The sequence below is a fragment of the Streptomyces sp. NPDC045967 genome (assembly GCF_056430495.1).
This window is the reverse complement of the sequence record NZ_JBWKLE010000002.1, coordinates 456,181-513,851: the sequence shown is the minus strand read 5'-3', so window position 1 is coordinate 513,851 and position 57,671 is coordinate 456,181. Positions and strand designations below refer to the sequence as shown.

Sequence of the window (57,671 nt, the reverse complement as noted above, 5' to 3'; positions counted from 1 at the left end):
GGCCGGCGTCCTCCAGGGCGCGCCAGCAGGTGGTGAGGAAGAGGCGCTCCTGCGGGTCCATCCGCTCGGCGTCGCGGCGGGAGATGCCGAAGAACTCGCGGTCGAAGAGGTCCACGCCGTCGAGGAAGCCGCCCCATCGGCTGTACGTGGAGCCGGGCAGGCCCCGTTCGGGGGCGAAGTAGCCGCTGTGGTCCCAGCGTTCCGCCGGGACGGGGGTGATGCTGTCCCTGCCTTCGGCGAGGTTGCGCCAGAAGACTTCGAGGTCAGGGGCCTGCGGGTACGCCCCGGCGAGGCCGATGACCGCTACGGCGTCGGCCTGCGGGTCCTGGTCGGGGACGGGGGCGGGGAGGGGGGTGGCGGTTGCGACCGGGCGGCGGGCGGTGCGGGGAGCCGCGGTGGTGCTCGGGACCGAGCCCGTCTCGGTGCTCGTGTCCGGGGCCGTGTCCGTGCCCGTGCCCGTCTCCGTCTCCGTCTGCGGGGCCGTGTCCGCGGGCGGGAAGGGGCGGGCGATGCGGTCGGGGGCTCCGTACACCGCCACCGACACGCCCTCGGGACCGGCCAGTACCCGCTCCAGCAGCTCCAGCCCGTCGGTGCTGGGCATGGGCCAGGTCCCCCGGGTCCGGCGGGAGTGCTCGACCCCGGCCGGGCTGAGCCGCATGCCGCCCTCGGCCCACATCGGCCAGCCGATGGCGTGCGTGCGGCCGGGAGCGTCGGCGCGGGCGGCGCGGGCCTCGGCGAAGTGCTCCAGCCAGGCGTTGGCGAAGGCGTAGTCGCTCTGACCGGGGGTGGGCTGGGAGGCGGAGAGCGAGGAGTACAGCACGAACAGGTCGAGCGGGTCCCCGGCGGTGGCGCGGTCGAGGTGCACGGCGCCGAGGGCCTTCGGCAGGACCACGGCCGTCGGCGCGTCGTCCGCCTTGGTGCGGAACAGGGAGTCCGCGGTGACCCCGGCGGCGTGGAAGACGCCGTCGAGCGGCCCGAACCGTTCGCGGGCCAGGGCGAGCGCCGCTTCCACGTCGGCCGGGCGGGTGACGTCGGCCGTCAGGTACGCGGCCTCGGCGCCGAGGGCGTACCAGCCGTCGATCCGGGCGGCCAGTTCGGGATCCGCCGGCCGGCGGCCGATCAGCACAATGCGCGCGGCGTAGCGCTCGGCGAGGTGGCCCGCGAGGACGTTCGCGAGGGCTCCGCCCCCGCCGGTCACCACGTAGACGCCGTGTCGTTTGAGGGCCGTTCCCCTCCCCGTCTCCGTCGCCGTCCCTGGCAACGGGCCGATTGCCTGGGCGGGGTGGGGCGCCAGGCCGCGCCGTTCCCGGCGGCCCGCGAGGTGCCGGGACTGCGGGCCGTCCGCGCCCGCGGCGAGCTCCGTGCGGACGGCCGCCGCGACGGCGTCCGCCGTCCAGCGGTCGACCCCGACCGCCCGGCAGACCAGTGCGGGCGCCTCGGCCGTGACGGACCGGGCGAGTGCGCCGACGGCCAGGTGCTCCGGGGCGCCCCCGCCGTCCGGGGCGGGGTGGACGAAGAGGATCGCCGGTGGCGGCGCCGGTGCGTCCGCCGGGCGCGCCGGCAGGGACCTCGCCAGGCGCAGCACGGTCCGGGCCGGCACGTCCGGGCCGCAGGCGCCGGCCGGCGCGGCCGGTACCACCACGGCTGCCGGGCGGACACCCCGGGCGTCGAGCGCCGACCAGAGCAGGCCCAGGTGCGCGGGATCGGCCGCGTCGAGACGGTAGCCGGTGCCTCCGGTCCGTTCGAACACCGGCCCGGGCCCGACCCGGACGACCGTGGAGCCCTGCGCCGCGAGCGCCGCCAACGCGGCTTCCAGACCGGCGGGTTCACCGTCCGGGGCGAAGAGTACGAGGTCACCGTCCGGCCCGGTGCCGGCGGTGGTGGTCGGAGTCGGGTACCACCGCGGCCGGAACAGGGCGGTGGCGGAGGGGGCGTACCCGTCGGCTTCCCCCGCGCCGTGCCCGGAGGGCTCGGCGGCCGGCGCCGACACGGCGGCCGTCGGGCCGGGGGCGGCGACGGCGAGGGAGTCGGGTGCGGGGGCGGCAGTGGGGATGGCTGCTGCCGCCCGCGGGTGGGCCGCGGCGAGGTGGGCGGCCAGGCTGTCGATGTCGGTGAACTCGAAGAGGAGGGTGGGGTAGAGGGGGCTGCCCACCGCCTCCTCCAGAAGACCGCTGATGCGTACCAGGTCGGCGGAGTCCAGGCCGAGTTCGTAGAAGCCCGTACCGGTGCCGACCTCGGCCGGGTCCAGACCGAGGGCGTCGCCGACCAGGCGGCGCACGTGCGCCGTGTACACGGCGGCGGGGTCGCCGGTGCGGTCCGCAGCGGGGTCGGTGGCGCGACGCGCCACGGGGCCGGCAGCGGGACGCGCCGCGGCGTGGCCGGCCGTCGGCTCGTCGAGGAGGCGGGTGATCAGGTCCGGGCGGCGGATGCGTTTGCAGGTGAGCGCGCCGAACTCGGCGAGCAGGGTGCCCCGTTCGTCGTACAGGCCGTAGTCGCTGCGGATCACGTCACCCGAGTCCGCCAGCCGTTCGACTCCCGGCACGTACAGGTGGACCTTCGGGCCGAGCGGCCGGGGGGCCCGGAATCGGCCGATGTAGACGGGGATGAACGGCTCACGGGAGACCGCCTCGGTCTGGCCGTACGCGGCGATGGTGGCCGCGTCGAGCAGCGCCGGGTGGAGGTGGAAGTCGGCGGCGTCGGGAGCGGCCGCGCCGATGCTCAGCTCGGCCAGCAGGTAGCCGTCGCCGACGTGCAGCGGGCCGTGGCAGGCCATGGCGGGACCGTGCCGGATGTTCTCGTCCCGTGCCCGGGCGTACAGCTCGGCCATGTCGGTGGTGCGCAGCGCGCCGGCCCGCAGGACGTCGAGGTCGATCGTCTGCGGCTGCGCCGTGCCGGCCGGCCCGTCGCCGTCGGGTGCGAAGGAGAGGACGGCGGTCAGGTTCTGCCGCCAGGGCGAACCGGGGACGGCGGACCAGCGGCTGTCCACCGTCACCTGGTGGGCCCCGGACGCGTCCGCGGCGCCGAGGGTGATGCGGATCTCGCGGTCCATGCCCTCGGTGGTGGCCACCGCCTCGGTGAACAGGATCCGGCTGAACACGGCCCGTTCGTGGTCCATCCCCCGGCTGCGCAGGATCCGCAGCAGGATGTCCAGGAAGGTCACGCCGGGCATCACCGACACCCCGTGCACGTGGTGGTTGCGCATGATGAAGTCGGTGTCGGTCAGTACCACGCGACACTCGATCGGTCGGTCGGTCACCGTCGTGTTCCCTTTCGCCCGAATTCTGGGAGCGCTGCGTCTGCCGGCACCGCCGCGTCGTCAGCGGCGAAGCGGAGGTCGAGGATGGAGGCCACCGGGCCGGGACCGTCCTGCCGCGGCCCGTCCGCGCGGGGCGGGGCGTGAAACGGGGCGTGGAGCGGGGCGTCCGGCTCGCGGTCCAGCCAGTACCGGCGCCGCTTGAACTCCGGTTCGGGCAGTGGCTGCCGGGTCGGGCGGTATCGCGCCCGGCGTTCCCCGTCGAGTTCGCCGACGATGGCGTGCGCGTTGGTGCCGCCGAGTCCGAAGGCGCTGACGCCGGCGATCCGGCGGATCCCGGCCGGCCAGGAGGACAGTTCGGTGGCGACCCTGAACGGTGACGTGCGCAGGTCGAAGCGGGGGTTGGGGCGGTCGCAGCCGAGGGTGGGCGGGATCGCCGCGTGTTCCACCGCCAGCAGGGCCTTGATCAGCCCGGCGATCCCGGCCGCGCTCAGCAGGTGGCCCAGGTTGGACTTCACGCTGCCGATCGCACAACCGCCGTGCACGGACGCCTCCGTGCCGTCGGTGCCGGCCGGACCGTCGGTACCGTCCGTGCCGTCGGTACCGGCCCGGAAGGCGTCCGTCAGGGCCCGGAGCTCGATGGGGTCGCCGATCAGGGTCGCGGTGCCGTGTGCCTCGACCATGCCGATCTGGTCGGGCCGCAGCCCCGCGTCGGCCAGCGCCCGGCGCACCACGGCGGCCTGGGCCTTGGGGTTGGGGGTGGTCAGGCCCATCGTGCGGCCGTCGTTGTTGACCGCCACCGCGTCGATGACGCCGTGGATGCGGTCGCCGTCGCGGAGCGCCGCGTCGAGCCGCTTCAGCAGCAGCACCCCGCAGCCCTCGCCGGGGACGAAGCCGTCCGCCCGCTCGTCGAAGGTCCGGCAGCGGCCCGACGGGGACAACGCCTTCGCCGCGCTGAACTCCAGGTAGGGCTCCTCGTCCAGCAGCACCTCCACCGCACCGGCCAGGGCCAGTTCGGACTCCCCCGCCAGTAGGCTCCGGCAGGCGAGCTGCACGGCGACCAGCGCGGAGGAGCAGGCGCTGTCCACCACCATCGCCGGGCCGTGCAGGTCGTACTGGTGGGCGACGCGGGCGGCGATGAAGTTCTGGTCCCCGCCCAGCCCCACCGGGCCCGCGGCGCCGGCCCGGTGCCGGTAGCCCGACATCCGGGCGCCGGCGAAGACTCCGATCGGGCGCCCGGCGAGTTCCGCGTCCGGATAGCCCGCGTCCCGCAGGGCGCCCTCCGCGCCCTCCAGGAAGAGCCGCACCGCCGGGTCCAGACCGGTGGCCTCCTCCTCGCTCATGCCGAAGTGGTCGGGGTCGAAGTCCTCGATGGCGTCGAGGAACCCTCCCCAGCGGCTGATGCTGCGGCCGGGCTCGTAGGTCGGGCGGTAGAGGCGTGCGGTGTCCCAGCGGCCGGCCGGCACGTCGGTGACGGCGTCCGCCCCGGCGGCCAGCAGGGCCCAGAACGCGTCGATCCCGGGGGCGCCGGGAAACCGGCAGGCCATGCCGACGACGGCGATCCGCTCGTCGTCGCCCGTCCCCGGCGCCGACCGCGGCCGGTCCTGCGGTTCGCCGCCCTGCCCGGCCTGCGGCTCAGCGCGCCGTGCGGGCTCCGCGGGGGCGACCGGGGCCGCAGGGCTTGCCGGGGCCGCCGGGGGCACCGGGTCGAGGGAGGCCGCGGTCGCGGCCGGGAGCGTACGCGCCAGATGGGCGGCGAGGGCCTGCGGGGTGTCGTGTGCGAGCAGGGCCGCGGGTTCCAGCGGCTGTCCGGTGCGGTGCTCGATCTGCACCACCAGTTCCCCCAGCATGACGGATTCGACGCCGAGTTCGGTGAAGGACGCGGTCGGCTCCAGTTCGTCGCGCGGGACACCGGCGACTGCTTCGAACACCTCGGCCAGCCACCCGGGCACGGACGCCGGTGCGGTCGCCACTCCGGGCGGGGCGGACCCGGTCGCCGTCCCCCCGGCCACCGTTGCCGCGGTTGCCGGCGGGGCGGGCAGCACCAGCGGCGGACCGTCCGTCGTCATCGCCCAGTCGAGGACGGCGAGCCCGTCCGCCGTGGACAGCACCCCGATCCCGGCGGCCCGGCCGGCCGCCTGGGCCGCCTCCCCGGCGGAGCCGTCCGCCCAGACCGGCCACTGCACGGCGCGGACCCGGCTCCGGCCGAGCCGTGCCAGGTGGCCCGCCACGAAATCCGCCCCGGTGTTGGCGGCCGCGTAGTCGCTCATCCCGGCCGCCAGCCGGGGCAGGGCGGAGGAGACGGAGGAGAAGAGGACGAAGAAGTCCGGGCGGTCCGCGCCGCACAGTTCGGCCAGGGTCTCCAAGCCGTCCGTCTTCGGCTCGAACACCTCGCGGATGTCCTCGCACCGCTTGTTGACGAAGGCGGCCGGACCCCGCGACGCGAGACCCGCGCAGTGCACCACGCCGCCGACCGGCCCCAGGTCGGTGCGGACCTCCGCGAGGAAGGCCGACAGCCGGGCCCGGCCCGAGAGCGGGCCCGTGAACACCCGCACGTCGGCGCCCGCCCGCTCCAGGCCGCGGATCGTGGCCACCGCCTCGGCGGTCGTGGCGGGCAGTGCGGGATCGTCCCACCGCTCGCGTGCGGGCAGCTCGCGCCGGCAGGTCAGGGCGATCCGCCGGGCGCCCCGGGCCACGAGGTGGCGGGCGACCGTGGCGCCGAGGCCGCGGGTGCCGCCGGTGACCAGGTACGCGCGGTCCGGGTCGGCCCGGAAGGCGGCCGGGGCCACCGCCGGGACCTCGGTCCACCGGGGCAGCAGCCGCCGTCCGCCGCGGTGGCAGACCTCGGCGGCGGGTTCGGCGGCGCGCCACTCCGCGACGACCGCCTCGGGCGACGCCTGATCGGTGTCCAGGTGGGTGGCCCGGACCCGCGGGTACTCCGTACCGAGCATCCGGACGAATCCCGCGACGCGGGAGCCCGCGAGTGACGGCCTGGCGTCCGGGACGTCCTGGAGGCCCTCGGTCACCTGGAGCACGCGCAGCGCGCCGCGGTGGCCGCGGATGAGTTCCTGGAGCATCGCGATGCGGGCCGTCCACGGGCCGGGGCCGCCGTCGGGGCGGCCCACGTCGGTGAGGTCCAGCAGCCCGCTGAGAAAGGGCAGCGCGGCGAGGGCCTCCAGGGCGGATGCCTCGTCGTGGAAGGCCGGCGCGCCGCGGCCCTCGTGGAGCAGCACGCAGTCGGCCTCGCCCGCGAGGAGTTCCGCGGTGTGCGCGGCGAGCGCCGCACTGCCGGGCCCGGCGAGGACGGCCACCGTCCCGCGCGGCCCCGCACCGGCCCCGGCCACGGGCGGTGCCGGCTCCCAGCGGCGGACGCGGAGCGGCACGCCGGTCGCCGACGGGGCAGTCCCGGGGAGGTCCGGTACGGGTCCGGCGGCCGGTGCGGGTGACGACCCCGCAGACGCGGGCCCCGAGGGGACGGCAGCGGATCGTGCCGGGTCCGGGGTGTCGGACGGCGTGGTGCGCGGGGCCGGTTGCGCAAGCCAGTGACGGCGTCCGGCGAAGGGGTAGGCGGGCAGGGTTACGATCCGGCGCCGGTCGGCGTCCGGCAGTGCCCGCCAGTCCCATGCCGTGCCGGTGACCCAGCGGCGGCCGAGCTCCGTGAGGTCGCGGCCGCCCGGGTCGACCCGCTCGGCGGGCACGCCGGGCCCGGTCGGTCCGGTCACCCGGCCGCGCAGCTCGGCGGCGCCGCAGCCGGACGCGAACGCCGCCAGCCGGTCGGCGAGTTCGGGCAGGGAGGAGACGACCAGGGCGAGCCGCTCGCGCAACTCCTCGCGGCCGGTGCGGCTGGTGTGCGCCACGTCCGCGAGGTCCGGGAAGTCCGCCTCCGCGCCTCCGGTCGCGGCCTCCCGCAAGTACCGGGCCAGCCGGCCGGCGAGGGCGGTCAGGGCCTCCTCGGTCCGGCCCGACAGCACCACCAGGTGCGGTTCGTCCACCGGTGCCGCCGTCCGGCCGGGGGCCGACGGGAGCCGCGGGTACTCCTCGACCACCAGGTGCGCGTTCGAGCCGCCCGCCCCGAACGAGCTGATCCCGGCCCTCCGCGGGGACCCGGCGGGCCGGGGCCACTCGGCGGCCGTCCGCTGCACCCGGAACGGCGAAGCCGTCCAGTCGATCGCCGGGTTGAGCTCGTCGGCGTGCAGCGAGGGGACCAGCAGTCCGTGCCGCATCTGGAGCAGCACCTTCGTCAGCCCGGCGATGCCGGCCGCGGCCTCCGCGTGCCCGATGTTGGACTTGAGCGTTCCGATGGCCACGGAGCCCGGCGGCAGGGCGCCGAACGCCTGCCGGAGGCCCGCGATCTCCACCGGGTCGCCCAGCGCCGTGCCGGTGCCGTGCGCCTCGACGTATCCCACCGTCGCGGCCGGCACGCCGGCGCGGGCGAGCGCCTCGGTGACCACCCGGCCCTGCGCCGCCGGATCGGGGACGGTGTAGCCGTTGGTGCGGCCGCCGTGGTTCACGGCCGTGCCCTTGATGACGCCGTGGATCCGGTCCCCGTCCGCGAGGGCCCGGGCCAGCGGCTTGAGCAGGACCGCGCCGACCGCCTCGGCCGGGACGAAGCCGTCGCCGCCCGCGCCGAAGCCCCGGCAGCGGTGGTCGGAGGAGGTCATGCCCATCGCCCGCTGCTGCACGTACTTGTTCGGGTGCAGCGAGAGGTTGACCCCGGCGGCCAGGGCCACCGCGCACTCTCCGTCGCGCAGGCTGCGCACGGCGAGGTGGATCGCGGTCAGCGAGGAGGAGCACATGGTGTCGACGGTCAGGCTGGGGCCGTGCGCGTCCAGGAAGTAGGAGACCCGGTTGGCGGTGCCGGCCGGTGTCGAGCCGCTGGCGACGGGCGCGCCGTCGAGCGTGCGTTCGACACCGAGGTACGGGTACTCGTTGTGCATCGAGCCGACGAACACGCCGACGCGGGAGCCGTGGTCCCGGCGCAGCCGTTCCCGGGGGTGGCCCGCGTCCTCCAGGGTCTCCCACACCACCTCCAGCAGCAGCCGCTCCTGCGGGTCCATCAGGTCCGCGTCGTGCGGGGTGATGCCGAAGAGCAACGGGTCGAACCCGGCCACCGCGTCCAGGAAGCCGCCGTGCATCAGCTCCTCCCCCGGTCGGCCGGTGCGCCGCTCCTCGGGGAGCGCGGTCACCAGGTCGGCGCCGTGCCGCAGGTGCTCCCAGAGCGCCTGCGGGGTGGCGGCGCCCGGGTAGCGCCCGGCAAGGCCGATCACGGCGATGCCGTCGTCGGCCGGTTCGCCGTCGTGGTGGGGCGCGGAGTGGGCGGCCGGTTCCGGGAGGCGGCCGGCGCCGGTCCCGGCCGTGTCCGCGGGGGCCTGGGCGGCGATGCTCCGGGCGACGCCGGCCAGGTCGCGCTGCTCGAAGAACACCGTGGCCGAAGTGACCCCGAACTCCCGGCGCAGGTCGGCGTTGAGCCGTGCCACCAGAAAGGAGGTGAGGCCGTGGCTCTCCAGGGGGGTGTGCGGGTCGATGCCCTCCTCCGGCAGGCCGGCCGCCCGGGCGTAGAGCCGCACCAGCCGCCGCTCGATCCGGGCGGTGTCCGCCGCGGACGGTGCGTGCGCGCCCCCGGGACGCGGAACCGGCCCGTCCGGGCGGGCCGGGTAGGCGGCGGCCGGGTGACCGGTCGGGAAGGGCTCGGTGGGCAGCGGTGTCCGGCGCGCCGGGACGGCCCAGTGCGCGGACCAGTCCACCTCCTCCCCGGCCAGCCAGGCGGCGCCCGGTCCGGTTGCGGGCGGGGCCGGGTGCGGGCGACGGCCCGCGAGGTGGTCCGCGAGCGCGGCCCGCAGGGCGGGCAGGCCCTCGGCGCAGTCGAGGACGAGCCGGTGCGCGTGGTGGGTGCGGCCGGTCTGCAGGGTGTAGGCGAGGTCGGCGGGGTCCGGTTCCGGGACGGCGGACCGCACGTGGTCGGCGAGCCGCCGCACCGCGCCGCGCAGCCCTTCCTCGTCCCGGCCGGAGAGCACCGCGAGGAGGGGGCCGCGCGGGAGGTCGGAGCGGGCCGGCGCGAGCTCTTCGGCCGTCGCCGACCGGATCACCGCGTGGGCGAGCGAACCGGTGGCCCCCGCCGCGTTGACCAGGGCCCGCAAGGGGACGGCGGGGTCCGGCGAACGCCAGGGGGCGGCCCGGTCGGCGAGCCTCAGCGGCAAGGACTCCCAGTCCACCAGCCGGCTGAGCCGGTCGGCGGTGGGAGTCGGTGCGATGCGCCCGTGGCGCAGCTGGAGCAGGGTCTTGGTGACCTGGGCCAGCCCGGAGGCGGCCTCCAGGTGCCCGATGGCGGATTTGACCGTGCCGATCGGGACGGGCCCGCCGGAGCGGCCCAGGAAGAGGCCGCCGAGCGCCTCCACTTCGGCGGCGTCGGCGAAGGCGGCCCCGGTGGCGGCGCATTCGACGTACGAGACGTCGTCGGCGCTGACGCCCGCCCGGTCCAGGGCGCGGGCCATCGAATCCCGGAAGGCCGTCACGTCGGGGGCGCCGAAGCGGCCCGAGCCGCCCGCGAAGTCGACCCAGGTGCCCTCGACCACGCCGTGCACGTGGTCCGCGTCGCGGCGGGCGTCCTCGACCCGGCGCAGCAGCAGCGCGCCCACCCCCTCGCCCGGTGACCAGCCGCTGGCGGCGTCGTCGAAGGCGCCCGCGACCCCGTCCGGGGCGATGAGTCCGAGGCCCTCCAGCAGGGCCGTGTGGTACGGGTGGGCGATGAGGTTGGCCGCGCCCACGACCGCCGCGTCGCAGTCGCCCCGGTGCAGGGCCTCCAGGGCCAGGTGCAGGGCGGTGAGCGAGGACGAGCAGGAGGTGTTGACGGCGATGCTGGGGCCTCGGAAGCCGAAGGCGTGCGAGATCCGGTTGGGGATGTCCGAGGCGATGGCGGATACCTCGGCGCGGCCGGTGCGCTCCCAGTCGGCGGCTCCGACGTGCTGGTGGTCGTTCCACATCGTGGCCACGTAGACGCCGACGCGCGGAGCGGTCCGGAGCAGGGAGCGCGGGGTGTGCCCGGCGTCTTCGAGGCATTGCGCGACGGCGTGCAGCAGGTGGCGCAGTTGCGGGTCGAGGGCGGCCGCCTCGGCGGGTGACAGCCGGAAGAGTGCGCTGTCGAAGCCGTCGATGTCGGCGAGGTACCCGCCGGGGACGGTGCCGGCGTGGGCGGCACGGGCCGGGCCCGGCGCGGCGATCGAGCGGCGGCCGGCCTGGAGGTTGCGCCAGAACTCGTCGGTCGAGGCCGCGCCCGGATAGCGCCCGGCGAGACCGATCACGGCGGCGGGGGTGACGGCGGCGGGGGTGACCGCGGCCGTGGCGCGGGCCGGAGCGGGCTTGGCGGGGTGCGCGGGGTGTTCGGCGGGCGCGGGGCGTGCGGCGAGGGGTCCGCCGAGGAAGGACTGCAGGAACCGCTGGCCGTCGTCCAGCCGCAGCTGGCCGCGGATCGCGTCGAAGGCCACGCTGCCGATCGGGCACAGGCCGACCCCGGTCTCCTGCTGGGCCTCCATCAGGAGCTGGCCGACGTAGCCGGCCTCCAGCATCAGGAAGCGCTCGGCGTCCGGGCCGTACAGCGGCGCGATGCCCTTGGGCTGGCTGATCAGGTAGAGCTCGAACGCCGCCTGGTCGAAGAGCGGCCGGTTGTAGAAGAAGTGCGCGGACCGGTCGATGGCGGGGTCCGGGTTGACCAGGCGGAGCGCGTGACCGACGGGGTCGTGGTAATAGACCCCGCCGGGCAGCGACTCCACGGCTCCGGCGCGTACGAACAGGTAGGTCTGGACGGCGTAGGTGTCGCCGGCCGAGGGGTAGCCGCGGCGCTCCCGGCCGTCGCTGTCGTGCGCCCGCAGGCGCTCGAGCAGCGCGCACAGGTCCGCGTACGCCAGGGGGCCGGGTGCGAACTCCCGGCTGCTGGCCCGCGCGAGGGGCCGCGCCCCGGCGGGGAGGCCGGCGGTGGGCAGCGGCAGGGCCGGTTCGGCCGGGGAGGACGGGCGCAGGTTCCACGCACCGTCCTTGAACGCGGCCCGCTCCTCGGCGGAGAGCACGTCCACGGACCCCGGTGTCGGGGCCGCCGCCGGGGCGGCGACGGCCGGGACGGGCGCGACGGCCGGCGGGGCGGGAACGGTGGGAACGGATGTGGGCGTGGGCGTGGATGCAGGCGGGGGCGGGGGCGCGGGCGCGGGTGTGGGTGTCGACGCGGCGGGCGCCGTGGCGAACTCGCGGGCGAGGCGTTCGGCGATGCCCGCGACGGTCGGTGCGTCCAGCAGGGCGCCGACCGGGATGCGCACGCCGTGGCGCTGCTGGAGGGTCCGCGAGATGCGCACCATCGTGAAGGAGGTCGCGCCCTGGTCCCACAGATCCGCGTCCGGGTCGACGGGGCGGCCGTCGAGCAGCCCGGTGACGATGCCGGCGATCTCCTCGGCGAGGCGCCCGGCCGCCGTGGACGTGCCGTCCGCCGCCCCTTCGGGCACCGGGTCCGGCGCCCCCTTCCCCTCCGTCACGCCGACGGACGCCGCGGCGACGGCCGGGGCACCGCGGTCGGCCGGGGCAGCACCGTGATCGACCGGGGGCAGGGGCCAGGGCAGGGCGGCGCGGTCCAGTTTGCCGTTCGCCGTGGCCGGGAGGGTGTCCAGGAAGACCAGGTGGTTGGGGACCATGTAGTCCGGCAGGGCGAGCGCGGCGTACTCGCGCAGGGCGGACACCGGGGGGAGGGCGGCGGAGTCGGTGCCGCCGGCCGGCAGGAGGTAGGCGACGACCTTGTGGTCCCCCGAGTCGTGGGGCCGGACCGTGACCACCGCCTCCCGGACCGCCGGATGGCTCCGCAGCCGGTGCTCGATCTCGCCCAGTTCGACGCGGTGGCCGCGGATCTTGACCTGGGTGTCGGCCCGGCCGAGGAAGGTCATCACGCCGTCCGGGCCGAAGGCCGCCCGGTCCCCGGTGCGGTACATCCGCCCGCCGCCCGGCACGAACGGGTCCGGCACGAACCGCTCGCGGGTGAGTTCGGGCTGGTTGTGGTAGCCCAGCGCCAGGCAGTCCCCGCCGATCATCAGGTCGCCCTCGGTACCGATCGGGCAGGGCTCCAGGTCCTCGTCCAGGATGTAGTAGCGCGCGTTGTCGATCGGTCTGCCGTACGGGATGCTCCGCCAGGACGGGTCCACCTCCTCCACCCGGTGGTAGTTGGACCAGACGGTCGCCTCGGTGGCGCCGCCCAGGCTGACGAGCTCGGCGGAGCGGAACACGGCCCGCAGTTCGCCGGGCAGCGACAGCGGCGTGTAGTCGCCGCTGAGGAAGACGAGCCACAGGTCGCCGGTGCCGGTCCGGTCGCCGTCCGGTGCGGGCAGCAGCGGCATCAGCTGGGCGAGCGTGGTGGGCGCCGAGTTCCAGAAGGTGACGGGCTGTTCCAGCAGCACCTCCAGCAGCAGCGCCGGGTCCTTCTGCTGGGCCTCGTCGGCGACGTACAGCGCGGCGCCCCGCCCGAGCAGCCCGAAGACGTCGAACACCGAGAGGTCGAAGCCGAGCGAGGTGACCATCAGCCCGAGGTCTCCGGGGCCGAACCCGAATGTGCGCCAGCACCAGTTGAGGAGGTTGCGCACCGAACGGTGGGCGACGGCCACACCCTTGGGGCGGCCGGTGCTCCCCGAGGTGAAGATGACGTAGGCGGTGCTGTCGGCGTGCGCGGTCGGCGCGGGCGGGACGTCGGCGGGCACGATCCCGCGGTCGGCGTCGACCACCCGGACGCCGTCGGGGACGGGGAGGGGGACGGTGTCCGCGGTGGTGAGCAGCACCGTGGCCCCGCCGTCGGCGAGCATGCCGGCCGCGCGTGCGGCGGGGGCGCTGGGCTCGATGGGCAGGTAGGCGGCGCCCGCCTTGAGGATCCCGAGGACGGCGGCGATCAGCGCCGGTCCGCGCCGGGCGCGGACGGCCACGATCCGGCCCGCGTCGACGCCGAGGGCCCGCAGGCGGTGGGCGATGCCGTTGGCCCAGCGGTCCAGTTCGCCGTAGGTGACGCTGCCCGCGGCGTGCAGGAGCGCGACGGCGTCGGGGGTGGCGCGGGCGTGGTCCTCGAAGAACAGGTGGACCGGGCGCTCGTCGGGCACGGGTACGGCGGTGTCGTTCCAGGCGTGCAGGACCAGTTCGCGTTCCTCCGGGCCGAGCACCGCCCGCGTGCCCGCCGGCCCGGGCAGTTCGGCCGGCCCGGGCAGTTCGGCCGGCCCGGCGGCGGGCGCCGCCAAGGCTTCGCCGAGGCCGTCCAGCAGACGGCCGTACGCGGTGAACATCGCCTCCACGTCGCCCGGGGCGAAGTCGCCGGGCACGGTGTCCCAGTGGTAGCGCAGTGTGTCGCCCTCCTCGACGCAGATGCTGTCCAGGCAGACGTCGGGCGTGTACGTCATCCAGCGTCCGCTCCGTACGCCGGACGGGGGCGTCTGGTCGGTCAGTTCGAGCAGGCCGGTGTGGACGACGGGGAAGGCCGGCCCGGCGCCGGCCCGCTCGCGCATGACGACGCGGCGCAGTTCGGCGAGTCCGTCCGCGCCCGCGCCGCGGGTGTCGTCCTGGTCCATCCGGTGCTGGTGGGCGGCGGCGCGGTCGGCGAGCGACAGCCCGGCCGGCCCGTGGTCGAGCCAGCTGAGCCGGGTGTGCTCGCCCGGGCGGCGGTGCTCGTCGTCCGGGTGCCAGCGGGCGGCCACCACCGTGAAGTCGCCGTCCACGCGGGTGGCCAGGGCTTCGGTGAGGACGGCGAGCAGGGCCGCGTCGGGCGTCAGGCCGCGGTCCTCCACCGCGGCCCGGATCCGCCGCCAGCCGGTCAGGACTCCCGAGCGGCGGGTGCGGCGGCGCTCGGCGCCGCCGGCCGGGGCCGGTCCCGCGGGCAGGCCGGTGAAGCGCTCGCGCCAGTAGGCGACGGCCGCCGGGTCGGGCGGGCCGGGGCGTGCGGCGGGTGCGGCGTACCCGGAGGCGGGCAGGGCGGGCGCGGTCCGGCGGCCGCTCGGGCTCGCGTCTGCGGCGTATGCGGTGACCAGTTCGCGCAGCAGCAGGTGCAGGCTGCGGCCGTCGACCACCGCCAGGTCGATGGCGCAGTGCAGCGTGGCCCGCCCCGGCGCCGCGCGCGTGACCCGCAGGTCGAACTGGGGCCAGCGGCCGAGTGCGAAGGCCGTTCCGGCCATCCGGTCGCGGAAGGCGTCCTCGACGGCCGCGCCGCCGGTGACGCCGGTGACGCCGGTGACGCCGGGCGCATCCTCGCCGGGGAGGCCGGCGAGGTCGACGACCGGGATCCGGCGGCGGGGACCGGCCGTCCGGCGCACGTGCAGCTCTCCGTCGTGGGACACGTGGCTGCGGAGCACGTCGTACCGCTCGGTCATGGCGTGCCAGGTGTCCTCCAGGCGGCCGATGTCGAGGTGGTCGAGCTCGAAGGCGTGGTAGACCTGGCAGCCGTCCCAGGGGCCGGCGCCCTGGGCGCGGGCGACGTAGTAGGCCTGCTGGAGCTGGTTGAGCGGCCGGGTCTCCCCGTCCGCGCCCGCTCCCGAGGCGAGGTCGCGCAGGGTGTTGCCCAGGGCGGTGAAGAGGGTGTCGGCGGCGCCGGGGGCCAGCAGGGTGTCGGCCACGTCCCAGCGGTAGTGCAGGGCCCCGTCCGCCTCCCACATCTGGTGGTCGAGCGCGACGCCGGCGGTGCGGCTGGCGGCGTGCACCAGGTGCCCGGTGAGCCCGGCCGTCCCGCCCCCCGTGCCGGTGTCCAGCAGACTGGTGAAGACCACGGGCAGCGCGGGCCGCGGTCTCGAGCGGTCCCGGGAACGCAGTTCCCGCAGGACCTCCACGCCGGAGACACCGGTGTGGGCGAGGTCGGCCCAGAGCCGGTCGTGCAGCGCGCGGGCGGCCTCGTCGAAGGTGCGGTCGGGCAGCGGGGTGACGGCGAGCAGCGCGGTGGAGGTGAACGGGCCGACGAGGCTCTCGGCGCCGGCGGGCAGCCGTACCCGGTCGGAGGTGGTCAGCACCAGGGTGAACGGTTCGCCGGGCGCGTCGGCCTCCAGCACCTCGGCGAAGGCGGTGAGCACCAGGGCCGTGGGCGACACCGCCAGGCCGGCGGCGTGCTCCTTGAGGGCCCGCCACTGCGCCGGGGTGAGGGCGGCGCCGAGCGAGCGGCGCGGATGGCCGCCGGGGCGTTCCTCGGGCCGTGTCCGGGCCGCCGCCGGGGCGGCCGTCGGGCCGGCGAGCCGGTCGCACCAGTAGTCCAGGTCCTCCCGGTGGGCGGGGGTCGAGCGCCGTGCGTGCAGGGTCATGAGGGCCTCGCGCAGCGGGACGGCGGAGGCGGGCAGCGGGGTGCCGGGCCGCTCGTAGCCGAGCCACCAGTGGTCGAGGAGGACCGCGAGCCCGTGGCCGTCCGTCAGCACGGCGTCGATGTCGAGGTGGATTAGGCCCGCCCCGTCCGGGCCCAGCGACACCTCGACGGTGTACGGCGGCCAGCCGGCCGCCCGGTGCCGCTCCGGGTCCGCCAGGCGGGCGCGGACGTCCCGTACGTGCCGGGCGAAGACCTGCGGTTCCGCGGTGGCGAGGTCGTGCACGGGGATGTCGTCCGCGGGGGCGCCGTCCGCGGGGCCGTCGTGTCCGACTGCTGCGACGGGCGGGCTCGGGGCGATGTGCTGGCGGCCGTCCTCGTCGATCCGGACGCGCAGGATGTCGTGGTGCGCCACCACCCGCCGCCAGGCCGCCATGAGCCGACGGGGGTCCAGGCCGGGCAGCGCGAACTCCCGGTACAGCCGGCAGCCGACCTGGTCCGCGCCGAGGTCGGGGTCCCGGCCGACCAGGTAGGCCTGCTGCACGGGGGTGAGCGGGAGCGGTTCCCCGCTTCCCGCCCGGTCCGGCGGTGCCGCGGCCGGCCCGGCCTCCGCCGGAGCGGGGGCCTTCGGCTGGGCGGGGTCCGGCGGGACCGAGGAGGCGACCTTGTCGATGAGCTGGCGGGTGGTGGCCCCGGCCCCGAGCCAGTCGACGGCGATCCGCACGCCGTGGGCGGCCTCGATGCCGAGCACCAGCCGGGTCGCCGCCAGGGACGCGAGACCCTGCTCGCGCAGCGGTGCGTCCAGGGACAGCTCCCCGCCGCCCGGCCTGACCTCGCCGACGAGGCGGACGACCGATCGGGTGATCTGATCGCGGTTCATGGGTTCCTCCTTCGCGGCGGGGCGGGGCTGTGCGGTGCGCGGCTCGGTGGGGCCGGTGGTGCGGCAGGACCGGGCCGGCGGGCGCGGGGCGCCCCGGCCGGGTGGCCGGGGCGGGCTCCGGCGGGTGCGCGGGCCGAGGTGTCGGGAGTTCAGACCGGATGCTCGGCGAGGAACGCGGCCAGGGCCTCGAACAGCTCGGGTTCGCCCCGGAACACCGAGATGTGGTCGCCGTGCGGGCGGACCAGGCTCACCGAGCCCGGCAGCGCGGCCGCCACCCGAGCGGAACCGCCCGGGTGGGCGGTGTCGTCGTCCGCGCTGGTCACGACGAGGGCCGGCACGTTCAGTCCGGCGAGGCGGGGGCGGAGGTCCTCCCCCATGACGGCCGTGTTCAACTCCGCGTAGCGGCGGAACAGTTCGACCGTGGCGTAGGGGTAGAGCACCAGGTGGGCGAGGTCGGCGGGGACGTTGTCCCCCATCGACCGGAGAAGCGTCTCGTGGATCGTGGCGGCCAGCCCCGGATCGGAGCAGGCCATCGCGAGGAGCGCCTGGAGATTGCGCTGGTGGTCGGTCTTGGGGCTGTCCGGGCCGAGGTCGACGTCGCCGTGCCACAGGCTGAGCGAGGTGATCCGGTCCGGGTGGAGGCGGGCGGCGGCGACGGCCGGCACGGCTCCGCCGCACAGGCCCACCACGTGCGCCCGGGCGGCGCCGGCCCGGTCCATCGCGGCCAGCAGGTCCTCGGCCTGGGCGCTCACTCCGTAGCCGGCCGGGTCCGGTGCGTGCGGGTCCGCGAACAGGCCCCGGCTCTCCCAGGTCACCACGTAGTGCGTGCGGGCGAGTTCGCGGATCCACCGCTCGGCCAGCCGGGCCGGCATGCCGGGGGCGAGGGCCAGTACCACCGCCTGCCGCGCGGACCGCCCCGCGGTGTGCACGCGCAGCGGTGTGCCGTCCGGTGCCTTGGTGTCCAGCCGGGCGCAGAACCTTCCGAAGTCCGCGGCCGCGACGTCGTCGACGACGGCGGCGACATCGGCGATCCGGTCGGTGCCCGGCACCCGGCCGTCCTCGTCGTAGGGGAGCCGGTCCAGGTCCAGCCGCTCCGCCACCACCCGGGTGAAGGGGTCCGGCCGCCCCGGTGCGGCGGCCACCGCGATGGCCGGGGAGCCCAGCCGCCCGGTGACCGCCTCCAGCAGGGGGCGGACGGCCCCCGCACGGCGTCCGGCGGGGACCGTGACGGGCGGCAGCACGGCGAGCAGCGGCCCGAGGGAGAGCACCGCCCGGGCGAGCCCGGCGATCGCGGTGGCCGGGGCGGGCCGGCGGCCCGCCCCGGCGGCGCCGTCAGTCGGCCCGGAAGACATGGCCCCGGGTGGTGCGGTCCACGAGCCTGTTGTGTCCGTAGCGGTCCTGCCCGGCGACCAGGACGGCGCCGTAGCGCTCCAGGGAGACCCGCCCGCCGTACTCCTCGATGTCCTCGGTGTCCGGGTAGATCCGGACCGACGTGGGCACGTAGCGGGAGGCGAAACCCATGCGCATCTGCTGCTCGGGGCCGTCGTTGGGGTGCGAGGCGTGCATCAGGGTGGACCAGAACATGATGGCCTCACCGGGCTTCATCACCATCGAGACGGCCTTGCTCTCGTCGGGGACGAAGTTCTCGTCCTTCTGCAGCTCGCGGTAGTCGTAGCCGAAGAAGCCGCGCCGGGTGCCGCCCTTGCTCTCCTGGTTGATCCGGTCCGGGTCGTAGTGCATCTTCTTGGTCTCGTCGTAGTTCATCTGCTGGTGGGAGCCGGGGATGAACTGCAGGCAGCCGTTGTCGACGGTGGCCTCGGTGAAGGCGGTCCAGACGGTGATGGTCCCGCCGAACTCCTTGAACTCGTCGGGCCACAGGATCTGCGGCTCGCCGGAGGCGTTGGCGAAGGTGTCCGCCTGGTGCCAGTCGGTGCCCTCGTCGCCGGGGTACTTGGGGAAGAACTCGGTGCGCCAGCACAGGACGTCCGGGCCGAGGGCGCCGACCACGCGGTCCACGATCGGCGCCCGGCCGATGTGGTCGGCCAGGAAGTCCGAGTCGAGGTGGCGGTCGTAGTTGGAGATGTTGGTGTTGCCCGAGGAGGCGGCCTCGTCGCCGTAGACCGCCATCGAGCGGTCCATCAGGCTCAGCCGCTCGCGCCGCCACTCGGCGGTCATCTCCTCGGGCTCGTACACCTTGAACGGGCCGAAGAATCCGTTGGTACGGAAGCTCTCCAGCTCCTTCTCGGACAGTGCGAACGCACCGCCCGCTCCGGCCTGGGTCATGACTGCTCCTTCACCTGGTGGTCGTGTGCGGCGCCGTCCTGCCCGGGGTGCCGTCCCGTCCGCTCCTCCACGCAGGCGGCCAGCCGGGCGACGGTCGCCTCGCCGCCGAGCTCTGCGCCCGTCAGACGCAGCCCGAAGCGCTGGTTGACCTGCGCGATGATCCGGACGAACGCGAGCGAGGTGGCGCCGGTGTCGAAGAGGTCGACGTGGGCCGCCGGCGGCCGCGGGCCGCGCAGGACCTCGTGGACGATGGCGGTGACGGCGGTGACCGCGGTGGCGGCGGCCTGTGGGTCGTGCGCCGGGGGCGCCGGGGGCGGTTCCTCGTCCAGGAGCCGGCGCAGGGCCTCCCGGTCGGTCTTGCCCTGCGGGGTGAGCGGCACGGAGTCGACCACCCGGTGGACCGAGGGCCGCAGATGGGCGGGCAGGCCCGCGGCGGCGTAGGCGGCGAGGACGGCGGGCAGGGCGGCCGGGTCGGAGTCGGGCCCGGTCGGCGGGACCGGGTCGGAGCCCGGCCCGGTCCGCGGGCCGGCCTCCGGCCCGCTCTCGGGTACGACGAAGGCGGCGAGGCGGAGGTCGCCGTCGTAGTCGTGGGCGACGACCACGGCGGAGCGGACCCTCGGGTGGCCGGTCAGGAAGTGCTCGACCTCGCGCGGCTCGATCCGGAATCCGCGCACCTTGAGCTGGTCGTCGAGGCGGCCGAGGTAGTGCAGGTCGCCGTCCGCGGTGCGGACCGCGCGGTCGCCCGATCGGTAGTAGCGGGTGACGGGGCCGCCGCCGAAGGACTCGGAGGTGAAGCGCTCGGCGGTCAGCTCCGGGCGGTCGAGGTAGCCGCGGGCCACCCCGGCGCCGGAGACCAGCAGTTCGCCGGGGGTGCCGTCGGGCACGGCCGCGCCGTCCGCGCCGACCAGGACGAAGTCCATGTCGGGCAGCGGGACTCCGATCGGACTGTGCTCGGGTGTGTCCAGGTCCGCGGCGGTGATCGGCCGGTAACTGGCGTGCACGCATGTCTCGGTGATGCCGTACATGTTCACCAGCCGCGGCCGCCGGTCCCCGTGCCGCTCCAGCCAGCCGGCGAGATCGCGCACGTCGAGGCGTTCGCCGCCGAACACCACCAGGCGCAGGGCGAGACCGTCCGGTCCGTCGTGGTCCGCGTCGGCGGCGGCGAGCTGGCGGAAGGCGGAGGGCGTCTGGTTGAGCACCGTGACCCGCTCGGCGCGCAGCAGTGCGTGCAGGTCGGCGGGTCTGCGGGTGAGGTCCTTGTCGACGACGACCAGGCGGCCGCCGTGCAGCAGGGCGCCCCAGATCTCCCAGACGGAGAAGTCGAAACTGACGGAGTGGAACAGGGTCCAGACGTCGTCCGGGCCGAAGCCGAACCAGTCCCGGGTGGCGCTGAACAGCCGCACCACCTGCCGGTGTTCGACCAGGACGCCCTTGGGCAGTCCGGTCGAGCCCGAGGTGTGGATCACGTAGGCGAGGTCGCTGCCGGAGACGGCCGCGCGGCCGCTGTCGGCGGTCCCGCCCGGTCCGGTGCCACCGGGTCCGGTGCCCGCGGGCGTGATCGGCGTACCGGCGGTGACCGGCACGACCTCGGCGGCCAGCGCGTCGGGGAGCGCCTTCGCGGCCTCGGCGGTGGCCACCACGATCCGTACCCCGGTGTCCTCGAGCAGGTGGAGCAGCCGGGGCGCCGGATAGTCGGGGTCGAGCGGTACGTAGGCGCCGCCGGCCTTGAGGATGCCGAGCAGGCCGACCACGAGCTCGGTGCCGCGGTGGGCGCTGAGCCCGACGAGCACGCCGGGGCGCACTCCTCCGGCCGTGAGCCGGACGGCCAGCGCCTCGGCGCGGGCGTCGAGTTCGCCGTAGGTCAGCTCTTCGCCCGCCGCCGTGACGGCGATCCGCCCGGGCGCCTCGCGGGCCCTGTCGTGAAAGATCTCGTGCAGACTTCGGCCGCTCATGGCCGACACCTCCTGGTCCGGGGGTGAGTGGGTTCAGCGCGCCGGGGGCAGGTGCGTGGCGTACAGACCCCAGTGGTGTGGTGTCAGGGCGACGTCCTGGAAGGAGCCCTGGACGAACATCCGCGCCCAGGTGCCGCCGGCGCCCTTCTCCGGCGCCCGCTCCCGGAAGAAGATGTCGCGGACGCTCTCGTCCTGGACGTGCAGCTGGAGCAGCCGCTGGTAGGTGCCCAGCGAGCGCATGTGGATCAACCAGTGGATGCGGTCCATCGGGCCGAAGGCGTCCTCGTAGAGGAGCACGGTGGCCTCGCCCGCCAGGTTGTCGTTGATCGCCTCGGCGGCCTCGCGGGCGAACTGGCGGGCCTCGGAGCGGAAGTCGTAGATGATCTGGGCGGTGCGGTGGATCACGATGCCCGCGTTCGCGGTGTGCAGGAGCAGGTCGTCGGGCTGCGAGGTCTGGTGCCGGGCCGGCGGGAGCGAGACCGCGGTGCCGGCCTGCTGGAACACCGCGCTCTGCCGTTCCAGGGTGCCGTCCACGGCGGTTCCGTACATGCCCCAGAACTGGGGCAGCAGCACCGACTCCCGCAAGGTTCCGTCGACGAACATCCGGGCCCAGCCGCCGCCGCCCTTGCTCTCGTCGATGCGGGCCTTGCCGAACAGACCGCGGTAGTCCTCGTCCCGGCTGCCCATCCGGACCAGCGTCTCGTAGGCGTCCATGGACTTCAGGTGGATCAGCCAGTGCACCAGGTCCTTGGTGCCGAAGGTCTCCTCGTAGACGAAGACGCTCGCCACGCCCTCCTGGGAGGTGTTGATGTATTCGGCGAGTTCCCGGGCGAACTCCCTGGATTCCGAGTGGAATTCGCTGCGGACCTGGGCGGTGCGCTCGACGATCATTCCGGAGTTCCCGGAGTGCAGGATCTTCTCCGGCGCGAGGACGGTCTGGTGACCGGCCGGCGCCACGACCGCCCCGACCTCGTCCGTGGATTCCCCGGTCTCCGCTGCGGTCATGAAAACCCTCCTGATCGAAAACCCGGCGAAAGCCGCCGGGAACGTTCCGGAAATTCCCCAGTCAGAGACTATGGAGCCGGGGTGACACTTCCTGCTCAGAATTGCGCACGCAGGATCGCGTGTGTCCGATCCGTCAAAATGGACGCGGCTCCCGTCATCAGCCGGTCGGCGATCACGTCCACGTGGCGGTGGCGCCAGTCCGCGAGCTCGGTCCCGGCGACGAACTGGTTGAACGCGCCCATCGCCGGGCCGCAGTGGATCTGGTAGTTGACCTGCTGGTCCGGTGTGCCGTGCATGGCCAGCCTGGTCGAGTGGACGAAGTACCACCGGAAGACCAGGGCCATCCGGTGCCGGTCGCTGCGGCCGGCCCGGGCCAGCTCCTCGGGGTCGGTCCGCGCGAGGTGCGCCCGCGTCTCGCGCCACACCTCCTCGACGGGGCGCCCGAAGCACTGCTCCTCCAACGACGCCCTGGTCCGCTCGTCCAGCTCTTCCAGGGCGCCGTACTGCCGGTACAGCTGGTACAGCTTGTTGGCGCGGGCCGGGAACAGCGTGCCGCGGCGCACCACCTGGACCCGTGCCCCCAGTTCGAACATGTCGCCGGCCGGTGCGTAGGTGGTGTCCTGGACGTCCAGCCCGGCCAGCATCTCCTTGACGGTCTCGGCGGTGCCCGCTTCGGGCGAGCACTGGTTGACCGAGCCCGTCAGCACGAAATCGGCGCCGAGCAGGAACACCGCCGCCACCGCCTCGGGGGTGCCGAGCCCCCCGGCGGCACCGACCCGGACCGGCCGGTGGTAGCCGTACTCGGCGCCGGCCCGGTCCCGCAGCCTGGCGATGGTCGGCAGCAGGGCGAGCGCCACCCCGCCGTCCGTGTGGCCCCCCGAGTCCGACTCCACGCACAGGTCGCCGCTGACGGGCAGTTCCCGGGCGATGAGGGCCTCCTCCGGCGTGAGCCCGCCCTGCGCCAGCAGCCGGTCGACGACGGCCGCGGGCGCGGGGGCGAGGAAGGCCCGGGCGACCTCCGGCCGGGAGACCTTGGCCACCAGGTGCCGGCCCGGCGAGGGCCGGCCCGCCGCGTCCCGGCCCGCTCCGGCGAACCGCGCCCGGACCAGGGCCGGGGTGATCCGCGTGAAACCCGCGGCCTCGACGCTGCGGACGCCGTAGCGCACGCAGAGCGCGGCGACCGCGTCCTCCCGCCCCGGATCGGCGGGCGTGTGCAGCAGGTTGACGCCGTAGGGGCGGTCGGGGCCGGACTCCCGGGTCAGCCGTTCGAGGTCCCGCGCGATCCGGTCGAGGCCCAGCCCGCCGGTGCCGAGGAAGCCCAGGAGGCCCGCGCGGCCCATGCGCAGCACCAGCTCGGCCGAGGAGATGCCCTTGTACATCGACCCGGCCAGGTAGGCGGCCCGGACGCGGTGGTCCTGGCGGAACTCGGCACTGCCGAGACCCTCCGCCCGGAACACGGCGGGACGGCCGGACACCGACGGCTGCGGCTGCGGCCCGTCCGATGACTGCACCGACGGCTGCGGCCGTGGCGCCGCCGGCCTCGTCGTCGCCACCGACCCCGTCGTCGCCTCGTCCACCGCCGGGGCGTCCTTCAGGGCCGTCTTCCAGAGCCCGGCCAGCGCGGTGCCCGGGCCCCGCTCGGTCACCTCGCGGACCCCGAGGCCGAGCAGCCGGTCCATGGTCTGGGTCCAGAGCACGGGTTCGGCGATCTGCCGGGCCAGCAGCGCGGCGACGTCGTCCCCGTACGGCGCGGCGGTCACGTTGGCGATCACCGGCAGGGCGGGCGGCCTCAGCGTGAACCCGGTCAGGAACCGGGCGAAGGCGGTGGCGGCGTCCCGCATGTACCGGGAGTGGAAGGCCGTGCGGACGGCCAGCGGCACCGTCCTGGCCGCCCCGTCCTCGCGGAGCCGGGCCGCCACCGTCCGCAGCTGATCCGCCGGGCCGGACAGGACCACCTGGGTCCGCGCGTTGTGGTTGGCGATGTCGACCGCGTCCGCGCCGTACCGGGTCAGCGCCTCCGCCAGCCGCTCGGCGGACAGTCCGACGACGGCCAGCATCCCGCCGTCCCCGTCTCCGGCCATCAGCTCGCCGCGGCGCTTGACCAGGCACACCCCGGTCTCGAAGTCGAAGCAGCCCGCCGCGAACAGGGCCGCGTACTCCCCGAGGCTGTGGCCCGCCAGCACGTCCGGCTCGGGCTCGCCGTCCGCGCGGGCGGACAGCACGGTGAGCGCCTCCACCACGAAGAGGGCCGGCTGGGCGTAGCGGGTGTCACCCAGCCGCTGGTCGGGGTCGTCGAGCAGGAGCGGCGCGAGGGGGAAGCCGAGGACGGCGTCGGCGGACTCCACCAGGTCGCGGTGGCGGTCGGTCAGGCCCGCGCCCATGCCCCTGCGGTGCGATCCCTGCCCCGGGAATATCCAGGCACGCAACTGTGCCCTCCTCGTCGTCGGTGAGTCGGATGGAACGGCCGGGGCGCTGATCCGAGAAGACCCGGCCCCGGTCAGCGCGGGGCGGCGGGGGGGAGGTCCCGGCCCGGCCCGGCGGCGAGGTCGGCGAAGCCGGCGATCCGGTCGCGGACGCGGTCCGAGGACATCAGGCGGACGAACTCCTCCACCGCGGTCTGCCGGGTGTGCTCGTCGACGATCCACAGCCGGCGCATGTAGCGCTTGAGGTCGGCGACCGTCGCGGGGTCCAGCTTCGAGGCGCGGAAGAGCAGCCGGCGCAGCGCCGGTCCGGGGTCTTCGGCGAGTTCGTCGACGAGCCCGTGGACGGCGGCCTCCCGGGCGGCGACCGGCAGGGTGCCGAGCGCCATCGCGTAGGCCCGCTGGAAGCCGACCCGCCGGATCAGGAAGGGCAGGACGGAGCAGGGCAGCAGCCCCCAGAGCGCCTCGGGGAGGCTGAACCGGCTGCGGTCGGTGGCGTGCACGAAGTCGCTGGCGGCGACCAGCCCCACGCCGCCGCCGACCGCGTGGCCGTCCACCTGCGCCACCACGATCCTGCCGATGGTGGTGAGCCGCTCCAGGAGGGCGAAGTAGTCCTCGCCGCCCTTGCGGGTGTCCGGGACGTCCGCGCGCCGGTCGTCCGGCCCGGCCCGCCCGGCGCCCACACCCGCCTGCTCGGCGCCGGTCCCCGGCCGCCCGGCGTCGGCCCCCACCTGCCCGGAGCCGACCCCCGCCCGCCCGGCGTCCGACCCCGTCTGCCCGGCGTCGGCGGCCGCCACCCCGGAGAGGTCCATGCCGCTGCAGAAGGTGTCGCCCTCGGCCCGCAGGACGACCACCCTGCAGTCCCCGGTCCGTTCGGCGAGGTCGAGCGCGGCGCCGAGCTCCGCGATCAGCTCGGGGGTGATGCTGTTGCGCTCCGCGGGCCGGGTGAGCGTCACGGTCAGCCGGCCCCGTCCCCGGTCCTCCTCCACGCGCAGCGTCCGCCCGCCGGCCGGTCCCTGGGATGCGGTTCCCGTCAGCTCCACCGGTACCTCCGGTGGAAGGCGCTGATCTCGTCCAGGACGAGGAACCCGCGGCCGGCGAAGCCCTTCTCGTAGACCGGCCCGTAGCCGGCCGGGTCGAAGCGCTGGTCGCGTACGCCCGCCATGCGCAGGGAGCCGCCGTCCGCGAGCGTCTCGTACTCGGGCATCGAGAGCGGGTAGCGGTCCTCGATGGCGGCGCCGATGCCCAGGGCGGCGAGTTCCGCGCCGGCGCCCTCGGGCACCACCCCGCTGTAGAACTCCGAGGCGCAGCCTGAGCCGTACGAGAACATCCCGACCCGGCGGGGGCCGGCCTGCGGCCCGTCCTGGTCGATGAGCGAGCACAGGGCGAGGTAGAGGGCGGCGGAGTAGACGTTGCCGACCCGGGAGCAGTACGCGAGCGAGGCGGCGGTGCGCTGCTCGAAGTCGGCCTCGACGGCGGCCGTCCCGTAGCCCTTGAGCTTGCGCAGCATGGTGCGGTGCGCGGCCCGCACCATGCCGGCGAAGGGGGTGTGCAGGACGAGCCGGTCGAAGGTGGTGACGATGTCGGCCCCGACCACGCGCTCCGCGTAGTGCCGGTAGCTGTGCTCCAGGCAGGCCAGGTAGGAGAGCAGCGAGAGGTCGGAGTCGCCGGCTTCGAGGTCCGGGCGGGGGCGCAGGGTGTCCATCACCTCGTAGCTGTAGAAGCCGCTGGCACCCGGGTCGAGGGCGAGGATCCTCGGCCGGCCGCCGACGAGCATCGCCACCGCCCCGGCGCCCTGGGAGGGTTCCCAGTAGGTGTCGCGGGCGGCGGCGCTGGCCGCGTCGGCGGCGATGACCAGCGCCTTGGCGTCGGGGTCCGCGCCGACTTCGAGGAGGGCCGCGGCCGAGCGCAGGGCCGCGGTGCCGCCGTAGCAGGCGTGCTTGGTCTCGAAGGACCGGCATCGGCGGCCCAGTCCGAGCGCGTCGTGCACGTAGGTGCTGAGCGGTTTGCCGTAGTCCAGCCCGGACTCGGTGCCCACGACGACCAGTTCGATGCGGTCGCGTTCGGCCGGTGACAGCGCGTCGACCAGCGGCTTGGCCGCGTTGACGGCGTTGGTGACGGCGTCCTCGCAGGGCAGGTTGACCGACTTCTGCCGCATCATCAGGTTCCCGAAGCGGCGCATGTCCAGCCCGCGTGCCTCGAAGAGCGTGCGCACGTCCAGCGAGGCCCTGCCGACGTAGGCGTTGACCGCCTCGATGCCGACCTGCATCTAGCGGTCCGTGCCCGCGTGGTGCGGTACGAGGACCGTCTCGCGGAGGCTGCCGTCCAGGAACATCCGGCCCCAGGTGCCGCCGCCGCGGCCGGCGGGGATCCGCTCCCCCGTCAGGATCTCGCGGAACTTCGGATCCTCGCGCTCCAGTTCGACGATGAGGCGGTAGTCGTCGAGACCGCGCAGGTGGATCATCCAGTGGATGCGGTCCTGGGTGCCCCACTGCTCCTCGTAGAGGAACACGGTGGCGCGCCCGGCCAGCTTCTCGTTGATGCGGCTGAGCCAGGCGAAGGCGAAGTTCCGTCCCTCCTTGCGGTATTCGAACTTGACCTGCCCGGTGCGGTGGATGATCACGCCGGCGTTGGCGCTGTTGAGCTGCTCTTCCGGGAGCTGGCCGGTCTGGAAGCGGGCCGGCACCGCGAACAGGCCCCCCAGGTCCGCCTCTTCGTGGGCGTGCGTGAGCCCGTGCTGGGGGACGATCACCTTCTCGTGGAAGGACCCCTGGAGGAACATCCGCTCCCAGTTGCCGCCGCCCTGGTCGGCGAGCCGGTCGGAGCTGGCGACCTCCTGGAACTCCGTGTCGTGGTCGACCATTTCCAGCAGCTGGCCGTAGTCGTTGGGGGCCCGCATGTGGATGAGCCAGTGCAGTCGGTCCTGCGTTCCGAACAACTCCTCGTAGACCAGGGTGGTGGCATTCGGGTGCAGCGCCTTGTTGGTGAAGAATTGCAAGTCCCGCGCGAATGACCGGCCCTCGGTACGGAATTCGTAGGCGAGCTGTCCGACCCGGTGGATGATGAGTCCGGAATTGCCGGTGTGCAGCAACTGCTCGGGGGGTTCGGCGACCTGTCGGGCTGCCGGGGGAATGAACGACCATGCCATGAGGAGGAATTCCCTTCTGCCTGGTTCGGCGGATTGCACCGGCGGCCGATCCGCACGCCCGATTCCGCAGTGCGGCCACGCTAGCCGGGCCGGGAAACCGGGCTCTGCTCAATCTTGGGCAACGCCCCCCGGCACCGGATCGACTAGACTCCCGGGCCAAGCGGACCGCTCGGTCCTCTTGGCTCGGGACGTCGGCCGCGGCACCCCGCGGGCCCCGTCGGCCCCATGATTGGAGTGCGCCTTCATGACCTCTGTCACCAGCGAGTCCCTCCGGTTCGACAAGGACGCCGACGACTACGACGCCTACCACGGCGGCCTGGAGCGAGGCCGCAAGGCCGCCGAGGACCTCTCGCCGCATCTGCTTCCCGGCCCCGTCCTCGACATCGGCCTGGGTACCGGCCTGGTCGACGTGGGCCTCACGGAGCTCGGCCACTCGGTCCTCGGCGTGGACGTCGCGCCGCAGATGGCCGCCCGGGCCGAAAGCCGCCTGAACGGAAGGGTGGTGGTCGGCAACGCCCGGCACCTGCCGTTCGCCTCCGGCTCCCTGCCCAACGTGATCATGGTGCACGTGCTGCACGTGGTGGACGACATGGACCGCGTGCTCGCGGAGACCGCCCGGGTGCTCGCCCCCGGCGGCCGCCTGGTCACCGTGCACGGCGTCCCGGTCGCCGAGCCCGACGACCTGGTGGCGGCGGAGGCGCCGCTGGACGTGCTCAAGCCCACGGTGCCCGACACCCCGGAACGGCTCGCCAAGGCCGCCGCCAAGGCGGGGCTGCGGGTGCTGGAGGAGGCCTCGGTCAACCCGTACGAGATCGACCTGACACCGAACCAGTACGCGGACAGCATCGCGGGCCGGGTCTGGTCCTACCTCAAGGACGTCGGCGACGCGGACTGGCAGCGTCTGGTCGTCCCGGTGGTCGCGGCGCTGCGGGCGCTGCCGGACCCGGACCGCGAGCGGCACCAGGTGTGGCGGGTCCCGCTCACCGTGCTGGCGAAGAACTGAAGGGCCGGGGGGCGGACATGGGATCCAGCACGAGTACCGGACGGCCGCAGACCGGCCCTTCGGACGGCGCACCCGGCGGCACGCTCACCGACCTGCTGCGCGAGCGCGCGGCCACCGATCCGCAGGGCGTCGCGATCGTCGTCGACGGCCTGGAGCCGCTGACCTTCGGGGAGTGGGACCGGCGCGCCGACGCCGCGGCGCACGGCCTGCTGGGCTTCAAGGAGCCGCGCCTGCGGCGGATCGCCCTGTACTTCGGCGGGCTCGACTGGATCGACTACGCGGTCGCCTACCACGCGGCGCAGCGGGTCGGTGCGACCACCCTGCACCTCAACGACACGATGCCGGCCGACGAGATCGCGCACCGGCTGGCCGAGTGCGGGGTGAACGGCATCCTGCACGGCTCCGCGCTGACCCCGCCGGCGGGCTCCAGCGGCTGGACGGCCACCCTGGAGACCCTGGACACGGGGCGGCACGAGCCGCCGGTGGCCGCCGCGCCGCGGATCGACGGCATAGCCGACATCCTCTACACGTCGGGAACGACCGGCCGAGCCAAGGCCATCACGGTCACCCACGCGAACATGCTCTTCGGGCGGGCCAAGCCCACCATCGACACCCTCGGCAACGCGGACCACCTGCTGGCCGCGATGCCGTTGGGCACCTCCTCCAGCCAGGGCACGACCTCGCTGCCGCTGCTGTCCCGCAGCATCCTGCTGGTCGCCCCGCCCGAGGACCCGGAGCAGATCGCCACGCTGATCACCCGGTACGCCTGCGGATCCATCATGATCACGCCGGCGACCGCCCTGGCGCTCGTACGGGCGCGGGTGCACGAGCGGCACGACCTCAGCAGCGTCCACACCGTGACCACCGCATCGTCCGCCTTCCCGCCGGCCGTGGCCCGCGATCTGCTGGCCGCGCTCCCCGGCGCCTGCCTGGCGATGGCCTACACCTCGCTGGAGGCCTCACCGGCCGTCACCCTCCACCTGTTCGACCCGGAGAAGCCGCTCTCCATGGGCCGGCCCGCGCACGGGACCGAACTGCAGATCACCGGGGAGGACCAGCAGCCCCTGCCGGCCGGAGAGGTCGGCGAGATCTGGATGCGCACCGCCGCACCGAAGCGCCGCTACCTCGACACCGACCTCGACCAGCGCTTCAACATCGGCGACTGGACCCGGATGACCGACCTCGGGCGGGTGGACGAGCACGGCGAACTCACCTTCTTCGACCGGTCCGCGGACGCGGTGCGCTCCGGCGGCGCCCTGATATCCAGCATCGCCGTCGAGGCCGAGCTGTACGAGCACCCGGACGTCAAGGAGGTGGCGGTGATCGGCACGCCGGACCCGGAACTCGGCCAGGCCGTCACCGCGGTCCTGGTCCTGACCTCACCCGACCGACTCCCCGCGGTCCGGGCCTTCGCCGAGGCCCGGTTGCGCAAGCCGGAGGTACCGGCCCACTACGTCCTCACCGGCGCCCTGCCCCGCAGCTTCCTCGGCAAGGTCCTCAAACGCGAACTGCGGGCCCGCCACGGCCGTCCCGCGTCCGGCCCGCCGTCCTGACCCGGCCCGCCGTCCTGACCCGTCCGGCCGCCCGGCCCGGCCGGGCCGTCCGGCCGCCGCACCCGACCGCCGATCCACCACGAGGAGAGATCCGATGGCACTCGACCCCGCCCTGCTCGACGTACTCGGCTGCCCCGACCACCCCGACGCCGGCCTGCGGCACGACGCCGGAGCCGGGGCGCTGACCTGCCTGGACTGCGCCCGGGACTTCCCGATCGTGGGAGGCGTACCGGTCCTGCTCGCGCAGCAGCCGCAACGGTAACCGCTCCCGTGGACGGCGCGCCCTGCGACGTCTGGTGGGCCCGGACGGACTGGTTGCGGGCGGAACACCTGAGCGTGCTGAGTGCGACGGAGCACGAGCGACTGCGGCGTTTTCGCAACCCGGCCGACCGGGAGCGCTCCGCCCTGGGAGCCGTCCTGCTGCGGGCGGTCGCGGCGGCGGCGCTCGGGTCGGCGCCGGACGCGGTGGGCGTGGACCGCTTCTGCCCCTCGTGCCCCGGGCAGCACGGAAGGCCCGTCCTGCCCGGGACCGGGCTGCACGTGTCGACCAGCCACTCCGGCGCGTTCGTGGTGGTGGCGGCGACCCGGGCCGGACCGGTCGGGGTGGACGTCGAGGAGGAACCGGGCGGGCTCGGCCGGGACTTCCGCGGTGGCGCCACCCTGGGCCCGGCGGAGGCCGCCGGCACCTCGGACGCGGCCGGGTTCGTCCGCTGCTGGGCGCGCAAGGAGGCGCTGCTCAAGGCCGTCGGCGTGGGGCTGACGGTGCCGCTCGCCGAGGTCGACCTGGGGCCCCCGGGCGAGCCGCCGCGGCTGCGCCGGTTCCCCGGGTCCCGGCCCGACCGGGTGTTCCTGACCGACCTGCCGGCGGCGGAGGGGTACGCGGGAGCGGTGTGCGTCCTCGCCCCGGGCCGGATCCCGGTCAGGCACCATGATGCGGAGCCCCTGCTGCACGCGGTCGGGGCGCCCTCAGCCACCGGCGGGTCCCTCCCGCCGGGCGGGCGGGTCCGGTGACCCGCGCCGTCCGGCGGGAGGGACCGGCCGGAACCCACCACCAGGGAGGACCCCGCACCGTGTCCAGCACTTCCGCATCCGGCGCCCCGGCCACGCGGTCGCGCGCCGATGCCGTCCGCAACCAGCGGCTGCTCGTCGACGCGGCCGCCCGCTCGTTCGCCGAGGGCGGCCTCGGCATCCCCGTGTCGCAGATCGTCCGGGAGGCGGGCCTGGGCAAGGGGACGGCGTTCCGCTGCTTCTCCTCCAAGGACCAGCTGGTCGCCGCCATCGCCGTCGAACGGCTGGAGGAACTGACGGCGCTGACCCTCACCCTGGCCGACGACGAGGACGCCGGGAGGGCCCTGTACTCCTTCATGCGGGCGGCGGCGCGCCTGTACGCCGCGGACCGGGGGTTCTTCGAGTCGCTCTCGCTGGCCCCGCACGCCCACGCCGACGTGCTGGCGGCCGAGGAGAAGCTCACCGACGCGGTGACCGACGTACTGCGCCGGGCCCGGGACCAGGGCGCGGTGCGGGCCGACATCACCACCGTGGACGTCATGCTGCTGCTCGGCGGCGTCCGGCAGGCGGCCGCCCCGCTCCGCGCCGACCAGCCCGACCTGTGGCAGCGCTACCTCGACGTCATCTACGACGGGCTCCGCCCCCCGCCGCCCGGCGCCCCGGACCGGCCCTACGCCGTGGCCGCGCCCTCGCCGGCCGACTACCGGCGGGCGGTGGAGGCACTCGGAGCACCATGACGGGCCCGCCCCGGCGATGTCCGGGGCGCCATCCGCACCCCGCCCACTCCAACCCGCCCCTCCCGCCCACCCCTTCACGCCACCACCCCTTCATCGCGCCGCCGGCGGCACCCGTCCGGTACCGCCGGCCCGACCGCCCGCACGACCCCCCGTCATCACCGTCCACATCTGTCTCGAATAAACGGACCAGGAGGTCCGCTTACGATGTTACGATCCCGCGGAACCGGCCTCGCCGGGTCCACCGACCTGCTGTTCTGTCAGGAGCGCCCGTGACCACCTCACCCGCCCAAGGCACCTCGTCGAGCCCTGCACCAGCACTGTCCGGACCGGGCGGCCGACCCGCACTGATCATCGTGTTCCTGTGCCTCGCCGACCTGATGGTCGTGCTGGACGCGACGATCGTGAACGTGGCCCTGCCGTCGATCAATTCCGGCCTCCACATGTCACCGGGCGACCTCCAGTGGGTCGTGAACGTCTATGCGCTGATGTTCGGCGGCTTCCTGATCCTCAACGGCCGGCTCGGCGACCTCTTCGGCCGCAAGCGGCTGCTGCTGGCCGGCGTCGTCCTGTTCACGGTCTCCTCCGCGGTCAACGGCCTGGCGACCGACGCGACCGTACTGATCGTCGGTCGCGGGGTCCAGGGCCTGGCCGGTGCGATGATCGCGCCCGCCGGACTCTCCATCATCAACACCTCCTTCAAGGACGCCTCGCTGCGGACGAAGGCGCTGGCGGCATGGGGGACCATCGCCGCGGCGGGCGGCGCGCTCGGCCTGCTCCTCGGCGGGCTGCTGACCGCCTCGCTGTCCTGGCACTGGATCTTCTTCATCAACATCCCGGTCGGCGCCGCCGTCCTGCTCGGCTCGCGCTTCATCCCCGACTCCCGGGTCACCGAGGGCGACCGGTCGGTCGACGTGGTCGGTGCGGTCAGCATCACCGGCGGCCTGCTGCTGCTCGTGTACGCCCTGAGCAACGGCGGTGCGTGGGGCTGGACTTCCGGCCGCACCCTGCTGGCGGCGGCCGGCACGGCGGTCCTGCTGGCCGTGTTCGTGGTGGCCTCCCTGCGCAGCCGCGCCCCGATCGTCCGGTTCGGGATCTTCCGGATCCGTTCGCTGGCCGTCGCCGACCTCGTCCTGCTGATGCTCACCTCCGGCATCTTCTCCATGTTCTTCTTCTCCTCCCTGTACCTCCAGGGCGTCCTCGCCTACAGCCCGTTGCGGGCCGGCCTGGCCTTCCTGCCCGCCGCCATCGGTGTGATGGTGGGCGCCACCATCGCCCAGCCGACGGTCGGCAAGCTGGGACCGGTCCCGGTCGGTACGACGGGTCTGGCGCTCGGGGCCGGCGGCATGCTGCTGCTGTCCCGCCTGCCGGAGAACGGCAGTTACGCCGGCGACCTGCTGCCCGGTCTGCTGATGCTCTCCGTCGGCCTGGGCATCGCGTTCGTCCCCGTCACCCTGCTCGCCACGTCCGGCGTGCCGGAGTCGGACGCCGGTCTGGCCTCCGGCCTGTACCAGACCGTCCAGGAGATCGGCGGCGCGGTGGGCCTCGCCGTGCTGTCGGCCATCGCGGTACGCCAGGCCGCCTCCCAGCTCGGCGAGAACCCCTCCCCGGACACCGCTGCCCAACTGGCGGCCCAGGTCTCCGGATTCCGCGCCGCGTTCGCGGTCGGGGCCCTGCTGCTGCTCGTCGGCGCCGTCCTGTTCGCCGCCCTGCTGCGCAAGCGGCACGTCGAAGCGGCGCTCCAGGAACTGACCCAGTCCACCGAGAAGGAACCGGCGGGCAAGCCCGCCTGACACCGGCCGGCACCCCGCACGCAGGCGGCAGGCCCGTGACCGAGTCCCGGTCACGGGCCTGCCGCCGTCCGCCCGTCACGGGACCGGCGTCGTCCGGCGGAAGAGCGGCGGCCCCGGGCGGGGCGGCGGGCCGCGCTCAGTGCTCCGGCAGGCTCTCCCCCGCGGCCAGCAGCTCCAGCAGTCCGACCGCCTCGGCGGGCCCCGGGAGATCGCGCAGTTCGGCCCGCAGGCGCTCGGTGTTCTCGCGGTGGATCCCGTCCGACAGCACCTCCCTCGCCGCGGCGCGCACCGCTTCCGGCGTCAGCGTCGCCGGGTCGACGAAGCGGCCGATGCGCAGTTCCTCGACCCGGCGCGCGTTGTCGGGGTGGTCACCGAGGAAGGGGATGACCACCTGCGGGACGCCGGCGTCCAGGGCCCCCACGACGGTGTTGAACCCGCCGTGGGTGACGGCGAGCGCGCAGTGCGGCAGCAGCAGGCTCTGCGGGATGTAGCGCTCGACCCTGATGTTCGCCGGGAGCGGCCCCAGTTCCGCCGGATCGCTGTCGCGGTCGGTGGTGGCGATGACGTTCACCGGCTCCCCGTCGAACGCGGCCAGCACCCGGCCGAACAGGCCGGGGAAGGCCCCGGGCACCCAGCGGTTCGCGATCGTCCCGAACGTCACGTAGACGGTCGGGCGGTCCGGCAGCCCGGCCACCCAGGCGGGCAGCTCCTCGTCCTCGGCCCGGTCGAAGGGCATCGGCCGCAGGGCCCGCATGGTGCGCGGCCGGTACTGCCCCGGGTGGAGGTAGCCGGGCGGGGCGCAGCACAGGTGCAGGTGGCGGTGGAGCATCCGCTCCTCGGGGTCGGGGGCGAGACCGGCCTCCTCGCGGGCCCGTGCCAGTTCCTCGGTGATGAGGTCGCGCAGCGGCCGCATGTCGTACAGCGGGGTGGTGTCGAGCGCGGCGTGCGGCACGCCGAGGACCTCGGCGGCCACCGCGCCGCCCACCTCGTAGCTGTCGCGCACGATCACGTCGGGTCGCCAGTCCTTCGCCAGGGCGAGGAGGTCGGGGACCATCCGCCGGGTCCGGACGCCGTACAGGATGCGCGCGATCGCGATCCGGTCCATCTCCACACCGTGCGGTGCCAGGCCGCGGGCGCTCTCCTTGATCCGGAGGAACTCGGCGTCGCCGTCGCCGTCGCGTCCGAGGCCGGCCGGGAAGCCGCGCAGCCCCATCGCCTCGACGGCCGGCAGCATCGACTTGCCGGTGGCGAAGGCCACGTCGTGGCCCGCCGCCCGGGCGGCGGCGGCGAGCGGTACGAGCGGATGGAAGTGCCCGGGGGCCGGTGTCGTCGTGAACAGCACACGCATCGAGGACTCCTCAGCAGTCGGTTCCCAGGTGTGTACCGCCCTGCCCGGCTCCCGCGCTGCTCAGTTGTGCCCAGTCGGCGGTCCCGTTCAGTCGGCCACCACGACGTGCGCCGGGCCGTCCGGCACGCACACGGGCAGGAGCCGCTCGGCCTCCGCCACCAGCTCGGCGGTCACGGTGCGCGGCAGTGCACGCAGCGGGGTGAGGGTGAGCACCGCCTCCCGCCGCTTGCGGTCCAGGGACCACACCCCGGACACCGTGCCGTCCACCAGGAACGTCGGCCGCAGCTGCAGGTTGGCCTTCGCGTACACCGCGTCGCGGTACGCGTCGGGCAGGATCCGGGTCCGCCGCTTCGGCGCGTACGCGAGCAGCGTGCTGTCGAACCAGGGCAGCAGGCGCACCGGGACCGGCTCGCCGGCCGGTGGCCGGGGGGCGTCCGGCAGGTCGTAGAGGAGTTGCCCGCCCTCGTCCTTGAACACCTCCAGCCGGTCCTCCAGGGACTTCAGCAGGGTTTTGACGGGGGTGACCTTCGCCCCGATCCACTGGGCGACATCGGCGGCCGCGGCCGGTCCGAACGCCCGCAGGTGGCGCAGGACCACCTCCCGCAGCGCCTCCTCGGGCGCGGGCGGACCTCCGGCCGGTACGGGAGCCGCGATCACCCCCTCGGGTACGCCCTGGTCCCACACCCCGTCGGCCGGCGAGCGCGTGACGGCCACGGTCGAGCGGAACGGCCGCCACTTGTAGGTGCGCTGGAACTCGAGCTCGGCCGGATCGAGCGCCTCGGGGTGGGCGGCCACCCACTTCTCGATCCAGTCCGTGACCTCCTCCGGGGAGCGCGCCACGGATCCGGCGAACCGCGCCAGGCCCTCCCTGAACCGGTCCGCCGCGGGATCCGACGTGCCGCGGGTCCGGCGCCAGGTGTCGTCCCCGGCGGCCACCACGACGGCGGCGTACGCGGCGTGCTCGGCCGGGGTCACCAGGTGCAGGGTGCGCCGCAGCAGCGTGCCCACCACCAGGGTCCGCTGCTCCAGGGCGTCGCGCACGCTGCCGGCCTCCACTCCGCGCACGCGGGTCCACAGCGCGACCGGCAGCGCCGGCCCGTACTGCGCCTGGACGGCGCCGACGGCCTCGACCGCCCGCGGCAGCGGCAGGTCGAGCCGCTCCAGCAGGCCCTGCCTGGCCAGCAGCGCCCGGTTCAGTTCACGGTCCGTCAACGTCTGTGGAGTCACGACCCATCCCGTCCTGCGGAAGTCTGCCGCGACGCAGCCTAGCGCCGGCGGGCCGTGGGGGAGGCGTGACCGGGGAAGCCCGCAGCGGCGGCGCGCGAATGCGCAATTGTGTCTATCCGGCGTCCCTTGGCCGCTCCTAGGTTCTCGCACTGACTCGCCCGTCGGAGCACCGTGGGAGATGCGGAGAAGCCATGGAAGAGTTGTCGCCGGCTCTGTCGGTCAGCCGCCCGCCGTCCGGCGGACGGGAGCTGCCCCTCGCGCAGCGCTTCATGCTCTCCCTGGCGGCCGAGGACAGCACGCGGTTCCCGATGAGCGCGTTCCACACCTGGTTCGCCGAGCGCTGCGCGCGCCGGTTCAAGGTCTCCCGGATCCCCTTCGATGCGCTGGAGGAGTGGTACACCGAACTCGGAACCGGCAACCTGCGGCACCGCACCGGCCGGTTCTTCTCGATCGAGGGGCTGCGCGCGGAGGACGGCGACCGCCTCGAGGCGGGCGCGGCCCGGCCGATCATCGTGCAGCCCGAGATCGGCACCCTCGGCCTGCTGGTGCGCGAGTTCGACGGCGTCCTGCACTTCCTGATGCAGGCGAAGATGGAGCCGGGGAACATCAACACCGTGCAGCTGTCGCCGACCGTGCAGGCGACCCGCAGCAACTACACGCAGGCGCACGGCGGATCGGTCGTGCGGTACTTGGAGTACTTCGCCCGGCCGGGCCGGGCCGAGGTGCTGGTGGACCTGCTGCAGTCCGAGCACGCCTCCTACTTCCTGCACAAGCGCAACCGCCACATGGTGGTGGAGACCTTCGAGGACGTGCCGGCGCACGAGGACTTCCATTGGCTGACGCTCGGCCAACTCCGCTCGCTCCTGCGGCAGGAGCACGTGGTCAACATGGACTCGAGGACGGTCCTGTCCTGCGTTCCGGTCGACTCCGCCGGCTTCACGCCGGTGGGCGGCGCCGCCGGGCCGGACGGCGGATTCGGCGCCGGTGTGCTGCACTCGCTCAGCCCTGCGGCGCGCCCCCGGCACACCCTGGCCGAACTGACCCGGTGGCTGACCGACATGCGGGCCGGCGCGCCCGGTTCGGTGCGCCGGGTGCCCCTGAGCGACACCGAGGCGGCGGGCTGGGTGCGCACCGCGGACAGCATCGCCCTGGGCGAGGGCGGGCCGTTCGGTGTCATCGGGGCGCAGGTCGAGGCGGGCAACCGCGAGGTGCCCTCCTGGTCCCAGCCGCTGCTGGAGCCGACCGGGGTCGCGGTGCACGCCTTCCTGGCCGCCCGGCTCGACGGTGTCCTGCACGTCCTGCTCCAGGCGTACGAGGAGGCGGGGTCGCTCAACGGCCCGGAGCTGGCGCCGACCGTCCAGTGCCTGCCCGGGGAGCGCTCCCGCTACCTCGACGCGGTGCTGACCGCCCCCGCCGGGCGGGTGCACTACGACGTCCTGCAGTCGGAGGAGGGCGGCCGCTTCCACCGGGCGGAGAGCCGCAACATGCTGGTCGAGGCCCCGGAGGGGTTCCCCGTCGAGCAGCCCCCCGAGTACCGCTGGGCGACCCTCGACCAGCTGGCCCGGATGACCCGGTTCGGCCACCACGTCAACATCCAGGCCCGGACGCTGCTCGCCTGCCTCCCCAGCGCGTGGTGACCCCGCCGCCCCGGCCTGGCGGACCGCGGGTCGCGGCGCGCCTGCTCCCGCTCCCGCTCCGCCCCCTCCCCCATCGAGCACCCGAGCACGCCGAGCACGCCGCGCACCCCGAGGAGACCAGACCATGACCGAACCACCGGCGAGAGACCTGGCCGGACCCCGGCCACCCACCGGGTCGGCCCCCGCGTCCGGGCGGGCGGTGGGCGACCCGGGCCGCCCCGTACTGCCCGCCCGGCTCGACACGCTCACCGGCCTGCGGTTCGTCGCCGCCCTGCTGGTCTTCCTGTACCACTCCTTCGTCGAGGTCAGGTTCGTCAGCGGCGGCACCGGCGAGTGGCTGCACGCGGCCACGGACCGGGGCGGCAGCTACGGCGTGGGGTTCTTCTTCGTCCTCAGCGGCTTCGTCCTGACCTGGTCCTACCGGCCGGACACCGCACGCGGCCTGTTCCTGCGGCGGCGGCTCGCCAAGATCTTCCCGAACCACCTGGTCACCCTCGCGGCCGCGGTCCTGCTGACCGTCGGCACCGGCACGGCCCTCGGCGTCAAGGACTGGCTCCCCAACTTCCTCCTCGTGCAGTCCTGGTGGCCTGACCCGCTGGTCGCCTCCTCCGGCAACCCGGTCAGCTGGACGCTCTCCTGCGAGCTGCTGTTCTACCTCGCCTTCCCGTTCCTGCTGGCGGCGATCGAGCGGATCCCGCGCGGGCTCCTGTGGCCGGCGGCCGTGACGGTCGTCGCCCTGTGCGCGGGCGCGGCCCTGGTCGGCCGGTACGTGATCTCCAACGAGCCGGCCCTGCCGTATCCGGGCTTCGAGTCGATGTCCTACCACCAGGTGTGGTTCGTCTACTTCTTCCCGCCCGTGCGGATGCTCGACTTCGTCCTCGGCATCGTCGTCGCCCGGCTGGTGCTGACCGGCCAGTGGGTGCGCGTCGGCATGCTGCCCGCCCTCGGCCTGGCGGTCGCGGGGTACGTGGTCTCCACGTACTCCGCGTACCTGCTGGGCGTGGGCGGCATCGCCTCGGTGTGGCTGGTGCCGCTGATCGCCGCTGCCGCGACCGCCGACGCCCGCGGCACGGCCTCCGTGCTGCGCGGGCCGGTCTGGGTCCGGCTCGGCGAACTGTCCTTCGCCTTCTACATGGTGCACTACCTGGTGCTCACCCAGCTGAGGAAGGCGCTGGGCCCCGAGTGGACCTCCTCACTCGGTGTCGAGCTGCTGGTCGTCCTGCTGGGCCTCGGGCTCTCGCTCGGCCTGGCCTGGCTCCTGCACACGCTGGTGGAACGCCCGGTGACCGCGCTGGCGGGCCGGAGGCGCGCCCCCGCGGACACCCGGACGCAGCCGGTATGACGGCCTCCCTCCCCCTCCCGCCGGAGGCTCCGCTGATCACCGTGCTGGGCGCCTCGGGCTTCGTCGGTTCCGCGGTCACCGCGGCCTTCAGCCGGCTCCCGGTGCGGCTGCGGGCGGTGGCCCGCAGGCCGAGCAGCGTGCCCGCGGGCGCCGCCCGCACGGAGGTCCGCACGGCCGACCTCACCGACCCCGGAGCCCTCGCCCGGGCGGTGTCCGGATCGGACGTGGTCGTCTCGCTGGTCAGCCACAGCGACGGGTGGCGGGCGGCCGGCACGGGCAGCAGCCCCGAGTCCGTCAACGTCGGGGTGATGGGCTCCCTGGTCGAGGTGCTCAGGCCACGGCGGCCGGGCGGCCCGCCCCCGCTGGTCCTCTACTCGGGCGCCGCGTCGCAGACGGGGGTGCCGCGGCGCGAACCGATCGACGGGAGCGAACCCGACCGGCCGGAGACGGAGTACGACCGCCAGAAGCTGCGTGCCGAGGAACTGCTCAAGGAGGCCACCGCCGCCGGGACGCTGCGGGGGGCAAGCCTGCGTCTGCCGACGGTGTTCGGCCGGCCCGCCGCCCCCGGGGCGGCCGACCGGGGCGTGGTGTCGTTCATGGTCCGGCGCGCGCTGGCCGGCGAAGCGCTCACCCTGTGGCACGACGGCACCGTGCGGCGCGACCTGGTGTGCGTCGAGGACGTCGCCCGGGCCTTCCTGGCCGCCGTGGAACACCCCGACGCACTGGTCGGCGACCACTGGCTGCTCGGCTCGGGGCGGGGCGAACCGCTCGGGGACGTCTTCCGGACGATCGCCCGGCTCGTGGCCGAGCGGACCGGCCTGCCCCCCGTGCCGGTGCTCTCCACCGAGCCGCCCGCGCACGCTCCGGCGACCGACTTCCGCAGCGTCACCATCGACTCCACCGCGTTCCGCGAGGCAACCGGCTGGCGGCCCCGCGTACCGCTGGAGGAGGGCCTGCGGGCCACCGTCGCCGCCCTGGCCGAAGCCCGCGCCTGAAACGGCGGGGGCGGCGCCCCGCGGAGCCCCGGCCCCCGGCCGGTCCCGGCAGGGGGCACCGTACGGACAGAAACGGACGGAACAGGTATGACGATCAGGGTGTGGGACTACCTCCTCGAGTACGAGAACGAGCGCGCGGACCTGCTCGACGCCGTCGACTCGGTCTTCAGGTCGGGTCAGCTGGTGTTCGGCGCCAGCATGCGCGCCTTCGAGGAGGAGTTCGCCGCCTACCACGGCTCCGGGTCCTGCGTGAGCGTGGACAACGGCACCAACGCCGTCAAACTCGGCCTGCAGGCCCTCGGTGTCGGTCCGGGAGACGAGGTGATCACCGTCTCCAACACCGCGGCCCCCACAGTGCTCGCCATCGACGCGGTCGGCGCGACCCCGGTCTTCGTGGACGTGGACCCGGACAGCTACCTGATGGACACCTCACAGGTCGCGGCGGCGGTCACCGGCCGCACCCGGGCCCTGCTGCCCGTGCACCTCTACGGGCAGTGCGTCGACCTGGCGCCCCTGGAGGAACTGGCCGCCGCCCACGGCCTGAAGCTGCTGGAGGACTGCGCGCAGGCGCACGGAGCCCGCCGCAACGGCCGGGTGGCGGGCTCCACCGGCGACGCGGCGGCCTTCTCCTTCTATCCGACGAAGGTCCTCGGCGCCTACGGCGACGGCGGGGCGGTGCTCACCTCCGACGAGGAGACCGCCGCGCGGTTGCGCCGGCTGCGCTACTACGGCATGGAGGAGCGCTACTACGTCGTCGAGACGCCCGGCCACAACGCGCGGCTGGACGAGCTCCAGGCGGAGATCCTGCGCCGCAAGCTCCGCCGGCTGGACGGCTACGTGGCGGCCCGGCGGGCCGTCGCCGCACGGTACGCCGAGGGCCTCGGCGACACCGAGCTGGTGCTGCCCGGGACCGCGGCGGGCAACGAGCACGTCTACTACGTCTACGTGGTCCGCCATCCGCGGCGCGATGCGATCCTCGAAGCCCTGACCTCCCACGGCATCGCGCTGAACGTCAGCTATCCCTGGCCGGTGCACACCATGAGCGGTTTCGCCCACCTCGGCTACGGCAAGGGCGCGCTGCCGGTGACCGAGGAGCTGGCCGGGCAGATCTTCTCGCTGCCCATGTACCCGTCCCTGACGCCGGAGGTGCAGGACCGGGTGATCGCCGCCGTCCGCGAGGTCCTGCTGAAGGTGTGACCCGGTGGGCGACCGCTCCCGGCGGCGCCCCCGCCCTCCCCGCTCGCCGTTCGCCGCTCGCCGTTCACCCCCGACCCTCCAGGAGACGCCATGGAAGCACGCAAACTCGCCGTCGACGGCGCCTTCGAGTTCACCCCCCGGGTCTTCCCCGACGACCGGGGGCTGTTCGTCTCGCCCTTCCAGGAGGCCGCCTTCGCCGAGGCGACCGGTCTCGCCGCGTTCCGCGTGGCGCAGAGCAACCACAGCAGGTCCCGGCGCGGGGTGGTGCGCGGCGTGCACTTCACCACGACGCCCCCGGGCACGGCGAAGTACGTGTACTGCCCGCAGGGCGAGGTGCTCGACATCGTGATCGACATCCGGGTGGGCTCGCCGACCTTCGGGCAGTGGGACGCGGTCCGGCTGAACCCGCGCACCTTCAAGGCCCTGTACTTCCCGGTCGGTGTCGGCCACGCCTTCGTCGGCCTGGGCGAGGAGTCCGTGGTGTCGTACCTGCTGACCGATCCGTACGTGGCCGAACACGAGCTGGCGCTCTCCGTGTTCGACCCCGAGCTGGGGCTGCCGATCCCCCAGGACGTGCCGCCCGTCGTCTCCGACCGCGACCGGGTGGCCCCCACCCTGGCCGAGGCGCGGGCCGCCGGTCTGCTTCCGGTGTACGCCGAGTGCCTCGCCATCGAGCAGGCCGCCGCCCGGGCCGCCCAGAGCTTGAAGGACTCCGCCTGACGGACCGGCGAGGTCTCGCTCACTGTCCCTGCGGCGGGCACCGGTTGGGGAGGCCGGGGACGTTCGCGCGGTCGCCGGCGCGGCACGGACCGGCCGTCACCGGACCACGTCGAAGACGTTCTTCTGCAGGCCGTTGGCGTAGGCCTCGTACTCCACGAGCTTCAGCTTCTGCACGTCCTTGTCCGTGGCGCTGAAGAGGCGCTTGCCGGCGCCCAGCAGGAGGGGGAAGACGAGGAGGTGGTAGCGGTCGATCAGGCCGGCGTCCGACAGGGCCTGGTTCAGGGAGGCGCTGCCGTGGACGATGATCGGGCCGCCCTCGGTCTCCTTGAGGGCGGCGACCTCGTCCAGCGACCGCAGGACCGTGGTCTCGCCCCAGTTCGAGACGAGGTCGTCCTCACCCAGGGTGGTGGAGACGACGTACTTCGGCATCACCTTGTAGTCGGCGAAGTCCTCCATGTCCGGCCACACCCGGCTGAACGCCTCGTAGCTGCGCCGGCCCAGCAGCATGGCCGCGGCCTCCTTCTGCTCCCGGCCCTTGATCTCGAAGGCTTCGGGCAGGAACTCGGTGTGCTTGAACGTCCAGCCGGAGTTCCGGTACCCGGGCTCGCCACCCGGGGCCTCCACGACGCCGTCGAGCGACAGGAAAGCGGTGCTGATCACAGTACGCATCGGGGTCTTCTTCCTCAGGTCTTCCGTATCCATGTCCGGCAGCTCGGCCGTGCGCGCGCTCACACCGTCGCGCACCAACCATGATCTAGGACTGCCGCTCGCGCAGAAACTCATCGGTCCTCTCGAAAAGACCGTTCGGCCGCCGGCACCGAAAGGCGCCGTCGCACGGCCCGGGCCAACCGAGCGGGCCCTTCACGAGACGTCTTCTTGACCGTCGCGGCCTCAGCCACTACTTTGCGTGGACACCGACCCGAGAGCACCGAAGGAGGCGACCGGCAGATGTACACCAGCTCTGACCTGGCTCGCCTCGCCCACTGCACCGCGTGGGTTCCGGGTCGTATCGCGCACGGCTGCTGACACGCCGTTGCGGTGCGCCGTCCGCGGCGCCCCCGTTCCACCTTCCGGGTATCCCCCGTCACCCCATCCCGGCACGCCCCCGTCGCGTGCCGTGCTGCGCCCGCTCCTGTCCTGTGGCGCGCCCGAGCACAGAAAGCTGCCTGCATTGGCGAACATGATGAACCGACCCGGCACGCACCGAAACGAAGGTCTGTGATGGCGGCGGCGAGGATCACCGTCAACGGGGAAGAGACCCCGATCGCACCGGCCGCGCCCCACACCACGACGCTGGACTTCCTGCGCGAGCGCGGCCTCACCGGTACCAAGGAGGGCTGCGCCGAAGGCGAGTGCGGCGCGTGTTCGGTCCTCGTGGCCCGACCCGGGGTGGACAAGCCCACCGACTGGGTGGCGGTCAACGCCTGCCTCGTCCCGGTGGCCGCGCTCGACGGTCAGGAGGTCGTCACCTCCGAAGGCTTCGCCACCCCCGGCGCCCCCGGTACGCCGCCCGTGCTGCACCCCGTGCAGCAGGAGATGGCGGTCCGCGGCGGCTCCCAGTGCGGTTACTGCACGCCGGGGTTCATCTGCAGCATGGCCGCCGAGTACTACCGGCCGGGCCGCTGCGCGCAGGCGGCCCCGGCCCCGGACGACGCGCCCCGCACCCCGGCCGTCGGCAGCGACCCCGAGCACGGTCCGAACGGCTTCGACCTGCACGCGCTGAGCGGCAACCTGTGCCGCTGCACGGGCTACCGCCCCATCCGTGACGCCGCGTTCGCCGTCGGCACGCCCGCCGCCGACGACCCGCTCGCCCGGCGTCGCGAGCAGTCGCCGCCCGCCCCGGCCGCCACCGAGTACGTCCAGGACGACAGCGCCTTCGTGCGCAGGAGCACCCTGGCCGAAACGCTGCGCCTGCTGCGCGATCGGCCCGACGCGGTGGTGGTCGCCGGTTCCACGGACTGGGGCGTGGAGGTGAACATGCGCTCCCGCCGCGCCGGTTGCGTGGTGGCCGTCGATCGGCTGCCGGAACTGCGGGAGCTGCGCGTCGGATCCGACCGCGTCGAGATCGGCGCGGCGCTGACGCTCACCGAGATCGAACGCCGTCTCGACGGCGACGTCCCCCTGCTGGCCGAGCTGTTCCCGCAATTCGCCTCCCGACTCATCCGCAACGGCGCCACCCTCGGCGGCAATCTGGGGACCGGCTCCCCCATCGGCGACAGCCCGCCCGTCCTGCTCGCGCTGGAGGCGTCGGTGGTGCTCGTGGACACCGACGGAGAGCGCGAGGTCCCGCTGGCGGACTACTTCACCGGCTACCGGCGCAGCGTCCGCCGGCCCGGCGAACTGATCCGCTCGGTGCGCATCCCGCTGCCGCTGTCCCGGGTCACCGCGTTCCACAAGATCGCCAAGCGGCGGTTCGACGACATCTCCAGCGTCGCGGTCGCCTTCGCGCTGGACGTCGAGGACGGGATCGTGGCCAAGGCACGCATCGGCCTGGGCGGCGTGGCCGCCACCCCGATCCGCGCCCTGGCCACCGAGGCGGCCCTGGAGGGCAGGCCGTGGACGGCGCGGACCGTCGACGCGGTGGCCGCGGTCCTGCGGGCCGAGGGCACCCCCCTGGACGATCACCGCGCCAGCGCCGGATACCGCTCCGAGATGCTGGGCCAGAGCCTGCTGAAGCTGTACGCGCACACCACCGAGGCGGTCTCGTCGTGAGTCATCTGTCCGAACGTCCCGTGAAGCCCGCCGTCGGCGTCTCGATGCCGCACGAGAGCGCCTCCCTGCACGTCACCGGCGCGGCCCTCTACACCGACGACCTGGTGCACCGCACCAAGGACGTGCTGCACGCCCACCCGGTGCAGGTCATGAAGGCGCACGGCACGATCACCGCGCTGCGCACCGGACCCGCGCTCGCCGTGCCCGGTGTGGTGCGCGTGCTGACGGGCGCCGACGTGCCCGGTGTCAACGACGCCGGGATGAAGCACGACGAACCGCTGTTCCCCGACGAGGTCATGTTCCACGGGCACGCGGTCGCCTGGGTGCTCGCCGAGACCCTGGAGGCGGCCCGGCTCGGTGCGGCGGCCGTCGAGGTCGAACTCGACGAGAAGCCCTCCCTGATCACGCTGCGGGACGCGATGGAGGCGGGCAGCTTCCACGGCGCTCGTCCGGTGATGGTGGCGGGTGACGTCGACGCCGGATTCGCCGACTCGGCGCACGTGTTCACCGGCGAGTTCCAGTTCTCCGACCAGGAGCACTTCTACCTGGAGACGCACGCGGCACTGGCGAGCATCGACGAGTCCGGGCAGGTGTTCGTACAGAGCAGCACCCAGCATCCTTCGGAGACGCAGGAGATCGTCGCGCACGTGCTCGGCCTGCACAGCCACGAGGTGACCGTGCAGTGCCTGCGGATGGGCGGCGGCTTCGGCGGCAAGGAGATGCAGCCGCACGGGTTCGCGGCCGTCGCCGCGCTCGGGGCCAAGCTGACCGGCCGGCCGGTCCGGGTGCGGCTGAGCCGGACCCAGGACCTGACCATGTCCGGCAAGCGGCACGGGTTCCACGCCGAGTGGAAGATCGGTTTCGACGCCGAGGGCCGCATCCAGGCCCTGGACGCCACCCTGACCGCGGACGGCGGCTGGAGCCTGGACCTGTCGGAGCCGGTGGTGGCCCGCGCCCTGTGCCACATCGACAACACCTACTGGATCCCCCACGCGCGCGTCCGCGGCCGCATCGCCAAGACCAACAAGGTCTCCAACACGGCCTTCCGCGGCTTCGGCGGTCCCCAGGGCATGCTGGTGATCGAGGACATCATGGGCCGGTGCGCGCCGCTGCTCGGCCTGGACCCGGCGGAGCTGCGGGAGCGCAACTTCTACCGGCAGGGGCAGTCGACGCCGTACGGGCAGCCGGTGAGCCAGCCCGAACGGATCGGCGCGGTCTGGCAGCAGGTCAAGGACAACGCCGGCTTCGCCGACCGCCGGCGCGAGATCGCCGCCTTCAACGCCCGGCACCCCCACACCCGGCGGGCCCTGGCGATCACCGGCGTCAAGTTCGGGATCTCGTTCAACCTCACCGCCTTCAACCAGGCGGGCGCGCTGGTGCTGATCTACAAGGACGGCTCGGTCCTGATCAACCACGGCGGTACCGAGATGGGCCAGGGCCTGCACACCAAGATGCTTCAGGTGGTCGCGACGACGCTGGGCATCCCACTGCACAAGGTGCGCCTCGCCCCGACCCGTACCGACAAGGTTCCCAACACCTCGGCCACCGCGGCCAGTTCGGGTGCCGACCTGAACGGGGCGGCGGTGAAGAACGCGTGCGAGCAGCTGCGCGGCCGGCTCCTCCAGGTCGCCGCCACCCAGCTGGGGGCGAACGCCTCCGACGTCGGAATCGTCGAGGGCGTCGCACGCGTCCTGGGCAGCGACCGTGAGCTGGCCTGGGACGAGCTGGTGCGCACGGCGTACTTCCAGCGGGTCCAGCTGTCGGCGGCCGGTTTCTACCGGACCGAGGGGCTGCATTGGGACGCGAAGTCCTTCAAAGGCTCGCCGTTCAAGTACTTCTCCTATGGGGCGGCCGCCACCGAGGTCGAGGTGGACGGCTTCACCGGCGCCTACCGCATCCGGCGGGTGGACATCGTCCACGACGTCGGCGACAGCCTCTCCCCGATGATCGACATCGGTCAGGTCGAAGGCGGTTTCGTCCAGGGTGCGGGCTGGCTGACGCTCGAGGACCTGCGCTGGGACGACGGTGACGGGCCGCACCGCGGCCGGCTGCTGACCCAGGCCGCGAGCACCTACAAGCTGCCGAGCTTCTCGGAGATGCCCGAGGAGTTCCACGTCATGCTGATGGAGAACGCGACCGAGGAGGGCGCGGTGTACGGGTCCAAGGCGGTCGGCGAGCCGCCGCTGATGCTGGCCTTCTCCGTCCGTGAGGCCCTGCGGCAGGCCGCCGCCGCGTTCGGGCCGGGCGGGATCGGCGTCGAACTCGCCTCGCCCGCGACCCCGGAGGCCGTGTACTGGGCGATCCAGGCGGCCCGCCGGGGCCAGGGCCACGGGAAAGGCCGCGGGGAAGCCCGGGGGGCGGACCGCGCGGAAGGCCGCGACCGCACCCCGGCGGCCGCCGCCGGCCCGGACCGGACCGCGGACGAAGCCCTGAGCGGTGCCTGACATGACGTGGGTCGGCGCGGTCGCGCGGTTGCGGGCACGGCGGGAACCCGGCGTGCTGGTGACCGTCGCGGCCGTGCGCGGCCACGCCCCGCGCGACGCCGGCGCGAAACTCGTCGTGGGGCGGACGGAGACCTGGGGCTCGATCGGCGGCGGCAACGTCGAGGCGGTCGCGATCGACCGGGCGCGGGAGATGATCGCCGCGGCCGAGCCGGAGCCGGAGCTGATCGACTTCGCCCTGAACGACAAGGTGGCCAACCGGCACGGGGTGCAGTGCTGCGGCGGCACGGTCTCCGTGCTGCTCGAAGCGCTGCCGACGGTCCCGGCGGTGGCGGTCTTCGGCGTCGGGCACGTCGGGCTGGAGCTGGCGCGCATCCTGGCGCGCCAGGACCTCGACCTCCATCTGGTCGACAGCCGCTCCGACGTCCTCGACGGGAGGCGGCGAGAGGTGCTGGCGGACGCGGTGGCCCAGGTGCACGTGCACCACGCGCCGCTGCTGCCCGAGGAGGTGCTGGAGGAGCTGCCGCCCGGCACGCACGTCCTGATCATGACCCATGACCACGCCGAGGACGCCGCCCTGTGCGACGCGGCCCTGCGCACGGCCCACCTCGGCTCGGTCGGGCTGATCGGGTCGGCGGCCAAATGGGCGCGGTTCCGCAGACGGCTCGCGCTGGAGGGCGGTCACGACGAGGCCGCCATCGACCGGATCAAGACCCCGATCGGGCTGGCCGACATCACCGGCAAGGAACCCGCGACCATCGCCGTGAGCGTCGCGGCAGACCTGCTGCGCACCTTCGAGGCGGAGGTCGACTGACCCCGCGAGGGGGATCGGCGCCGGCGTCGATCCCCCTCGCGCCCGTGCGGACGCGGCGGCCGGCTCGCGCGACACTGGGACTGACGCCTGGAGCGGACCGGATGGCGCAACGCCTCTGGCCCCCGTCGCGGACGTCGACCAGCATGAGGACAGCGGGACCGGCGGACGAGATGGGCACGCATGCGGGCCACTGAGAGCAACCAGGACTATCCCTTCGCTGTCACCAACACGGCCGCGGCAGTGCTGGACGACGCCGGGACGGTCGTGGCCTGGACGCCGGGGGCCGAAGCCCTCCTCCAGCGCCCGTCCGCGGACGTGTGCGGCCGGCCGGCCCGGGAGCTCCTGGCGGACGCACGCGGCTGGGACGCACTGCTGGCGCAGGCCGCTCGGGGGAGGCGCCAGGGACAGGCGGGGTGGGAGGGCAGGGCCACGCTGCGACACGGTTCGGGCCGCGAGCTGGAGATCGCCTTCCGCGCCATCCCGTTGCACGACGGGACGGACGGGGGCACGGCCCGCTGCCTGGTGCTCGGCGCGGCCCAGGAGCTCGTGGACCGGTGGCGCCAGGACCACGCCTTCACGCGGGAACTGTTCCTCCAGGGCCGCGTGGGACTGGCCGTCTTCGACGCGGAGCTGCGCCTGCTGCGGACGAACACCCACCTGCTGGCGTACACCGGGGTGCCGGTCGATCTCAGGGGCCGGCGCCTGGCCGACTTCCTGTGGGCCGAGGACGCGCGCGTCATCGACGAACGGCTCGGGGAGGTCCTGCGCAGCGGGATTCCGCTGATCGGCTTCAACACGACCACACGCACCCTGGACGACGCGCGGGGCGGCCGGGTCGTGACCATTCAGGCCTTTCGGCTGCAGGCACCCGACGGGCACCCGATGGGGGTGGCGGCGGTGTTCACCGACGTCACCGACCACGAGCGGTCCCGCGGGCGCCTGGACCTGCTGTACCGGGCGACCGGCGCGCTGGGCGGTTCGCTGTCCGTCCTGCGGACCGTCGAGGACCTGGTGGGGGTCCTGGCGCCCGCCCTCGGCGACTGCGCCGCGGTGGACCTCGCGGAGACCGTCCTGACCGGCGGTGAACCGCCCACCGACGGGCATCTCGCGCTGCCCCTGATCCGGATGGCCGTCGCCGGAGCGGGACCGGACGTGCTGCGCACGGGGACGGCCCACTTCACGGCTCCTCTCGCGGCGCCGGCCCCCGCCCCGGCCGGGGAGTGCCGGGGAGAGCTGCTCACCGGCCTGGGCGGGCGACCCGCAGGGCCGAAGGACGCGGCGGCGCCGGAGTGGGTCGCGGCGGTCCCGGGCGCGCACTCGGCGATGACGGCGCCGCTGTGCGCGCGGGGCGTCAGGTTCGGCAGGCTCACGCTGTGGCGCACGGGGGACACCGCCCCGCTGGACGGGGACGACCTGGTACTGCTGGAGGAGATCGCCGCCCGTGCCGCCGTCGCCGTCGACAACGCGCGGCGGTACACGAAGGAGCGCCGCACCGCCGTCGGCCTCCAGCGCAGCCTGCTGCCGCCGGCCACCTCGGACACGCCCGCGCTGGAAGCCGCCAGCGTCTACCTGCCGGCGGACGCGGAGAGCGGGGTGGGCGGCGACTGGTTCGACGTGATCCCGCTGTCCTCGGCCCGCGTGGCCCTGGTGGTCGGCGACGTCGCCGGCCACGGGTTGTACGCCACGGCCATGATGGGCCGGCTGCGCAGCGCCGTCCGGGCCATGGCGGACCTCGAACTGGAGCCGGAGGAACTGCTGGCACACGTGGACGACATGGTCCTGCAGGTCGTCGCCGAGGCCGAGAGGGACGACCCGGACGACCCGGACGCGAGCCCGCTGCTGCCCAGTGGACCGGCGGGGGCCACCTGCCTTTACGCGGTGTACGACCCGGTCACCCGCAGGTGCGTCATGGCGAGCGCCGGACACCCGCCGCCGGCCGTGGTCAGCCCGGACGGCACCGTGGAGTACGTGGACCTGACGCCCGGCCCGCCCCTGGGGGTGGGCGGCTGGCCCTTCGAGCCGGTCGAGCGGGAGCTGCCGCCGGACAGCGTCCTCGCCCTGTACACCGACGGCCTGATCGAACGCGGCGAGGGGGACGTGGACGAGGGCATGCGCGACCTGGCGGACCGGCTGCTGCGGGCGGACGTCCTCGGCCGGCCGCTGCGCCAGGCCCGGCACGATGTGGTGGAAGGACTGCCGCCGGGCCGGCTGCGGGACGACGTCACCCTCCTGCTGGCCCGGACCCGGGTGGTGCCCGCCGACGCCATCGCCACCTGGCAGCTCGATGCCGACCCCCCGATGGTCGCCGAGGCGCGCCATCTCGTCCTGGACCAGCTGACCGCCTGGGACCTCGACGAGCTCGCCTTCAGCACCGAGCTCATCGTCAGTGAGCTGGTCACCAACGCCATCCGGCACGCGGGTGGCCCGGTCCGGCTCCGGCTGATCCGGGCGGACACCCTGACGTGCGAGGTCTCCGACTCCAGCAACACGCAGCCCCGGATGCGGCGGGCCCGCAACTCCGAGGAAGGCGGTCGGGGCCTCTACATCGTCGCCCAGCTCTCGCACCGCTGGGGAAGCCGCTACGCCCTCGGGGGGAAGACCGTGTGGTCCGAACAGAACCTTCCGCACCCCTAAAAGATGACAAAGGAGCAGAGGTCCGGTTTGGTAGCGGATAGCCGGTAATACACTTGTCAGAAGATTGTGGAGGTGGCCAGCATGGCTGCAGGCAAGAAGGCCAAGAACGTCGGCAAGAACGTCAAGGGCAAGACGAAGGAAGTCACCGGCAAGGCGGTCGGGAACGAAAGCCTGGAGATGAAGGGCCGAGCCGAGCAGGCCGCGGGTGACGCGAAGCAGACCGCTCAGAAGGCGAAGGACACGCTCAAGCACTGACATCCGTCACACAGGGGAGGCCGGCGGTGATCCGCCGGCCTCCCCCGTGCGTGGCGCGTCAGCGCCTCAGCGGCGGTGCGAACGCCGTCGGGGCACTTCCTCCTCCTCGTCTTCCTCATCCTCCTCCTCTTCGACTGCATCCGCGTCTTCGTCTGCGTCTTCGTCTTCGTCTGCGTCTGCGTCTTCGTCCTCCTCCTCTTCCTCTGCGTCCTCCGGCTCTTCCTCTCCATCCTCCGGCTCGTCCTCGTCGTCCTCCTCCTCGTCCTCCTCCTCGCCCTCCCCGTACGCGTCGTATCCGTCGTCGTCCGCTTCCTCGGAATCGTCGTACTCCCCCTCGGCGCCCGTGTCTTCGCCCTCTCCCGATTCCTCCGCCGCGGCCTGTTCCTCTTCCATGGCCTCCTCGTGCGTGACCACGACCTCGCCGTCCTGGATCTCCCCGCGCCAGCCGTCCGGCTCCTCGGTGGAGAGGGTGACGTGGCGGTTGAAGTTCTTCAGGTCGAGCCGCATGCGCCGGCCCTGGGCCCGCCATAGGTTGCCCGTCTTCTCGAAGAACCCGGCCGGGTAGTACTCGACGACCAGGACGATCCGGGTCAGGGACGGGGCGAGCTCATGGAAGCTGACGCAGCCGCGCGTCGTCCCCTTGGGGCCGTCGGAGGTCCAGACGATCCTCTCGTCGGGCACCTGTTCCTGGACGGTTGCCTTCCAATTGCGCGTGGAGGGACCGACCTTGACCTTCCAGTCCGAGGCCGTGTCGTCGCTCTGCGAGACGCTGCGGACGCCCTTGGCGAAGCCGCTGAAGTTCTCGTACTGGGTCCAGTGGTCGTAGGCGGTACGCAGCGGGACCCCTACATCCGTGGTCTCCAGGATGTTCATGGACTTGGAGCCGCCCTTGCGGCCCTTGCCCTTCTTCCCCTTGCCTCCGAACAGGCCGCCCGCCGCCTCGCCGACCTTGTCCTTGATCCCGCTGACGGTCTGCCCGAGTACGGCCTTGGCGGGTGAGTCACCCTCGAGGAGCCTTCCTCCGACGCCCGCGAGGGATCCTCCGTTCTCGGCGACGTCGTGCAACCGGTCCGTGACGTCTCCCACCTTGTCCACGGCCTTGTCGGCCAAGTCACCCGCCTGGGCGGAGACGAAGGAGCCGAGCTCGCCGAGGAGCCTGTCAAAACCGGACGGTTCGTCCTTGCCGTTTTGCTGTGTGGTGGCCATGGTTCACCTCCGCGCCGTCGACTTGCTGCGGGCCGTCTTCTTCGCCGCGGTGGTCTTGGAAGCGGCGCCCGAGGAGGACGCGGACCGGCGACCCGGGGGCTTCGCCGCGGTCTTCTTCCCGGCGGTCTTCTTCGCCGTGGCCTTCTTCGCCGTGCCCTTCTGGGCGGTGGCCTTCTTCGCCGTGCTCTTCCGGGCGGCCGGCCCGCTCGCCGCAGCCTTCTTCGCCGGGGCCGGGCGCGTGGAGGAGGAGGCCCGCTTGCCGCTCGAGGCCGTCTTCTTCGCGGGTTCGCCGGCCGCGGAGCGTCCGCTCGCGGCCTTCTTGGCGGGGGCTGCCTTCTTGGCCGGAGCGGCCTTCTTCGCCGGAGCCGTCCTGCGGGCGGGCGCGGCCTTCTTGGCGGCGGGGGCCGCCTTCTTCGCCGCCGGAGCCTTCCGGGCCGGCGCCTTGCGGGCGGGAGCAGGGCGTTCCTCCGCGGGGGCCGAGCGGCGGCGGGCCGGACGCCGAGAGGCCTCGGGCTCTTGCTCTTCCTCCGGTTCCCCTTCCTCCGGTTCCTCTTCCTCCGCTTCCCCCTCGCCTTCGTCCGCGTCCTCGTCCTCTTCTTCGTCCTCGGGCTCTTCTTCGTCCTCGGGCCCTTCTTCGTCCTCGGGCCCTTCTACGTCTTCGAGTTCCTCCGGCTCCTCCGGTTCGCGGGTGGAGGCGGAGCGGCGGCGGGCCGACGGCCGACGGGCCGGGGGCTCCTCGTCCTCCTCCTCGGGTTCCTCTTCGTCCTCCTCCTGCTCGTCCTCGTCCTCGAACTCCTCGTCCCGCGGACCCTGCCCGTCGTCGTCTTCGTACCCGCCCTCGTCCTCGTCCTCGTAGCCGTCCTCGTACTCCTCTTCGTCGGCTTCCTCGCCGGAGTCCTCATCGGCACTGCGCCCGACGGAAAGGGTGCGCTGGTGGAGCGAGTCGGCGAGCTGCGTCAACTGGCGGTTGGCGGCGGCGCTCAGCGCCTTGCGGCCGGCGTCCAGCGCTTCGCCCCTGATCTGCTCCCCGAGTTCGGCCACTTGCGGCATCTCGCTCAGCTTCTTCAGGCCCTGCGCCGCCAGTTCCTTGGGTTCCAGACCGAGGCGGCGGCCCGCGACGTACGTCGCCAGACTGAGGGCCATGCGGCCCTTCTTCGCCCGCCCCAGCACATAGCCTCCGGCGATGGCGACCGCCAGGGCGATCTTGGAGGTGTCTTCCATCAGCCCGTTTCCCTTCACCATGTACGCAGTGCGCTCGCGCGCCGGGACACCGATCGCTCGGCTCCTCAGGCGCCTGCTCCACCTCATGACGGATATGCCTCGTATACGATGAAATCTGGAGTTTCGAGCGATTTGCTCGGCTTCACCCTCAAGTGAGCGGGCCACCGCAGGTTCGATGCGCGAAGGGAGTGGTCCATGGCCGCACCCGAGCCGGCACGCCGCCGCCGGTCCGCCTCCGAAGGCGGCGGGGACCAAGACGGGTACGCCCCCGGGCCCGGCCGCAGGGACCCGCCCCGGAAGGCAGCGGCCCGCCGGGGCACCACGGGCGCGGCCCGTGCGATGCGCCAGGCGGCCCAGCAGCTGTCGGAGCTGCTCGGACGCCCGCCCGAGTCGGTGTCGGCGCTACGGCCCACCGAGGACGGGTGGGAGGCCAGCGTCGAGGTCCTCGAGCTGGAGCGGATCCCCGACACGACCAGCATCCTGGCCAGCTACAAGGTCCTCATGGACGAGGAAGGGGAGTTGATCTCGTACGAGCGGACCCGGCGCTACAGCCGGGGAATGATCGACCGACCGACCTGAGGGCGGCCACGAAGGGAAGCGGCCATGACTGTCATGCCGCAAGGCGGAAGCAGCATCAGCAGGGGCGGCGGGGGCGGGGGCGGTACGAGTCTCTACGACGTCCTGGAGCTGATCCTCGATCGAGGGCTGGTCATCGACGTCTTCATCCGCGTCTCCCTCGTCGGGATCGAGATACTGAAGATCGACGCGCGGATCGTCGTGGCCAGCGTCGACACCTACCTGCGTTTCGCCGAGGCGTGCAACCGGCTCGACCTCGAATCGGGCCGCAAGGCGCCCGCGCAGCTCACGGACGTGGTCGGCAACGCTATGGAGAGCGGGGCGCGCGGCAAGTCCAAGGGAGCGCTCAGCGGCGCAGTGGAGGCGGTGTCCCAGTCCCTGACCGGAAAATCCGACGGGGAGGACGAACCGGAGGAGGAGTTCGCGGAGGAAGAGGCCCCGCGTCGCCGCCGGCCCGCACGCCGCCCGGTGCGCCGCGAGAAGGAGTAGGCGATGGCCCTGTACGTGTACTCGGTGGTCGGCGCCGATCACCCGTGCCGGCTGGATGGAATGACCGGCGTGGGGGCGGAGCCGGGGGCGCTGCGCACCGTCACCGCCGGAGAGCTGCGCGCGGTCGTCAGCGAGGTGGACGAGGAGATCCGCCCCAAGCGCCGCGACCTGGCCGCTCACCAGGAGGTGCAGACACGCCTGATGGAGGACGGCACGGTCCTGCCCCTGCAGTTCGGCTACATCGCCCCGGACGAGCAGGCCGTCGTGGAGGCCCTCCAGCAGCGGGAGGCCGCCTACCTGGACGCCTTGGAGCGGCTCGTGGGCTCGGCCGAGTACCACATCAAGGCATCCCAGGGCGAGGACGCGTTTGTGCGCGAGGTCCTCGACGACTCTCCCGAGGCCCGCAAGCTCAACGACCGGATCCGGGACGGCGACACCGACCCGCGGCTTCCGCTCCAGCTGGGCGAGCTCGTCGCGACGGAGGTGCGCAGCCGGCAGGAGTCCCTGGCCGTCGGCCTGATGCAGGCGCTGCTCCCGTTCGCCCGAGACCACGCCGTCCGCACGCCGGCGCAGGGCGGCATCCTCAACCTCTCCCTCCTGGTCCCCGACGACCGGAAGGACGAGTTCGGCGCCGCCGTGGCCGGCCTCGCCGAGCAGGTCGACGACGTCGACTTCCGCTGCGCGGGACCGCTGCCGCCGTACAGCTTCGTATAGGGACCGCCGCAGGGCACCGTGCCGCGGGCACGGTTCCCCGCCGGACGTCAGGAGGAACCCATGGGTCTGCTGACCGGACTGCTCACCGCACCGCTGGCCCCGGTACGCGGCGTGCTGTGGGTGGCGGAGCGCGTCCTCGACCAGGCGAACGACCAGTACTACGATCCGGCCCCCGTCTGGGCGGCGCTCGCGGAGCTGGAAGGGTGCCTGCAACGGGGTGAGATCGACGAGGCGGCCTTCGACCGCGCCGAGGACGAACTCCTCGACCGGCTCGACGAGATCACGCGCTACCGCCGGCAGGCGGACCGTGACGCGGGAGGTCGGGGAGCGTGACCGACCCACTCGCGGGCCGGCTGGGCCCCGCGCCGTCCCGGGCCGCGGCGATGTCCTACCCGCCGAGCTCCTCCGCCAGCCTGGCCGACATCCTCGAACGCGTCCTGGACAAGGGCATCGTGATCGCCGGCGACATCCGCATCAACCTCCTCGACATCGAACTGCTGACCATCAAGCTGCGGATCCTGATCGCCTCGGTGGACAAGGCCAAGGAGATGGGCATCGACTGGTGGGAGCACGACCCCTCCCTCTCCAGCCGCCACAGCGGCGACCCGCTCGCGGAGGAGAACCGCCGCCTGCGCGCCGAGGTCGAGGCCCTGCGGCGCGAACGGCTCGAAGCCCCGGGGCCCGACGCGTGGGACGAACCCGCCCGGGAAGAGGACCGTGCTCCCCGCCGCGCCGCCAAGAGGAACAGGCCGGCGCCATGACCGCCGAACCGCCCCTGACCTACGTCTACGCCGTCGCCGTGACCACGCCGGAGCTGAGCGGGATCGCCGCCGCCCTGCGCGGTGTCGCCGGGGCCCCGGTCGCCCTGCTGCCGCCCGGAGAGGACGCCGGCCCGGAGGAACCGGCGTTCGTCACGAGCCGGGTCCCGTACGGCGACTGGCACGAGGACGTGCTGCGCGAGCGCTTCGAGGACCTCGACTGGCTGGAGGCCACCGCACGGGCGCACCACCACGTCATCCAGGAGCTCAGCGCGCACGCACCGGTGCTGCCCCTGCGGATGGCCACGCTCTACGAGGACGACGCCCGGGCGCTGGCGGTCCTGCGCGAACAGCGGCCCGCCTTCGAGGACCGGCTCGCGCTGCTCGCCCACCATGCCGAGTACGGCGTCAAGGTGTACTTGCGCCCCGGCGCCCATGGTCCCGACTCCGCGCCTCCGGCCGCCGCCGCCCCGGAGGCCGCGGGTCCGGGCAAGGCCTACCTCCGCGCCCGACGGGCCCAGCACCACGCCCGTGAGGACCGCTACCAGCAGGCCGCGCGGGCGGCCGAACGCATCGCCGCCACCGCGGCCCGGTACGCCGCGCACGTCGTCCGGCATCCCGCCCAGTCGGGCCCGCTGGCCCGGGGAGAGGACGGCGAGAACGTCCTGAACGACGCGTACCTCGTTCCCGACGACCAGGTCGAGGCGTTCCGCACCGCCATCCGGGAGGCCGGGGCCGACCTGCCCGAGGTGCACGTCGACATCACCGGCCCCTGGGCCCCCTACTCCTTCGCCATGCCCGCACCGGCGGCCACGCCCACGGACTCCCCCGGCGGCCCGGTATGACGCTCAGCGACCGCGACGCATCCCTCCCGGGCCGGCAGGTCGCGCTCGTCGACCTGCTGGACCGGCTGCTGGCCGGCGGCGTCGTGATCACCGGGGACATCGTGCTGTCCATCGCGGACATCGACCTCGTACGCATCTCACTGCGCGCCCTGATCACGTCGGTCTCCGGTTCCGGGTCCTCGACCTCGGGGGGCGGCGAGCAGCCGTGAGCACGGACGGCCCCGGCCCCCGGCCCCCGGAGCCGGACCTCCGTGCCGTCGGCGACTCCATGGCGAACGCCTTCCGGCTCCTCCAGGCACCTCCCACCGCGCCGGGTGACCCGCCGGCGCCGGCCCGGCGCCTGCACACCGGCCCGGACACCGTCGGTGAGGACCTCCTCAAGCTCGTCCTCACCCTGGTCGAGCTCGTGCGCCAGCTCATCGAGCGCCAGGCCCTGCGCCGGGTCGACGCGGGCGAACTCACGGACGAGCAGGAGGAGGAGCTGGGCGCGACGCTGCTCGCCCTGCACGAGCGGATGACCGAGTTGTGCGCGGAGCACGGCTACCGGCTGGAGGACCTGAACCTCGACCTCGGTCCGCTGGGGCCGCTCCTTCCGCCCTGAGGCACGCCCGCACGTCCGCGCGGCCGGCGGACCGCCTCAGCGGAGCCAGTCCTTCGCCCGTTCCTTGGCGCGGCGCGCCGTGCCCCGGGCCTGCAGGGCCGCTCCCTTGGCGGCCCATTCGTTCTTCCCCAGCGCACGGGCTCCTTTTCGCACCGCCTTGCCGGCGATCCGTTCCATCTCTGCCTTGACCTTCTCGGAAGCGCTCATGTCTCTCCTTTCGGGCCGGACACCAGGATAATTCCCCCCATCCGACCCCGAAACGAAAATGCCACCCAGGAATCGATGGTGTGGAGAGCGAATGGTCTCCGATTGTGGGGGCATTCGACTCTTCGGAGGTTGATAATCATGGTTCCCCTGCTTCTCGTTCTTCTGCTCGCTCTGATTCTGTTCGGCGCCGGTTTCGCGGTGAAGGTGCTCTGGTGGGTCGCGATCGCCGTCCTGGTGATCTGGCTCCTCGGCTTCGTCGCCCGGCCCAAGACGGGCAGCGGCCGCTGGTACCGCTGGTAGCCACGGGAACGTCTCGCCGGACATGGGTGTGGGGGCCCCCCTCCCCCCAGCAACCCCCCCCCCCCCCCCCCCCCCCCCCCCCCCCCCCCCCCCGCCCCCCCCCCCCCCCCCCCCCCCCCA

The 57,671-nt window shown here is 74.1% G+C and carries 41 protein-coding genes (1 of these 41 running past the window's edge); 25 read left to right on the top strand and 16 right to left on the bottom strand.

From position 1 onward, the window contains the following. From AC07FY_RS05900 to AC07FY_RS05855, 10 genes are all read right to left on the bottom strand, one after another. A protein-coding gene (locus AC07FY_RS05900; protein ID WP_479000979.1) for an SDR family NAD(P)-dependent oxidoreductase crosses the window boundary here: on the bottom strand, positions 1–3,256 show its beginning. 17,309 nt of this gene lie to the left of the window's left edge; 3,256 of the gene's 20,565 nt are visible here — the first part of the coding sequence; it begins with the start codon at positions 3,254–3,256; its stop codon lies off the left edge, out of view. Beyond that, positions 3,253–16,413 (bottom strand): amino acid adenylation domain-containing protein, encoded by a 13,161-nt coding sequence (locus AC07FY_RS05895; RefSeq protein WP_479000976.1) that lies wholly within the window; start codon positions 16,411–16,413, stop codon positions 3,253–3,255. Before AC07FY_RS05895 ends, AC07FY_RS05900 begins: the two co-directional genes overlap by 4 nt. 149 nt (positions 16,414–16,562) lie before the next feature. Beyond that, a complete protein-coding gene (locus tag AC07FY_RS05890; protein ID WP_479000973.1) occupies positions 16,563–17,765 on the bottom strand; it encodes an alpha/beta fold hydrolase in 1,203 nt (400 codons plus the stop codon). Next, positions 17,746–18,696, bottom strand: coding sequence for a chlorinating enzyme (locus tag AC07FY_RS05885; protein WP_479000971.1), 951 nt, complete (start codon positions 18,694–18,696; stop codon positions 17,746–17,748). Before AC07FY_RS05885 ends, AC07FY_RS05890 begins: the two co-directional genes overlap by 20 nt. Next, a complete protein-coding gene (locus AC07FY_RS05880; RefSeq protein WP_479000968.1) occupies positions 18,693–20,648 on the bottom strand; it encodes an amino acid adenylation domain-containing protein in 1,956 nt (651 codons plus the stop codon). The genes AC07FY_RS05885 and AC07FY_RS05880 overlap by 4 nt, the downstream gene beginning before the upstream one ends. Before the next feature lie 33 nt (positions 20,649–20,681). After that, positions 20,682–21,653, bottom strand: coding sequence for a DUF6039 family protein (locus tag AC07FY_RS05875; RefSeq protein ID WP_479000965.1), 972 nt, complete (start codon positions 21,651–21,653; stop codon positions 20,682–20,684). 95 nt (positions 21,654–21,748) lie between these two features. Continuing rightward, a complete protein-coding gene (gene fabD / locus AC07FY_RS05870; protein WP_479000963.1) occupies positions 21,749–24,079 on the bottom strand; it encodes an ACP S-malonyltransferase in 2,331 nt (776 codons plus the stop codon). A 71-nt stretch (positions 24,080–24,150) separates the two neighbouring features. Beyond that, positions 24,151–25,116 (bottom strand): enoyl-CoA hydratase-related protein, encoded by a 966-nt coding sequence (locus AC07FY_RS05865; RefSeq protein ID WP_479000960.1) that lies wholly within the window; start codon positions 25,114–25,116, stop codon positions 24,151–24,153. Beyond that, positions 25,107–26,342 (bottom strand): hydroxymethylglutaryl-CoA synthase family protein, encoded by a 1,236-nt coding sequence (locus AC07FY_RS05860; protein ID WP_479000957.1) that lies wholly within the window; start codon positions 26,340–26,342, stop codon positions 25,107–25,109. The genes AC07FY_RS05865 and AC07FY_RS05860 overlap by 10 nt, the downstream gene beginning before the upstream one ends. Continuing rightward, positions 26,343–27,221, bottom strand: a complete 879-nt coding sequence (locus AC07FY_RS05855; protein ID WP_479000954.1) for a DUF6039 family protein — start codon at positions 27,219–27,221, stop codon at positions 26,343–26,345. Between the two features lie 244 nt (positions 27,222–27,465). Between AC07FY_RS05855 and AC07FY_RS05850 the strand changes: the two genes are divergently transcribed. The 6 genes from AC07FY_RS05850 (at position 27,466) to AC07FY_RS05825 (ending at position 33,312) form a co-directional block, all read left to right on the top strand. Next, positions 27,466–28,224 carry a class I SAM-dependent methyltransferase gene (locus tag AC07FY_RS05850; protein WP_479000951.1) on the top strand — a complete coding sequence of 253 codons (759 nt, stop codon included), beginning with the start codon at positions 27,466–27,468 and terminating at the stop codon, positions 28,222–28,224. A gap of 17 nt (positions 28,225–28,241) precedes the next feature. Continuing rightward, positions 28,242–29,777: a class I adenylate-forming enzyme family protein gene (locus tag AC07FY_RS05845; RefSeq protein ID WP_479000948.1), complete on the top strand. Its 1,536-nt coding sequence runs from the start codon at positions 28,242–28,244 to the stop codon at positions 29,775–29,777. Between the two features lie 94 nt (positions 29,778–29,871). Beyond that, on the top strand, positions 29,872–30,039 hold the full coding sequence (locus AC07FY_RS05840) for a Trm112 family protein (protein WP_479000945.1): 168 nt from the start codon (positions 29,872–29,874) through the stop codon (positions 30,037–30,039). An 8-nt stretch (positions 30,040–30,047) separates the two neighbouring features. Continuing rightward, positions 30,048–30,788 (top strand): 4'-phosphopantetheinyl transferase family protein, encoded by a 741-nt coding sequence (locus tag AC07FY_RS05835; RefSeq protein WP_479000943.1) that lies wholly within the window; start codon positions 30,048–30,050, stop codon positions 30,786–30,788. 59 nt (positions 30,789–30,847) lie between these two features. Then, positions 30,848–31,522 (top strand): TetR/AcrR family transcriptional regulator, encoded by a 675-nt coding sequence (locus tag AC07FY_RS05830; RefSeq protein WP_479000940.1) that lies wholly within the window; start codon positions 30,848–30,850, stop codon positions 31,520–31,522. Positions 31,523–31,791: 269 nt separating this feature from the next. Continuing rightward, positions 31,792–33,312 carry an MFS transporter gene (locus AC07FY_RS05825; protein ID WP_479000937.1) on the top strand — a complete coding sequence of 507 codons (1,521 nt, stop codon included), beginning with the start codon at positions 31,792–31,794 and terminating at the stop codon, positions 33,310–33,312. A 136-nt stretch (positions 33,313–33,448) separates the two neighbouring features. Here AC07FY_RS05825 and AC07FY_RS05820 read toward each other — a convergent pair whose 3' ends face one another. Both AC07FY_RS05820 and AC07FY_RS05815 read right to left on the bottom strand, forming a co-directional pair. After that, positions 33,449–34,660 carry a glycosyltransferase gene (locus AC07FY_RS05820; protein ID WP_479000935.1) on the bottom strand — a complete coding sequence of 404 codons (1,212 nt, stop codon included), beginning with the start codon at positions 34,658–34,660 and terminating at the stop codon, positions 33,449–33,451. 87 nt (positions 34,661–34,747) lie between these two features. After that, complete coding sequence (locus AC07FY_RS05815; RefSeq protein ID WP_479000933.1) at positions 34,748–35,887, bottom strand: winged helix DNA-binding domain-containing protein; 1,140 nt, start codon at positions 35,885–35,887, stop codon at positions 34,748–34,750. A 191-nt stretch (positions 35,888–36,078) separates the two neighbouring features. On the opposite strand from AC07FY_RS05815, the gene AC07FY_RS05810 reads away from it, so the two are divergent. The 5 genes from AC07FY_RS05810 (at position 36,079) to AC07FY_RS05790 (ending at position 41,778) form a co-directional block, all read left to right on the top strand. Further along, positions 36,079–37,524, top strand: a complete 1,446-nt coding sequence (locus AC07FY_RS05810; protein WP_479000930.1) for an NDP-hexose 2,3-dehydratase family protein — start codon at positions 36,079–36,081, stop codon at positions 37,522–37,524. A gap of 124 nt (positions 37,525–37,648) precedes the next feature. Further along, complete coding sequence (locus AC07FY_RS05805; RefSeq protein WP_479000927.1) at positions 37,649–38,866, top strand: acyltransferase family protein; 1,218 nt, start codon at positions 37,649–37,651, stop codon at positions 38,864–38,866. Then, positions 38,863–39,861, top strand: a complete 999-nt coding sequence (locus AC07FY_RS05800) for an NAD-dependent epimerase/dehydratase family protein (RefSeq protein WP_479000924.1) — start codon at positions 38,863–38,865, stop codon at positions 39,859–39,861. Before AC07FY_RS05805 ends, AC07FY_RS05800 begins: the two co-directional genes overlap by 4 nt. An 87-nt stretch (positions 39,862–39,948) precedes the next feature. Then, the gene (locus AC07FY_RS05795; protein WP_479000921.1) at positions 39,949–41,058 is read left to right on the top strand and encodes a DegT/DnrJ/EryC1/StrS family aminotransferase; all 1,110 of its coding nucleotides are present in this window, start codon (positions 39,949–39,951) and stop codon (positions 41,056–41,058) included. A gap of 90 nt (positions 41,059–41,148) precedes the next feature. Next, on the top strand, positions 41,149–41,778 hold the full coding sequence (locus tag AC07FY_RS05790) for a dTDP-4-dehydrorhamnose 3,5-epimerase family protein (RefSeq protein ID WP_479000918.1): 630 nt from the start codon (positions 41,149–41,151) through the stop codon (positions 41,776–41,778). Positions 41,779–41,874: 96 nt separating this feature from the next. Here the strand turns inward: AC07FY_RS05790 and AC07FY_RS05785 are convergent, their stop codons facing one another. After that, a complete protein-coding gene (locus AC07FY_RS05785; protein WP_479000916.1) occupies positions 41,875–42,447 on the bottom strand; it encodes a dihydrofolate reductase family protein in 573 nt (190 codons plus the stop codon). Positions 42,448–42,999: 552 nt separating this feature from the next. On the opposite strand from AC07FY_RS05785, the gene AC07FY_RS05780 reads away from it, so the two are divergent. From AC07FY_RS05780 to AC07FY_RS05760, 5 genes are all read left to right on the top strand, one after another. Next, positions 43,000–44,490, top strand: coding sequence for a xanthine dehydrogenase small subunit (locus AC07FY_RS05780; protein WP_479000914.1), 1,491 nt, complete (start codon positions 43,000–43,002; stop codon positions 44,488–44,490). Continuing rightward, complete coding sequence (gene xdhB / locus AC07FY_RS05775; RefSeq protein ID WP_479000911.1) at positions 44,487–46,934, top strand: xanthine dehydrogenase molybdopterin binding subunit; 2,448 nt, start codon at positions 44,487–44,489, stop codon at positions 46,932–46,934. Before AC07FY_RS05780 ends, xdhB begins: the two co-directional genes overlap by 4 nt. 1 nt (position 46,935) lies before the next feature. Beyond that, positions 46,936–47,745 carry a xanthine dehydrogenase accessory protein XdhC gene (gene xdhC / locus AC07FY_RS05770; protein ID WP_479000909.1) on the top strand — a complete coding sequence of 270 codons (810 nt, stop codon included), beginning with the start codon at positions 46,936–46,938 and terminating at the stop codon, positions 47,743–47,745. 180 nt (positions 47,746–47,925) lie between these two features. Further along, on the top strand, positions 47,926–50,379 hold the full coding sequence (locus AC07FY_RS05765; protein WP_479000906.1) for a SpoIIE family protein phosphatase: 2,454 nt from the start codon (positions 47,926–47,928) through the stop codon (positions 50,377–50,379). 81 nt (positions 50,380–50,460) lie between these two features. Continuing rightward, positions 50,461–50,634 carry a CsbD family protein gene (locus AC07FY_RS05760; RefSeq protein WP_479000903.1) on the top strand — a complete coding sequence of 58 codons (174 nt, stop codon included), beginning with the start codon at positions 50,461–50,463 and terminating at the stop codon, positions 50,632–50,634. A 66-nt stretch (positions 50,635–50,700) separates the two neighbouring features. On the opposite strand, the gene AC07FY_RS05755 is transcribed toward AC07FY_RS05760, so the two are convergent. Together AC07FY_RS05755 and AC07FY_RS05750 are read right to left on the bottom strand one after the other, a co-directional pair. Then, positions 50,701–51,840 carry an SRPBCC family protein gene (locus AC07FY_RS05755; RefSeq protein ID WP_479000900.1) on the bottom strand — a complete coding sequence of 380 codons (1,140 nt, stop codon included), beginning with the start codon at positions 51,838–51,840 and terminating at the stop codon, positions 50,701–50,703. A gap of 3 nt (positions 51,841–51,843) precedes the next feature. Continuing rightward, a complete protein-coding gene (locus AC07FY_RS05750) occupies positions 51,844–53,061 on the bottom strand; it encodes a histone protein (RefSeq protein ID WP_479000897.1) in 1,218 nt (405 codons plus the stop codon). A 195-nt stretch (positions 53,062–53,256) separates the two neighbouring features. Between AC07FY_RS05750 and AC07FY_RS05745 the strand changes: the two genes are divergently transcribed. The 8 genes from AC07FY_RS05745 to AC07FY_RS05710 are packed head-to-tail and all read left to right on the top strand — an operon-like array spanning position 53,257 to position 57,044. Then, entirely contained in the window at positions 53,257–53,640 is a 384-nt protein-coding gene (locus AC07FY_RS05745; protein ID WP_479000894.1) for a gas vesicle protein GvpO, read from the top strand. A gap of 24 nt (positions 53,641–53,664) precedes the next feature. Next, positions 53,665–54,126 carry a gas vesicle structural protein GvpA gene (locus AC07FY_RS05740; protein ID WP_479000891.1) on the top strand — a complete coding sequence of 154 codons (462 nt, stop codon included), beginning with the start codon at positions 53,665–53,667 and terminating at the stop codon, positions 54,124–54,126. Positions 54,127–54,129: 3 nt separating this feature from the next. Then, positions 54,130–54,840, top strand: coding sequence for a GvpL/GvpF family gas vesicle protein (locus AC07FY_RS05735; RefSeq protein ID WP_479000888.1), 711 nt, complete (start codon positions 54,130–54,132; stop codon positions 54,838–54,840). Between the two features lie 60 nt (positions 54,841–54,900). Then, complete coding sequence (locus tag AC07FY_RS05730) at positions 54,901–55,173, top strand: gas vesicle protein GvpG (RefSeq protein WP_479000885.1); 273 nt, start codon at positions 54,901–54,903, stop codon at positions 55,171–55,173. Then, positions 55,170–55,601 (top strand): gas vesicle protein, encoded by a 432-nt coding sequence (locus tag AC07FY_RS05725; RefSeq protein ID WP_479000883.1) that lies wholly within the window; start codon positions 55,170–55,172, stop codon positions 55,599–55,601. The genes AC07FY_RS05730 and AC07FY_RS05725 overlap by 4 nt, the downstream gene beginning before the upstream one ends. Continuing rightward, entirely contained in the window at positions 55,598–56,443 is an 846-nt protein-coding gene (locus AC07FY_RS05720; RefSeq protein ID WP_479000880.1) for a GvpL/GvpF family gas vesicle protein, read from the top strand. The genes AC07FY_RS05725 and AC07FY_RS05720 overlap by 4 nt, the downstream gene beginning before the upstream one ends. Continuing rightward, positions 56,440–56,652, top strand: a complete 213-nt coding sequence (locus AC07FY_RS05715; RefSeq protein WP_479000877.1) for a gas vesicle protein — start codon at positions 56,440–56,442, stop codon at positions 56,650–56,652. The genes AC07FY_RS05720 and AC07FY_RS05715 overlap by 4 nt, the downstream gene beginning before the upstream one ends. 59 nt (positions 56,653–56,711) lie before the next feature. Then, positions 56,712–57,044 (top strand): gas vesicle protein K, encoded by a 333-nt coding sequence (locus AC07FY_RS05710; protein WP_479001597.1) that lies wholly within the window; start codon positions 56,712–56,714, stop codon positions 57,042–57,044. Between the two features lie 36 nt (positions 57,045–57,080). On the opposite strand, the gene AC07FY_RS05705 is transcribed toward AC07FY_RS05710, so the two are convergent. Beyond that, positions 57,081–57,251, bottom strand: coding sequence for a hypothetical protein (locus AC07FY_RS05705; RefSeq protein WP_479000874.1), 171 nt, complete (start codon positions 57,249–57,251; stop codon positions 57,081–57,083). 138 nt (positions 57,252–57,389) lie between these two features. Between AC07FY_RS05705 and AC07FY_RS05700 the strand changes: the two genes are divergently transcribed. Continuing rightward, positions 57,390–57,551: a hydrophobic protein gene (locus AC07FY_RS05700; RefSeq protein ID WP_401194236.1), complete on the top strand. Its 162-nt coding sequence runs from the start codon at positions 57,390–57,392 to the stop codon at positions 57,549–57,551. Positions 57,552–57,671 lie beyond the last annotated feature (120 nt).

Coding starts and splice junctions, on each gene's coding strand:
- AC07FY_RS05715 (WP_479000877.1), top strand. CDS start 56,440: ATGACGCTCAGCGACCGCGACGCATCCCTCCCGGGCCGGCAGGTCGCG.
- AC07FY_RS05790 (WP_479000918.1), top strand. CDS start 41,149: ATGGAAGCACGCAAACTCGCCGTCGACGGCGCCTTCGAGTTCACCCCC.
- AC07FY_RS05760 (WP_479000903.1), top strand. CDS start 50,461: ATGGCTGCAGGCAAGAAGGCCAAGAACGTCGGCAAGAACGTCAAGGGC.
- AC07FY_RS05850 (WP_479000951.1), top strand. CDS start 27,466: ATGACCTCTGTCACCAGCGAGTCCCTCCGGTTCGACAAGGACGCCGAC.
- AC07FY_RS05745 (WP_479000894.1), top strand. CDS start 53,257: ATGGCCGCACCCGAGCCGGCACGCCGCCGCCGGTCCGCCTCCGAAGGC.
- AC07FY_RS05740 (WP_479000891.1), top strand. CDS start 53,665: ATGACTGTCATGCCGCAAGGCGGAAGCAGCATCAGCAGGGGCGGCGGG.
- AC07FY_RS05890 (WP_479000973.1), bottom strand. CDS start 17,765: ATGTCTTCCGGGCCGACTGACGGCGCCGCCGGGGCGGGCCGCCGGCCC.
- AC07FY_RS05765 (WP_479000906.1), top strand. CDS start 47,926: ATGCGGGCCACTGAGAGCAACCAGGACTATCCCTTCGCTGTCACCAAC.
- xdhC (WP_479000909.1), top strand. CDS start 46,936: ATGACGTGGGTCGGCGCGGTCGCGCGGTTGCGGGCACGGCGGGAACCC.
- AC07FY_RS05885 (WP_479000971.1), bottom strand. CDS start 18,696: ATGACCCAGGCCGGAGCGGGCGGTGCGTTCGCACTGTCCGAGAAGGAG.
- AC07FY_RS05705 (WP_479000874.1), bottom strand. CDS start 57,251: ATGAGCGCTTCCGAGAAGGTCAAGGCAGAGATGGAACGGATCGCCGGC.
- AC07FY_RS05710 (WP_479001597.1), top strand. CDS start 56,712: ATGGCGAACGCCTTCCGGCTCCTCCAGGCACCTCCCACCGCGCCGGGT.
- AC07FY_RS05810 (WP_479000930.1), top strand. CDS start 36,079: ATGGAAGAGTTGTCGCCGGCTCTGTCGGTCAGCCGCCCGCCGTCCGGC.
- AC07FY_RS05755 (WP_479000900.1), bottom strand. CDS start 51,840: ATGGCCACCACACAGCAAAACGGCAAGGACGAACCGTCCGGTTTTGAC.
- AC07FY_RS05720 (WP_479000880.1), top strand. CDS start 55,598: ATGACCGCCGAACCGCCCCTGACCTACGTCTACGCCGTCGCCGTGACC.
- AC07FY_RS05845 (WP_479000948.1), top strand. CDS start 28,242: ATGGGATCCAGCACGAGTACCGGACGGCCGCAGACCGGCCCTTCGGAC.
- AC07FY_RS05820 (WP_479000935.1), bottom strand. CDS start 34,660: ATGCGTGTGCTGTTCACGACGACACCGGCCCCCGGGCACTTCCATCCG.
- AC07FY_RS05880 (WP_479000968.1), bottom strand. CDS start 20,648: ATGAGCGGCCGAAGTCTGCACGAGATCTTTCACGACAGGGCCCGCGAG.
- AC07FY_RS05735 (WP_479000888.1), top strand. CDS start 54,130: ATGGCCCTGTACGTGTACTCGGTGGTCGGCGCCGATCACCCGTGCCGG.
- AC07FY_RS05840 (WP_479000945.1), top strand. CDS start 29,872: ATGGCACTCGACCCCGCCCTGCTCGACGTACTCGGCTGCCCCGACCAC.
- AC07FY_RS05780 (WP_479000914.1), top strand. CDS start 43,000: ATGGCGGCGGCGAGGATCACCGTCAACGGGGAAGAGACCCCGATCGCA.
- AC07FY_RS05875 (WP_479000965.1), bottom strand. CDS start 21,653: ATGACCGCAGCGGAGACCGGGGAATCCACGGACGAGGTCGGGGCGGTC.
- AC07FY_RS05855 (WP_479000954.1), bottom strand. CDS start 27,221: ATGGCATGGTCGTTCATTCCCCCGGCAGCCCGACAGGTCGCCGAACCC.
- AC07FY_RS05700 (WP_401194236.1), top strand. CDS start 57,390: ATGGTTCCCCTGCTTCTCGTTCTTCTGCTCGCTCTGATTCTGTTCGGC.
- AC07FY_RS05860 (WP_479000957.1), bottom strand. CDS start 26,342: ATGCAGGTCGGCATCGAGGCGGTCAACGCCTACGTCGGCAGGGCCTCG.
- AC07FY_RS05750 (WP_479000897.1), bottom strand. CDS start 53,061: ATGGAAGACACCTCCAAGATCGCCCTGGCGGTCGCCATCGCCGGAGGC.
- AC07FY_RS05795 (WP_479000921.1), top strand. CDS start 39,949: ATGACGATCAGGGTGTGGGACTACCTCCTCGAGTACGAGAACGAGCGC.
- AC07FY_RS05730 (WP_479000885.1), top strand. CDS start 54,901: ATGGGTCTGCTGACCGGACTGCTCACCGCACCGCTGGCCCCGGTACGC.
- AC07FY_RS05785 (WP_479000916.1), bottom strand. CDS start 42,447: ATGCGTACTGTGATCAGCACCGCTTTCCTGTCGCTCGACGGCGTCGTG.
- AC07FY_RS05805 (WP_479000927.1), top strand. CDS start 37,649: ATGACCGAACCACCGGCGAGAGACCTGGCCGGACCCCGGCCACCCACC.
- AC07FY_RS05895 (WP_479000976.1), bottom strand. CDS start 16,413: ATGAACCGCGATCAGATCACCCGATCGGTCGTCCGCCTCGTCGGCGAG.
- AC07FY_RS05800 (WP_479000924.1), top strand. CDS start 38,863: ATGACGGCCTCCCTCCCCCTCCCGCCGGAGGCTCCGCTGATCACCGTG.